The 57,671-nt window shown below is 43.0% G+C and carries 48 protein-coding genes and 6 pseudogenes (1 of these 54 cut by a window edge); 30 read left to right on the top strand and 24 right to left on the bottom strand.

Annotated elements, in window-relative coordinates:
- Window positions 1–799, top strand: the 3' portion of a protein-coding gene (locus tag ACRQ5D_RS02670; protein ID WP_431199050.1) for a hypothetical protein. Its footprint begins 29 nt before the window's first position; only the last 799 of its 828 coding nucleotides appear in the window; its start codon lies off the left edge, out of view; it ends in the stop codon at window positions 797–799.
- An 87-nt stretch (window positions 800–886) separates the two neighbouring features.
- Here the strand turns inward: ACRQ5D_RS02670 and rodA are convergent, their stop codons facing one another.
- From rodA to purH, 7 genes and pseudogenes are all read right to left on the bottom strand, one after another.
- Window positions 887–2,152 carry a rod shape-determining protein RodA gene (rodA, locus tag ACRQ5D_RS02665; protein ID WP_112652734.1) on the bottom strand — a complete coding sequence of 422 codons (1,266 nt, stop codon included), beginning with the start codon at window positions 2,150–2,152 and terminating at the stop codon, window positions 887–889.
- A 19-nt stretch (window positions 2,153–2,171) separates the two neighbouring features.
- Window positions 2,172–4,181: a penicillin-binding protein 2 gene (mrdA, locus tag ACRQ5D_RS02660; RefSeq protein ID WP_431199049.1), complete on the bottom strand. Its 2,010-nt coding sequence runs from the start codon at window positions 4,179–4,181 to the stop codon at window positions 2,172–2,174.
- Entirely contained in the window at window positions 4,178–4,696 is a 519-nt protein-coding gene (locus tag ACRQ5D_RS02655; protein ID WP_091165673.1) for a rod shape-determining protein MreD, read from the bottom strand. Before ACRQ5D_RS02655 ends, mrdA begins: the two co-directional genes overlap by 4 nt.
- Window positions 4,689–4,940 (bottom strand): rod shape-determining protein MreC, encoded by a 252-nt coding sequence (locus ACRQ5D_RS02650; protein WP_431199048.1) that lies wholly within the window; start codon window positions 4,938–4,940, stop codon window positions 4,689–4,691. Before ACRQ5D_RS02650 ends, ACRQ5D_RS02655 begins: the two co-directional genes overlap by 8 nt.
- Window positions 4,937–5,374, bottom strand: coding sequence for a rod shape-determining protein MreC (gene mreC / locus ACRQ5D_RS02645; RefSeq protein WP_431199047.1), 438 nt, complete (start codon window positions 5,372–5,374; stop codon window positions 4,937–4,939). The genes ACRQ5D_RS02650 and mreC overlap by 4 nt, the downstream gene beginning before the upstream one ends.
- A 272-nt stretch (window positions 5,375–5,646) precedes the next feature.
- The gene (locus tag ACRQ5D_RS02640) at window positions 5,647–6,669 is read right to left on the bottom strand and encodes a rod shape-determining protein (RefSeq protein WP_090528947.1); all 1,023 of its coding nucleotides are present in this window, start codon (window positions 6,667–6,669) and stop codon (window positions 5,647–5,649) included.
- 273 nt (window positions 6,670–6,942) lie between these two features.
- A pseudogene (gene purH / locus ACRQ5D_RS02635) lies at window positions 6,943–8,468 on the bottom strand (bifunctional phosphoribosylaminoimidazolecarboxamide formyltransferase/IMP cyclohydrolase).
- A gap of 245 nt (window positions 8,469–8,713) precedes the next feature.
- Between purH and ACRQ5D_RS02630 the strand changes: the two are divergent.
- Together ACRQ5D_RS02630 and ACRQ5D_RS02625 are read left to right on the top strand one after the other, a co-directional pair.
- Window positions 8,714–8,899 (top strand): hypothetical protein, encoded by a 186-nt coding sequence (locus tag ACRQ5D_RS02630; RefSeq protein WP_431199046.1) that lies wholly within the window; start codon window positions 8,714–8,716, stop codon window positions 8,897–8,899.
- A gap of 14 nt (window positions 8,900–8,913) precedes the next feature.
- The gene (locus tag ACRQ5D_RS02625) at window positions 8,914–9,198 is read left to right on the top strand and encodes a type II toxin-antitoxin system RelE/ParE family toxin (RefSeq protein WP_176844431.1); all 285 of its coding nucleotides are present in this window, start codon (window positions 8,914–8,916) and stop codon (window positions 9,196–9,198) included.
- Between the two features lie 43 nt (window positions 9,199–9,241).
- On the opposite strand, the gene purN is transcribed toward ACRQ5D_RS02625, so the two are convergent.
- Both purN and ACRQ5D_RS02615 read right to left on the bottom strand, forming a co-directional pair.
- Window positions 9,242–9,823 (bottom strand): phosphoribosylglycinamide formyltransferase, encoded by a 582-nt coding sequence (purN, locus tag ACRQ5D_RS02620; RefSeq protein WP_431200935.1) that lies wholly within the window; start codon window positions 9,821–9,823, stop codon window positions 9,242–9,244.
- Window positions 9,824–9,932: 109 nt separating this feature from the next.
- Window positions 9,933–10,439, bottom strand: a complete 507-nt coding sequence (locus ACRQ5D_RS02615) for a DUF5004 domain-containing protein (protein WP_091165691.1) — start codon at window positions 10,437–10,439, stop codon at window positions 9,933–9,935.
- 89 nt (window positions 10,440–10,528) lie between these two features.
- Here ACRQ5D_RS02615 and yiaK point away from each other — a divergent pair, with 89 nt between their 5' ends.
- Window positions 10,529–11,512, top strand: coding sequence for a 3-dehydro-L-gulonate 2-dehydrogenase (gene yiaK / locus ACRQ5D_RS02610; protein ID WP_091165694.1), 984 nt, complete (start codon window positions 10,529–10,531; stop codon window positions 11,510–11,512).
- Window positions 11,513–11,536: 24 nt separating this feature from the next.
- Here yiaK and ACRQ5D_RS02605 read toward each other — a convergent pair whose 3' ends face one another.
- Together ACRQ5D_RS02605 and panB are read right to left on the bottom strand one after the other, a co-directional pair.
- Complete coding sequence (locus tag ACRQ5D_RS02605) at window positions 11,537–12,262, bottom strand: RluA family pseudouridine synthase (protein ID WP_091165699.1); 726 nt, start codon at window positions 12,260–12,262, stop codon at window positions 11,537–11,539.
- An 89-nt stretch (window positions 12,263–12,351) separates the two neighbouring features.
- Window positions 12,352–13,167: a 3-methyl-2-oxobutanoate hydroxymethyltransferase gene (panB, locus tag ACRQ5D_RS02600; RefSeq protein WP_091165702.1), complete on the bottom strand. Its 816-nt coding sequence runs from the start codon at window positions 13,165–13,167 to the stop codon at window positions 12,352–12,354.
- Window positions 13,168–13,518: 351 nt separating this feature from the next.
- On the opposite strand from panB, the gene carA reads away from it, so the two are divergent.
- Window positions 13,519–14,619 (top strand): glutamine-hydrolyzing carbamoyl-phosphate synthase small subunit, encoded by a 1,101-nt coding sequence (gene carA / locus ACRQ5D_RS02595; protein ID WP_091165706.1) that lies wholly within the window; start codon window positions 13,519–13,521, stop codon window positions 14,617–14,619.
- 123 nt (window positions 14,620–14,742) lie between these two features.
- On the top strand, window positions 14,743–15,237 hold the full coding sequence (locus ACRQ5D_RS02590; protein WP_091165709.1) for a helix-hairpin-helix domain-containing protein: 495 nt from the start codon (window positions 14,743–14,745) through the stop codon (window positions 15,235–15,237).
- Window positions 15,238–15,469: 232 nt separating this feature from the next.
- Here the strand turns inward: ACRQ5D_RS02590 and ACRQ5D_RS02585 are convergent, their stop codons facing one another.
- Both ACRQ5D_RS02585 and ACRQ5D_RS02580 read right to left on the bottom strand, forming a co-directional pair.
- Window positions 15,470–16,330 carry a sigma-70 family RNA polymerase sigma factor gene (locus ACRQ5D_RS02585; protein WP_091165711.1) on the bottom strand — a complete coding sequence of 287 codons (861 nt, stop codon included), beginning with the start codon at window positions 16,328–16,330 and terminating at the stop codon, window positions 15,470–15,472.
- A 332-nt stretch (window positions 16,331–16,662) separates the two neighbouring features.
- Window positions 16,663–19,173, bottom strand: a complete 2,511-nt coding sequence (locus ACRQ5D_RS02580) for an AsmA family protein (RefSeq protein ID WP_091165714.1) — start codon at window positions 19,171–19,173, stop codon at window positions 16,663–16,665.
- A 142-nt stretch (window positions 19,174–19,315) separates the two neighbouring features.
- Here ACRQ5D_RS02580 and ACRQ5D_RS02575 point away from each other — a divergent pair, with 142 nt between their 5' ends.
- The 15 genes from ACRQ5D_RS02575 (at window position 19,316) to ACRQ5D_RS02505 (ending at window position 37,680) form a co-directional block, all read left to right on the top strand.
- Window positions 19,316–19,990: an NAD-dependent epimerase/dehydratase family protein gene (locus ACRQ5D_RS02575; RefSeq protein WP_091165716.1), complete on the top strand. Its 675-nt coding sequence runs from the start codon at window positions 19,316–19,318 to the stop codon at window positions 19,988–19,990.
- A 148-nt stretch (window positions 19,991–20,138) separates the two neighbouring features.
- A complete protein-coding gene (locus ACRQ5D_RS02570) occupies window positions 20,139–20,954 on the top strand; it encodes an alpha/beta hydrolase (RefSeq protein WP_432328422.1) in 816 nt (271 codons plus the stop codon).
- 427 nt (window positions 20,955–21,381) lie between these two features.
- The gene (locus ACRQ5D_RS02565; RefSeq protein ID WP_432328421.1) at window positions 21,382–23,088 is read left to right on the top strand and encodes a ribulokinase; all 1,707 of its coding nucleotides are present in this window, start codon (window positions 21,382–21,384) and stop codon (window positions 23,086–23,088) included.
- Between the two features lie 7 nt (window positions 23,089–23,095).
- On the top strand, window positions 23,096–23,728 hold the full coding sequence (gene araD, locus ACRQ5D_RS02560) for an L-ribulose-5-phosphate 4-epimerase AraD (RefSeq protein WP_432328420.1): 633 nt from the start codon (window positions 23,096–23,098) through the stop codon (window positions 23,726–23,728).
- Between the two features lie 67 nt (window positions 23,729–23,795).
- Window positions 23,796–25,304, top strand: a complete 1,509-nt coding sequence (locus ACRQ5D_RS02555) for a glycoside hydrolase family 27 protein (RefSeq protein ID WP_432328419.1) — start codon at window positions 23,796–23,798, stop codon at window positions 25,302–25,304.
- A gap of 46 nt (window positions 25,305–25,350) precedes the next feature.
- Window positions 25,351–26,841, top strand: coding sequence for an L-arabinose isomerase (gene araA / locus ACRQ5D_RS02550; RefSeq protein ID WP_432328418.1), 1,491 nt, complete (start codon window positions 25,351–25,353; stop codon window positions 26,839–26,841).
- 397 nt (window positions 26,842–27,238) lie between these two features.
- Complete coding sequence (locus tag ACRQ5D_RS02545) at window positions 27,239–28,939, top strand: sodium:solute symporter family transporter (RefSeq protein ID WP_091165733.1); 1,701 nt, start codon at window positions 27,239–27,241, stop codon at window positions 28,937–28,939.
- A gap of 17 nt (window positions 28,940–28,956) precedes the next feature.
- Window positions 28,957–29,616: a fructose-6-phosphate aldolase gene (fsa, locus tag ACRQ5D_RS02540; protein WP_090528887.1), complete on the top strand. Its 660-nt coding sequence runs from the start codon at window positions 28,957–28,959 to the stop codon at window positions 29,614–29,616.
- A gap of 211 nt (window positions 29,617–29,827) precedes the next feature.
- Window positions 29,828–31,000 carry an aldose epimerase family protein gene (locus tag ACRQ5D_RS02535; protein WP_256337389.1) on the top strand — a complete coding sequence of 391 codons (1,173 nt, stop codon included), beginning with the start codon at window positions 29,828–29,830 and terminating at the stop codon, window positions 30,998–31,000.
- Window positions 31,001–31,027: 27 nt separating this feature from the next.
- A complete protein-coding gene (locus tag ACRQ5D_RS02530; protein WP_432328417.1) occupies window positions 31,028–31,894 on the top strand; it encodes a carbohydrate binding domain-containing protein in 867 nt (288 codons plus the stop codon).
- On the top strand, window positions 31,777–32,973 hold the full coding sequence (locus tag ACRQ5D_RS02525) for an alpha-L-arabinofuranosidase C-terminal domain-containing protein (protein ID WP_431200934.1): 1,197 nt from the start codon (window positions 31,777–31,779) through the stop codon (window positions 32,971–32,973). The genes ACRQ5D_RS02530 and ACRQ5D_RS02525 overlap by 118 nt, the downstream gene beginning before the upstream one ends.
- Window positions 32,974–32,975: 2 nt before the next feature.
- Window positions 32,976–33,980 (top strand): arabinan endo-1,5-alpha-L-arabinosidase, encoded by a 1,005-nt coding sequence (locus ACRQ5D_RS02520; protein ID WP_256337391.1) that lies wholly within the window; start codon window positions 32,976–32,978, stop codon window positions 33,978–33,980.
- Window positions 33,981–34,196: 216 nt separating this feature from the next.
- Entirely contained in the window at window positions 34,197–35,174 is a 978-nt protein-coding gene (locus ACRQ5D_RS02515; RefSeq protein WP_432328416.1) for a glycoside hydrolase family 43 protein, read from the top strand.
- Between the two features lie 269 nt (window positions 35,175–35,443).
- Complete coding sequence (locus tag ACRQ5D_RS02510) at window positions 35,444–37,321, top strand: alpha-amylase family glycosyl hydrolase (protein WP_432328415.1); 1,878 nt, start codon at window positions 35,444–35,446, stop codon at window positions 37,319–37,321.
- A 167-nt stretch (window positions 37,322–37,488) separates the two neighbouring features.
- Window positions 37,489–37,680 (top strand): cold-shock protein, encoded by a 192-nt coding sequence (locus tag ACRQ5D_RS02505; protein WP_090528875.1) that lies wholly within the window; start codon window positions 37,489–37,491, stop codon window positions 37,678–37,680.
- Between the two features lie 134 nt (window positions 37,681–37,814).
- On the opposite strand, the gene hemH is transcribed toward ACRQ5D_RS02505, so the two are convergent.
- From hemH to ACRQ5D_RS02460, 9 genes and pseudogenes are all read right to left on the bottom strand, one after another.
- Window positions 37,815–38,834: a ferrochelatase gene (hemH, locus tag ACRQ5D_RS02500; protein WP_091166956.1), complete on the bottom strand. Its 1,020-nt coding sequence runs from the start codon at window positions 38,832–38,834 to the stop codon at window positions 37,815–37,817.
- Window positions 38,835–39,047: 213 nt separating this feature from the next.
- Window positions 39,048–39,779 (bottom strand): fatty acid desaturase, encoded by a 732-nt coding sequence (locus ACRQ5D_RS02495; protein WP_432328414.1) that lies wholly within the window; start codon window positions 39,777–39,779, stop codon window positions 39,048–39,050.
- Between the two features lie 28 nt (window positions 39,780–39,807).
- Window positions 39,808–40,659 (bottom strand): 4-hydroxy-3-methylbut-2-enyl diphosphate reductase, encoded by an 852-nt coding sequence (locus tag ACRQ5D_RS02490; RefSeq protein WP_091165745.1) that lies wholly within the window; start codon window positions 40,657–40,659, stop codon window positions 39,808–39,810.
- Between the two features lie 93 nt (window positions 40,660–40,752).
- A complete protein-coding gene (locus ACRQ5D_RS02485) occupies window positions 40,753–41,328 on the bottom strand; it encodes a carotenoid biosynthesis protein (RefSeq protein ID WP_432328413.1) in 576 nt (191 codons plus the stop codon).
- Window positions 41,329–41,407: 79 nt separating this feature from the next.
- Entirely contained in the window at window positions 41,408–42,496 is a 1,089-nt protein-coding gene (locus tag ACRQ5D_RS02480; protein WP_091165750.1) for a glycosyltransferase, read from the bottom strand.
- Between the two features lie 3 nt (window positions 42,497–42,499).
- Entirely contained in the window at window positions 42,500–43,126 is a 627-nt protein-coding gene (locus tag ACRQ5D_RS02475) for a 1-acyl-sn-glycerol-3-phosphate acyltransferase (protein ID WP_091165753.1), read from the bottom strand.
- Window positions 43,127–43,248: 122 nt separating this feature from the next.
- A complete protein-coding gene (locus tag ACRQ5D_RS02470; RefSeq protein ID WP_091165755.1) occupies window positions 43,249–43,872 on the bottom strand; it encodes a lysophospholipid acyltransferase family protein in 624 nt (207 codons plus the stop codon).
- A 2-nt stretch (window positions 43,873–43,874) separates the two neighbouring features.
- On the bottom strand, window positions 43,875–44,684 hold the full coding sequence (locus tag ACRQ5D_RS02465; RefSeq protein ID WP_091165758.1) for an alpha/beta fold hydrolase: 810 nt from the start codon (window positions 44,682–44,684) through the stop codon (window positions 43,875–43,877).
- A gap of 221 nt (window positions 44,685–44,905) precedes the next feature.
- Window positions 44,906–46,154 (bottom strand): annotated as a pseudogene (locus ACRQ5D_RS02460) (3-deoxy-D-manno-octulosonic acid transferase).
- Window positions 46,155–46,307: 153 nt separating this feature from the next.
- Between ACRQ5D_RS02460 and ACRQ5D_RS02455 the strand changes: the two are divergent.
- The 6 genes and pseudogenes from ACRQ5D_RS02455 to ACRQ5D_RS02430 all read left to right on the top strand — a co-directional run bounded on the left by ACRQ5D_RS02455 (window position 46,308) and on the right by ACRQ5D_RS02430 (window position 52,411).
- A pseudogene (locus ACRQ5D_RS02455) lies at window positions 46,308–47,623 on the top strand (UDP-glucose dehydrogenase family protein).
- Window positions 47,620–48,602, top strand: a pseudogene (locus ACRQ5D_RS02450) (UDP-glucuronic acid decarboxylase family protein). Before ACRQ5D_RS02455 ends, ACRQ5D_RS02450 begins: the two co-directional pseudogenes overlap by 4 nt.
- Window positions 48,603–48,715: 113 nt before the next feature.
- A complete protein-coding gene (galE, locus tag ACRQ5D_RS02445; protein ID WP_091165775.1) occupies window positions 48,716–49,738 on the top strand; it encodes a UDP-glucose 4-epimerase GalE in 1,023 nt (340 codons plus the stop codon).
- A 15-nt stretch (window positions 49,739–49,753) separates the two neighbouring features.
- A complete protein-coding gene (gene rfbB / locus ACRQ5D_RS02440) occupies window positions 49,754–50,806 on the top strand; it encodes a dTDP-glucose 4,6-dehydratase (protein ID WP_091165779.1) in 1,053 nt (350 codons plus the stop codon).
- 2 nt (window positions 50,807–50,808) lie between these two features.
- Window positions 50,809–51,548: pseudogene (locus tag ACRQ5D_RS02435) on the top strand (tyrosine-protein phosphatase).
- Window positions 51,549–52,009: 461 nt separating this feature from the next.
- Window positions 52,010–52,411 carry a hypothetical protein gene (locus ACRQ5D_RS02430; RefSeq protein ID WP_091165788.1) on the top strand — a complete coding sequence of 134 codons (402 nt, stop codon included), beginning with the start codon at window positions 52,010–52,012 and terminating at the stop codon, window positions 52,409–52,411.
- A gap of 142 nt (window positions 52,412–52,553) precedes the next feature.
- Here ACRQ5D_RS02430 and ACRQ5D_RS02425 read toward each other — a convergent pair whose 3' ends face one another.
- Window positions 52,554–53,792 carry an ABC transporter permease gene (locus tag ACRQ5D_RS02425; protein ID WP_091165792.1) on the bottom strand — a complete coding sequence of 413 codons (1,239 nt, stop codon included), beginning with the start codon at window positions 53,790–53,792 and terminating at the stop codon, window positions 52,554–52,556.
- A gap of 285 nt (window positions 53,793–54,077) precedes the next feature.
- Between ACRQ5D_RS02425 and ACRQ5D_RS02420 the strand changes: the two genes are divergently transcribed.
- On the top strand, window positions 54,078–54,785 hold the full coding sequence (locus ACRQ5D_RS02420; RefSeq protein WP_432328411.1) for a redoxin domain-containing protein: 708 nt from the start codon (window positions 54,078–54,080) through the stop codon (window positions 54,783–54,785).
- Between the two features lie 162 nt (window positions 54,786–54,947).
- Here the strand turns inward: ACRQ5D_RS02420 and ACRQ5D_RS02415 are convergent, their stop codons facing one another.
- Window positions 54,948–55,295 (bottom strand): HesB/IscA family protein, encoded by a 348-nt coding sequence (locus ACRQ5D_RS02415; RefSeq protein WP_091165800.1) that lies wholly within the window; start codon window positions 55,293–55,295, stop codon window positions 54,948–54,950.
- Window positions 55,296–55,387: 92 nt separating this feature from the next.
- Between ACRQ5D_RS02415 and ACRQ5D_RS02410 the strand changes: the two genes are divergently transcribed.
- Entirely contained in the window at window positions 55,388–55,918 is a 531-nt protein-coding gene (locus ACRQ5D_RS02410) for a hypothetical protein (protein ID WP_091165804.1), read from the top strand.
- Window positions 55,869–57,472: pseudogene (locus ACRQ5D_RS02405) on the top strand (acyl-CoA mutase large subunit family protein). The gene ACRQ5D_RS02410 and the pseudogene ACRQ5D_RS02405 overlap by 50 nt, the downstream one beginning before the upstream one ends.
- Window positions 57,473–57,671: the final 199 nt, after the last annotated feature.

Below are 57,671 nucleotides of genomic sequence, written 5' to 3'. Positions count from 1 at the left end.
GCCTCCGCCTGCAAAGGAGGAAGCCTTGCATGAGCAGCGCTTTTTTGAACCGGTAGTACAACAGCACATCCCTGTGCCGGTTGATAACATAGAACTTACCAGCGATGCTGAACCACCAGCTCCGGTGCCGTTTAACCCGGTAAAAATAGAGGTGATCAACCCCGCGCCCGAAATAAAGGAAACGCCCGAACCGCAAATAAATATCGCTGCCGAAAAAGATACGGATACTTATTCATTTCAACAGGAAATTCCTGAAGGAAGCAGCTTTGAACTAAATTTAAACGAGGCTGATACCTGGGATGATGAAGCTGACAGGTTTGAGCAGGAAGAGCTGATTGGTGAACTTCCCGAAAAGCCGGTGGAAGTAATACCCATAGCCGAACAGCCAAAGCCCGTGCCGGTAATTGAGCCCGTAAAACCCGCAGCAGAGCCTGTTGTTGCTACAGCTCCTTCGGCAGATACAGGTAGCAGCCAGCAGGTACTGACCTTTAATCAAAGGATGATGGCCCAAAAAGCCGAGAAAGCTAACAACGCGGCAAGCACCACTGCCGAGCTGCCGGTTACCGATCTTAAATCGGCCATAAACCTGAATGATAAGCTGCTTTATATAAAAGATCTGTTTAATGGTTACAGCCTGGCCTATAGTGAAGCTATTGAGATAGTAAACCGCTTTAACACTTTTGAAGAAGCCGAACGCTTCCTGAAAACAAACTACGTAGTTAAAAATAACTGGGAAAGTAAAGCATCAACAGCCGATAAGTTTTACGCTTTGTTACGACGGAGATATCCTGCTTCGTAGCGGTTTAGTTCATAGTTGATGGTTCATGGTGAAGACGATTTTAGAGGTACCCCAACTTTCTGACTTACGGACTTCTGGCTAAAATTATCAAACATTCGATTTCCGGTTTGAATCGAGTTTGATAAGCGTGAACAGGAGCATGGTAAAGCTTAACAGCGACGAGCCTCCATAGCTGATGAACGGTAAAGGGATACCAATAACGGGCACTACGCCAATGGTCATACCGATATTGATCACTACGTGAAAAAACAGCACGGAAGCTACACCGTAACCGTAAATACGCGTAAAAGGCGATCGCTGCCGTTCGGCAATGAGAATTACCCGTAATATCAGGAACATGAAAAGGCTTATTACCGTTAATGAACCTGCAAAGCCCCATTCTTCGCCGACTGTGCAGAAAATAAAGTCGGTACTTTGCTCGGGTACAAACGAGTATTGGGTTTGTGTACCATGTAAATAGCCTTTACCCCACATTTTTCCGGAGCCTATAGCTATTTTCGACTGGTTTACATTATAGCCTTTTCCCTTTAAATCGGTGGTGATACCCAGTAGTATGTTAATACGCTCTGTTTGATGTTTCTTTAAAACGTGGGTATAAATAAACTTTACACTGAATATAAACGCTATCGAGATTGCAAGGCCGATGATCACGGTTTTGATGAGCTGCCTGTTACGCTTAAATAAAAAGATAATGAAAGCGGTTATTACAGCCAGGATCAGGATAATATACAGCGGATTGTATAATAGCGATGTAACGAAAAGGGTGATGAACAACCCCGCTATCACCAGGAAATAAGGAGAAAGCCCTTCGCGGTATAAAACAAATATCAAAGAGCAAAATACCAGTGTGGAACCGGTATCGGGCTGCAGCATGATCAGCAACATTGGGAACCCGATAATCACGGCGGCCGTTAAAAATGATTTGGGTTCGGTAACCCGGATGTTGGTGCCGCTTAAATATCGCGCAAGCAATAAACAGGTTGCAAACTTGGCAAACTCCGAAGGCTGCAGCCGGAAACCGCCGCCCATGTTGATCCAGGCCTGGTTACCGCCTACGTTTCGGCCTATTACCAACACCAGTATCAGCAGCAAAACTATTACCACATAAAATGCGGGGGCCAGGGCAGCAATGAACCGGCTTTCGAGTAGCAGGATAACAATACCAATCACTACAGATACGCAAATAAAGATGAACTGCTTACCGTAGTTTGTTGAGGCATCAACTATGCTGGGGTGATTGACGTCAAAAACTGCAGCATGAATATTGAACCAACCAATGGTGCAAAGTACCAGGTACAAAAAAACTGTAAGCCAATCTACATTGAAGAAGAAACTCCGCTGCTGAGTGCTCATGATCTTGCCCTCCCGCCCGTTAATGATTTAATCCAGTTCGCCGGTTTATTGCTATAAGCTGATTCGCGCCTTTCTTTTTTATCGAATCGGCCTTGAATTTTTTAATTGAATCGGCTTTGAACTTTTTGATGGAATCAACCTTTGCCGCCCTGATACTGTCACGCCTGCGTTCTTTTTGTAGGTCTTGAGCATAAAGGCTAAGATCGGGCAGGCGGTTTGCATTTGCATAATAATCAACTGTAATTCCCGATTCGCGCGGACTGATCTTACCTTTTAGATATTTTTCAACTATGAAGCTTGCAATAGGAGCGGCCCAATGCGCACCCTCGCCCGAGTTTTCAACTACAACAGCAATCGCTATCTTAGGATTATCGCGTGGGGCGAAAGCTACAAATACTGAGTTATCCTCGCCATGCGGATTTTGCGCGGTGCCGGTTTTACCGCACATAATAATATCAGGTATTTTTGACCTGCGGGCTGTACCGTTTTCAACCACTGCCTGCATTCCGTTAATAACAGGCTCAAAATATCCGGAATCTATCCCAACATAGTTTTTTTCAACGTATTCTTTTTTAATTACGTTTTTAGTACCGATTGCCTTGATAAGGTGGGGCTTATAGTAAAACCCGCGATTGGCAATAGTACACTCCAGGTTAGCCATTTGCAAAGGGGTTGCTAATAACTCGCCCTGGCCTATGGCCAGCGGAACGATGGTGCTTGAACGCCAGCCGCCTTTATGATAAACATTGTCATAATGTAAAGGCGTGGGCACGTTACCACGGCTTTCGGCAGGCATATCCAGGTCCAGCCTTGCACCAAGGCCAAATTTCATTACATTATTTCGCCATGCGGTGAAATTGGCTTCTGTATTTTTTACCCCGTACCGGTCAACAATACGTTGAAAAACCATTGAGAAGTAGCCGTTACATGACTCGGCCACGGCTCGGGCCATATTTACCGTGCCGTGTGCTTCGCCATGGTTACAGTGTACAATGCGGTTGCCTGCCCGGTAATTACCGGTACAATAAAAAGTTTCGCTGGGGTTAATGATGCCCTCCTGCAGCGCGATAAGGGCACTTAATGGTTTAAATGATGAGCCGGGAGGATATTGCGCCTGGATAGGCCTTATGAAAAATGGCTTATACGGGTTATTGTACATTTTGGCAAGGTTATTACCGCGCTGACGGCCTACCATGAGGTTAGGGTCATAGGTAGGGCTGCTCACATAACATAAGATCTCGCCCGATGATGGCTCTATGGCTACAATACTGCCCAGCTTGTTTTGCATCAGTTTTTCACCGAGCCTTTGCAGGTCAACGTCTAACGACGAGGTCAGACGTTCGCCCGAACGGGGCACGGTATCAAGCGCGCCGTTGGCAAATGAACCTTTGGGCACACCATGCGAGTCTACCATTTGTACCTGTACACCGCGTTGACCGCGCAATACATTTTCGTAGGCCTTCTCGACGCCGGTAACGCCGATATAATCGCCAAGGCGGTAATAACCGTTTGAGCGTTTGATGTCCCTGTCGGTAACCTCGCCAATAAAACCTAAAAACTGTGCCGCTACCGAGTCGGGGTAGGTGCGTATGGTGCGTGGCACTATAGCGAAGCCCGGAAACTCAAACAACTTTTCCTGCAATGAAGCATACAACTGAACAGAAAGTTGTTTTTCAAATACGGATGCTGTATTAGGCGATTGCTTTTTAGCCTTGGTAAAGCGTTTGTCGAAACCCTCTTTGTCGATACCTATCATTTTGCAAAATAACATGGTATCAAAAGGTTTTACTTCCTTGGGGTTAACGGTAACATCATAAATGGGTTCGTTTTGTACAAGGATTTTGCCGTTACGATCGAGTATAGGCCCGCGGGCAGGGTAAAGTATGGTTGTGCGTCTTACGTTACTGTTGGCATAGATCTCGTACTTGTCATCAACTATCTGGATATAGTAAAGCCTTCCCAGCAGGGCTAATATGATAGCTATAAAAATACCGGTAACAACGTAGCGGCGCTCAAAAAACTTATTCATTTACGTTCTTTCCTTCTGAAAAATAGCAGGCCCGAAATTAGTATTAAAAATACGGTAAACAATGAACTCAAAACAACACGGCTTAGTGTGTATTGTATTTCAGAAAAACTAAAAACCTCTAAATTAAGCAGGAAAAAGTGGTGGAATAAAGTAAGTATCAATACATAAGTAAAAAACCACCTGAAACCCATGATACTCAAAGTAGGTTCGGGCTCGTTATCAAAGCCATCCTTTTGTACCGTGATGCTGATGAAAAGTACGCGTACCAATGCCAGCACAACGCAGGCCGCAGCATGAAGCCCCGGGGTATCATAAAATGCATCAATAGTGAGGCCTGTCAGGAACGAGAGTACAAACAGCAGCAGATTAGGTACTTCAAAGGGAAGCAACAAAATGAAAAGGATATAGAAATAAGGGGTGGCAAGATTATAAAACGTGATGTTTTTTAACAGGAAAACCTGCATAAAAACCAAAACTATAAACCTAACAAGGTTAACAAGGATAGTCCTACTCATTTTTGTTTTGTACGGCCTCCAGTACCGTTTGTTCACCGGCAAATTTGTTATTTACCACGTAAACGTATTGAAGCTTTGTAAAATCAACAGCTAAGGCTACCTCAACGTTGATGAGTAAACCGCCGCCTTTGGCATGCAGGTTGGTAACTTTGCCAAACGGTATACCGGTTGGGAAAAGCGAGTAGCCCGAGGTAACCACCGTATCGCCAATTTTGGGCTGAGCATTATTCTGGATATCTATCAATACCCCCTGTGCGGATCAAGATCGTTACCCCATACAAACGAGCCTATATCTTTAGTACCTGCAAGCATGGCGCTAAACCGCGTGTTTTTATGCAAAACCGATTGGATAATAGCTAAATGCTCGGTTACGGCAATAACCTGCCCCACAACGCCTGTACCTGTTATTACACCCATATCTTTTTGGATCCCATCCCTGCTGCCCCGGTTAATAGTAATGTAGTTGCTGCGTTTATTGAATGAATTATTGATTACCTTGGCTACAATATAAGTATATTGTTGTTTGTAAACGGTATCATTAACCTTGTGTTTTTCAACAGTATCAACATACATAGAAGCTTTGAGCTGGCCGCGAAGTTTGGCATTTTCGCGGGCAAGGCTATCGTTGGTTTCTTTTAATGACAGGTATTCTTTAAAAGCATCAACCTGGCTGTACAAGGTACCGGTTACTTTATTGGTTGAGTTAATAAAAGACGCTTTTTGAAACGAGTTGTATTTGATATATATAAGCAGCGAACTAATCTCAAAAATCAGGAATAAAAAAACGCGTTATACTTAGTAATAAATATCCAAAGGTTACGCATTGTTGGAGATTAGTTAATTGGAGATCAGAGATTAGTTGTCTATAGCAAAATTAGAAATTAGGAATCGGAGATAAGTATTTTAATAATAACTAATCTCCAATCCCTAACCTCTAATTACTAACTCAGTTACTGCATTAAAAATTTAAAATTGCCAATGTTTTTAAGGGCGGTGCCGGTTCCGCGTACTACGGCGCGAAGAGGGTCTTCGGCAACGTGAACGGGTAGTTTGGTTTTGGCAGCCACACGCTTATCCAAACCGCGCAATAAAGCACCCCCACCAGTTAAGTAGATGCCGGTTTGATAAATATCGGCCGAAAGCTCGGGAGGGGTAATTTCCAACGCTTTCAATATCGCTTCTTCAATTTTTGAAATTGATTTATCAAGGCAATGTGCAATTTCGGTGTATGATACCATGATTTGTTTTGGTACACCGGTCATAAGGTCACGGCCTTGTACTGCAAAGTCGCCCGGCGGCTCGCTTAGTTCAGGAAGCGCGGCGCCAACCTCAATTTTAATTTTTTCGGCAGTACGGTCGCCAATCATGATGTTATGCTGGCGACGGATATATTGCACAATGTCCGAATCAAAGTTGTCTCCTGCAACACGGATTGACTGGTCGCAAACAATACCTGATAAAGCGATAACGGCAATTTCGGTTGTACCACCACCAATATCAATGATCATGTTGCCCATCGGCTCCTCAACGTCTATACCAATACCTACAGCTGCAGCCATTGGTTCGTGGATGAGGTAAACCTCTTTTGCGCCGGCAATCTCGGCCGAGTCGCGCACGGCACGTTTCTCTACCTCGGTAATACCCGATGGGATACAGATCACCATACGCAGTGATGGAAAGAACCATCCCTTACCCTGGTTAATCATTTTGATCATCCCGCGGATCATGTGCTCGGCGGCGTTAAAGTCGGCAATTACACCGTCTTTAAGCGGGCGCACGGTACGGATATTATCGTGCGTTTTACCTTCCATTTGCATGGCCTGCCTGCCAATGGCAATCACTTTATTGGTTGTTCTGTCGAACGCCACGATCGAGGGTTCGTCAACAACAACTTTGTCGTTATGTATAATGAGGGTATTTGCTGTACCTAAATCGATAGCAATTTCTTGTGTAAAAAAGTTAAATAAACCCATCTGGTATTTCTTTCAGTATGTTATGCAAAGTTTATAAAAATACGCTTAAATAGTTTAGCATTTTGCAAACTTAAGCGTTAAAAAATCACATTTATTGTGTTGGGGTTGGGTTGATAGAGCTTATTTATTAGATGGTTGACCGGATTTACAGGTAAATTAAGTTAAAACAGGTTAAAAACATTTTTCCTTTTCACCAAATCAATCTCTACTCTTCAATCAAACGTTTTTAACCTAATAAACTACTCACCAAATCAACCCGGTCAACCTTAAATGTTAGTGTTTAAAGTGACGTACGCCGGTAGTAACCATAGCCAGGCCTTTTTCATTGCACATGGCAACCGAAAGCTTGTCATTAATCGATCCGCCCGGTTGTAATATGGCGGTGATCCCGGCTTCGGCAGCCAGTTCGGCACAATCAGGGAAGGGGAAGAAAGCGTCGGACGCCATTACCGCACCGTTCAGATCGAAACCAAAGCTTTGAGCTTTAATAATGGCTTGCTTAAGTGCATCAACCCTTGATGTTTGACCAACGCCACTCGCCATTAGCTGGTTATTTTTAGCAAACACAATGGTGTTTGATTTGGTATGCTTCACAATTTTATTAGCGAAGAACAGGTCTTTCAATTCGGCCTCGGTAGGTGCTTTTTCGGTAACGGTTGTCATTTGGGCCGGGCCTTCAATTACCGCGTCCTTATCCTGCTCAATTACGCCATTCAATAAAGTTTTGAAATGCTTAACAGGCAGTTCAACCGGCTGGCGAACCAACAGGATGCGGTTCTTTTTGCCTGATAGAATCTTTACGGCTTCATCAGTGAAAGCAGGCGCGATCAATACTTCATAAAATATCTTGTCGATCTCAGTAGCTGTTTCAGCGTCGATTTCGGCATTGGCAATAATTACACCGCCAAAGGCAGATACCGGGTCGCAAGCCAAAGCATCGATCCATGCTTCTTTGATAAATGAACGCGAAGCTACACCGCAGGCATTGGTATGCTTAAGGATAGCGATAGTAGGCTCGGTAAACTCATCAATAATAGCAACGGCAGCATCAACATCAACCAGGTTGTTGTATGAAAGCTCTTTGCCGTTCAGTTTGTTGAACATGGCATCAAGGTTACCATAAAAGTTCCTTTTTGGTGAGGGTTTTCGCCGTAACGTAAAACCTGGCTGGTTTGGATGCTTTGTTTAAATACCGGGAGTGGTTCTGCCTCGTTAAAGTAGTTGAAAATATGTGTATCGTAGTTTGACGATATGTTGAATGCTTTTTGAGCGAATGAACGGCGCTGATCAATTGTGGTAGCACCATCCTGCGTTTTCAGGATATTTTCCAGGCCGGCGTAGTCATCTTTTGAAGCTACGATCACTACATCTTTAAAGTTTTTTGCAGCTGCGCGGATCAAAGAGATCCCACCGATATCGATCTTTTCGATCACATCTTCGGCACCAGCGCCTGATTGTACAGTTTCTTCAAAGGGGTACAGGTCAACAATTACCAAATCAATTTCAGGAATTTCATATTGCTCTAATTGCTGTTTATCTCCATCAAAACTCCTGCGGGCCAAAATACCACCGAAAACCTTAGGGTGCAGGGTTTTAACACGGCCACCAAGGATTGAAGGGTAAGAGGTAAGGTCCTCAACCGGGATCACATTTACCCCTAAATTGCGGATAAAAGTTTCGGTACCTCCGGTTGAATAGATATTTACACCAAGGCGGTTTAACTCATGAATGATGGGCTCTAAGTTATCTTTGTAATAAACAGAAATTAAAGCATTTTTTATTTGAACTGACTGGCTCATGTACACACTGTTTTTTGAGCCGCAAAGGTAGTGATATTTAGTTAATTGGAGGTTGGTTAATTAGAGATTAGTTATTAGCATAGGATCGGTATTTATCCACATCAAAATTTTATAGCAAGCGATATTTAATGTGTATTACCGTGCGTTCGATAGGCTAATTGTTGAGGTATTCATAAATAATTGGTAACTTAGTATATGACTACGGTGATCATTCAATCAAATTCGGAAAAAAGACCCGCTTGTTGATGCAGTTGGCTGAAGAGCTTGGTCTTTCTGCGCAAACACAAGAAGTTAAGGATTTGGATACAATTGACGTCGCGAGGGGGATTGGAAGAAAAGCAACAAACGAAGAGCTGATTAATTATTTAAATAAAGATCTTGATGAAGAAGCTATCCCGTTAGATAAAGCTTTTTCTAAATATACCCAATAAGCCCATCCTGTATTTTGAACGTTACTATTAAGCCTAAGGCATTAAAGGTTATTGATGCGATTGTTGATTTTGTAGAATCGAAAAATACGCCGGGAAGCGGTGCAAGATTTGCTTTGAAATTCAAGACAGCTATCAAAAGATTAGCTGTACCCGGAGTACAGCATTCTATTTGTAACCATCAGGTTTTAGCTGCTTTCAAATATTCTTGCAGTCATTTCAATGACTGGGTTATAGCCTTTAAAATTGTTGATGGTGAATTGACTGTTTACGAAATTATACACGGGTCATTGTTGTTTTAATAACCCATAAAAGAACTTAGATACCCCCTAATCACTAAGCAACTCAACTCTTCATTTTCTTTAAAAGCGCTTCAACAACTTTCGGGAAATGGTTATGCTCGAGTTGCTGGCCTTTAAATTTTACGATTTCAAGCGTATCGCCAGGTTCAATTTTAAATTTCGACTGGTGGATGATCTCGCCTTCGTCAAAGTTTTCGTTAACGAAGTGAATGGTGATGCCGCTTTCCTCTTCTCTGTCTTCCAATATTTTGCGGTGTACGTTATCGCCGTACATGCCTTTGCCTCCATATTTGGGTAACAGGGCAGGATGCAGGTTAATGATCTTATTGGGGAATGCTTTTAATAATGATTGTGGCACAAGCCATAAAAAGCCGGCAAGTACAATCAGATCGACCTGTAAGTTTTTTAGCAGACGGATAACACCGTCGGTTTCATAAAACTCATGGCGACTAAAAATATGCGAGGGTACTTCAAAGTTATCAGCACGCTGCAAAACGTAAGCTTGCGGGTTATTGGTAAGTATCAGCACAACTTCGGCATCGGCATTGCGTTTAAAATGCTCCATTAACTTTTGGGCGTTCGAGCCGGAACCTGAAGCGAAAATGGCAATTCTTTTTTCATCGATAATATCTCTTTCAACGAAGATGAAGCTACAATAGTTTCATCGGGCTGATTGTTTACTTGGCATTGAAACTATTATAATAAAACCATTTTTACAATTAAAAATATTGAAACTATTGGGTGGCAGTTACTTTTTGCCTGATAAACCCGTAGCGCATAATGCGTCGTTTTTTTGTTGCCGAATAGTTTGGTTCAACATCTCCTGTTTCTAATACCAGCGAATAATTACCCAGGGTAACTATTTTAGTGTTTTCAAATGGCTTTGAGGTACCGCCCGATGCTTTGGTGGTATCTTTACAAACCAAATCTGAAGTTAAAAATAATTTATTTGCAGTAAGCGACCAGCGGCCCTTCGCAGTATCTGATCTGCATTGAAAATTAGTGTAGCTGCAGGAATTGTCGGCATTGAAGGTAAAAAGCTGGGTATCCTCGCAAGTTTGGTTTAAGGTATCTAAAGACACCTGGGCATCACCAACATAATTAGTAACGGTTATAGAGGCCAATTGCCAGTTACCTGCTAATAATCCGGGTATATGGCTTAAGTTATCTTTCTTGCATGAATTAACAATCAGTGCAATGCTTATTAAAAACAGGAAAAACAACAGCGGAGTTCTTTTCATTTATTAAAGGCAAAATTATAAAATATGGTTGATTACCTTGCATCAGCATACTGTAATAAACGCTATAAATTAAATTTATTTCAAAACCTATGCGCGTTCCATACCAAAAACTTAAAGCCGAATTTGAAAGGGTACTATTAAGTATTGATTTGCCGCTTGAAAAAGCCCGGCAATGCGCCGCCATTTTTGCCGCCAACAGCAGGGATGGTGTTTACAGTCATGGCCTTAACCGGTTTCCTGCTTTTGTACAAACTGTAAAGGAAGGCTTGTTTAAACCGGATGCGGAAGCTGTAATGGTAAACAATCTGGGCGCAATTGAGCAATGGAACGGCAATTTTGGTCTGGGCATGTTAAACGCAAACAGGTGCATGAGACGGGCTATTGAACTGGCCGGGGAGTACGGCATCGGCTGTGTAGCTATCAAAAATACCAACCACTGGATGCGTGGTGGCACTTATGGATTACAGGCGGCTGATGCCGGATTTATAGGCATCTGTTTTACAAACACCATTGCCAATCTGCCGCCCTGGGGTGGGCTCGACCCGCGGCTTGGTAATAATCCGTTGGTTATAGCGGTGCCGCGTAAGGGTGGGCATATCCTGCTGGACATGGCTATTTCACAATACTCGGTAGGTAAGCTAATGGAAAGCAAATCGCAAAATAAACGTTTGCCATTGCCCGGCGGCTATGATCAAGAAGGGAATTTAAGTACTGATGCCGATGCCATTTTGCAGTCAAAGCGGATGCTGCCCATTGGCTTTTGGAAAGGGTCGGGTTTATCGCTGATGCTTGATCTGCTGGCGACCTTATTAAGCCGCGGAAAATCTACCTCAAAAATCAGCGAACACGAAAAGGAGTGGGGCGTATCGCAAGTGTTTATCTGCCTGAAAACAGGCACTGAGCAAAATGAGCGTTTAATAAATGAAATCCTGGGCTACACCAAAAGCAGCAATCCTGTTGATGGTGAACAGGTTTCATACCCTGGCGAAAATATGCTGAAAACCAGAGAACGAAATTTATTGGAAGGTATTCCGGTTGATGAGGAGATTTGGAAGAGGGTATTGGCGATGTGAACCGATGGATTGACTACTGATAAATTACCCTACCATCATTCCTTCAAATTTTTCCCAAAAGCCATCCCGTGGTACAGGAGCGATAATAGCAACTGGTTCGTTTTTTACCGGATGTACAAAAGTTAACTTGCGTGCATGCAGGCAAATGCTTTTACGCAGGCTGCCGCGGGGATAGCCATATTTATTATCGCCCACAATAGGACAACCCAAAGTTGAAAGCTGTACCCTGATCTGGTGCGGGCGGCCGGTTATCGGGTCTACTTCAATTAAATAATACCCGTTTAGTTCGCCAACTAATTTATAGCTCAGTTCAGATCGTAAGCTACCCTGAACTTCTCGGTCATGGGCTTTGGTTACATTTTTTTGCGAGTTTTTTACCAGCCAATGTACCAGGGTGCCTTCTTCGGGAAATGGTTTTTTGCGCACTACTGCATAATAGGTTTTATGCATTTCGCGGGCTTTAAACATTTTGTTGATCCGGTCGAGTGCTTTACTGGTTTTGGCAAACAGGATCACGCCGCTTACCGGTCTGTCCAGCCGGTGCACTACGCCTAAAAACGCACCGTTGGGCTTGCTGTATTTTTGGGCGATGTATTTTTTTACTTTTTCGTCCAAGGGCTCATCGCCGGTTTCATCAACCTGTACAATGTCTCCTGCGCGTTTATTTATGGCAATAAGATGGTTGTCCTCATAAAGAACATCTTTATCGGTAATATCATTGCTGCTGTAATTAAATTCAGGACGGGCCATTGTGTTTGGTTAATGGTCGATAGTCCATGGTCCATGGCTGTTTAGCAATTTTTTTGCTATGGACTCTCGACCATGGACTATGGACTTTTCTAATACTGTTCCTTCTCGTTAGGGAAACTGTTGCTTTTTACGTCGGAGTTGTAATTTTTGATTGCGTCGTGCATGATATCATACAGGTTGGAGTACTGGCGTAAAAACCGAGGTTTAAAGCCTTTATTAATCCCCAGCATATCATGAATTACCAATACCTGGCCGTCGCAATGCTGACCTGCGCCAATACCTATTGTTGGGATCTGCAGGCTATCGGATACCTCCTGGGCCAGTTTGGCCGGGATCTTTTCCAATACAATACCAAAGCAGCCAAGTTCCTGGAGTTTAAGGGCATCATCACGCAGTTTTTGTGCCTCGGCTTCATGTTTGGCGCGTACGGTGTACGTTCCGAATTTATATATGGATTGCGGTGTAAGGCCAAGGTGCCCCATTACCGGGATGCCGGCGGTTAAGATCCTGCTAACGGATTCGGCAATTTCAACACCTCCTTCAATTTTGACGGCATGCGCCCCGGCTTCCTTCATAATGCGGATAGCTGAGTTCAGCGCTTCCTTTGAGTTGCCTTGGTATGATCCAAAAGGCAGATCGACAACCACCAATGCACGTTTGGCCGCACGTACCACAGATGATGCATGATAGATCATCTGGTCGAGCGTTATAGGCAGCGTAGTTTCGTGACCGGCCATCACATTGGAGGCCGAATCACCAACAAGGATGATATCAGTCCCGGCATCGTCAACTATGGTAGCCATCGAATAGTCATATGCAGTAAGCATAGAGATCTTTTCGCCACGAACCTTCATCTCCTGGATGGTGTTGGTGGTGATACGCTTTATTTCTTTATTTACAGACATTGATAAATGTGTTATCGCAATGCAAAGGTAAGCATGATTTCGGATTTTGGAATTTCGATTTCGGATGTGAGATTTTTTGATTTTGGATTTCGGAATTTCGATTTCGGATTTTTCTATTTTTTGATTTGTTATTTTGATTGGCGGGGAGCGTATTCATTACTAATAAATCCGAAATCCCACATTCGAAATCCGAAATCAAAATAAATCCGAAATCTCACATTCGAAATCCGAAATTATTTTCTACTTTTGCGCCGTGAATCCGGAAGTTCCTTACTTCATTATTTCTATCAGTTTTCACGGGGCTTTGAACCAGGCAATCCGATCATTTAACCCTTTCAATTTTTTTAAGCGATGAATTATTTCACCAAATTACCGGCTATATTGCTGCTTGCCGACGGCACTGTTTTTTACGGTAAAGCTGCGGGCAAAATGGGTACTACCACCGGCGAGATTTGTTTTAATACCGGCATGACCGGCTACCAGGAAATTTTTACCGACCCTTCATACTTTGGGCAAATTATGGTAACCACCAATGCGCACATTGGTAACTACGGTATTGCTAATGAAGAGGTGGAATCGGGTAGGATCCAGATTGCAGGTCTTGTTTGTAAAAATTATAACATTGCCTACAGCCGTAAACAGGCCGATGAATCGATACAGGATTATTTCCAGGAGCAAAATATTGTAGGTATTTCTGATATCGATACCCGTCAGCTTGTTCGTCACATTCGTGATAAAGGCGCTATGAACGCAATCATCTCTTCGGAAATATTGGATCTGGATGAGTTGAAAGCAAAGCTTGACCTGGTACCTTCAATGGATGGCCTTGAGCTTTCATCACAGGTAACAACTACCGAAACTTATACTTTTGGCAGCGAGGATGCTCCTTACCGTGTAGCGGTACTTGATCTTGGTGTAAAGAAAAACATCCTTCGCAATTTTGATTCGCGCGATGTTTACGCCAAAGTGTTCCCGGCAAAAACAACCTACGCCGAAATGGAAAAAGATTTTGCTCCAACAGGTTACTTCATCTCAAATGGCCCCGGCGACCCCGCTGCTATGCCTTACGCAGTTGAAACTGTAAAGGAAATTTTAGCTGCCGATAAGCCAATGTTCGGGATTTGCTTAGGTCACCAGTTATTGGCTTTGGCTAACGATATCCCAACTCAAAAAATGTTTAACGGTCACCGTGGCTTAAACCACCCGGTAAAGAATATCATCATTAACCATTGCGAGGTTACTTCACAAAACCACGGTTTTGGTGTAGTGCCGGAAGCTGTACGCGCTTCGGATAAGGTAGAGATCACCCACGTTAACTTGAACGATCATTCTATCGAAGGTATTCGTGTAAAAGGCAAAAAAGCTTTCTCGGTACAATATCACCCGGAATCGTCACCTGGCCCGCATGATTCAAGGTATTTGTTTGATGACTTTATCAAGCTGATGAAATAAATTTTGATTGTACCTGTACAGATTTTAACTGCGCAGATGCCCGAAAGCCTTTCAATTTAGTTTGGAAGGCTTTTTTATTTTTCATAATTCCTTTCTAAATTAGTTGTTATATCCGCCTGAATTATGAAGAAATCCATTAATCTGCTCCTTACAGCAGAAGAAAAAGCTATTCTCCGGGCTCAAAAAACCAAGATTGCCGATCTCCTTACCTTCGCCCCGGATGAAGTTGCAATGATATTAAATGCAGATGCCGAACGCGCCAGGGAGATAAATGCATTGATTGAATTTCAAAGTATCCCATCATTAGGGATCAATTTTGCGACTGAGCTGATACAGCAAGGCTATTATTCTTTAGAACAATTAAAAGGCAAAGACCCTGTTGAACTGTTTAATGCGTTTGAGCGGCACGTAGGCGCCTGGGCCGATCCATGTGTGGAGGATTCATACCGATTATTATCACACTATATTAAGCATGGTGACACCGGAAAAAGCTGGTGGAATTTTACTGCAGAGCGAAAAGCTTACCGGGCGAAACATGGTTTCCCGGCAAACCGACCGGCTAAGGCATGGTATGAGCTGCCGCAATATCGTAAGGGGAAGGAGTTTGTTGGGAGGTAAGTAATTGAGATGCATTGTATTCAAAAAAGATGTCATTGCGAGCGTAGCGCGGCAATCGCACGGAAGCTTAGCCGCTCTGTATAGCATGCGATTGCCACGTCGCTCCCGGCGCTTTACCCATGCGACTCCTCGCAATGACATCGTTTTTATGTAAAATCAAGCCCACAAAAAAACGCGAATGAGAAAATCATTCGCGTTTTTATTATAAAAACTCAGGCGGATATATCCTGGATTAGTTTAAGTATGATTGCAACAGGTTTGATTTTGAATTGTGACGTAAACGCATCAAAGCCTTGTCTTTCAACTGGCGAACACGCTCACGGGTTAAATCAAATTTTTCACCTATTTCCTCTAATGAGTGAGGTGCATGACCACCAAGGCCAAAGAATAACATCAGTACTTCACGGTCACGTTCGGCAAGGATACCTAACGAGCGTTTAATTTCCTGTGATAATGAATCAGCCATTACTTCAGTATCGGTTGCAGCATCAGAGCTGGCCAATACGTCAAGCAAGGTGTTTTCTTCACCCTGAATAAAAGGCGCGTCCATTGAAATCTGGCGACCAGCATTATTCATCGAATCGGCAATTTTATCAACCGAAATTTCCAGGTTATCTGCAAGTTCTTCGGGAGTTGGCTGCCTTTCATATTCTTGCTCCAGTTTTGAAGCTGCTTTGTGTATCTTGCTCAATGAACCAATCTGGTTCAATGGTAAACGCACAATACGCGATTGCTCGGCAATGGCCGACAGGATTGACTGACGGATCCACCATACGGCATATGAAATAAATTTAAAGCCTTTGGTTTCGTCAAAGCGTTTTGCCGCTTTAATTAAACCAAGGTTTCCTTCGTTTATTAAGTCGCCCAGGGTAAGGCCCTGGTTTTGGTACTGCTTAGCAACCGATACCACAAAGCGAAGGTTTGTTTTTGTCAAACGTTCTAACGCTACCTGGTCGCCCTCACGGATCTTTTGCGCCAGGATCACTTCCTCCTCAGCTGTGATCAAATCTACCTTGCCAATATCATGCAGGTATTTTTCGAGCGATGCCGATTCGCGGTTAGTGATTGATTGGGATATTTTAAGTTGTCTCATTTTTTAATACAGATTATTAAGCTAAAAACGGTTCAATAAGATACATGTGCCGGGTTAAACAACCGGAGGTAAAACAGATTACATTAAACTTTGCTTCCTTCTTTATTTGTGAACCCGGGATAGTATTTATTTAAAACGAGGGTTTGCTACTGATATTATTGCTGTAAGGAGCGAGCGGTTTAAAAGTTTTTTAAATAATGTGCTAACCAATTAAATGTTTAATCAACATATTACCCTATAATGAACAGCACAAAGGTAAGCATTTATTTGCTATTATAGTGTCATTTAAACACCATGAAAATAAGGTTAATGTGAAGATTTTTGAACTTAAACTAATCTTGTTTAGGTTCGGGCGCTTGTTGGGTGTCATCTGTCTTCTGCTCATCATCATCTGTTTTTGTTTTTTTATGGTTTTTGTTCCACTTAATTTTTATTTTACCTTCATCGCCATCGGTGGCGAGGATGTGTAAAACAATGCCTTTCATACGTTTTTTATTACGTTCGGTTTCATCTGCTATTTTGCTATCATTCTTCGGGTTTCGTAGCGGTACATCAAGTGCAATGTTAGTACCCCGCGATAGCGAATAAGTGCCCTCAACGTCCATATTGAGCACGCTGGAGTTAATTTGCATCGGCGCAATTTTAATTTTATCGCCATCAAGATCAAACCGGGCTTTTAAATCGCCAAATGTTATGTTATCGAGATCGCGAAAAGGGAAGGCAAATTTGCCTACGCTTTTTATGGGCGCAAAGTTCACCAATGCACCATCGGTTAAATTAACCTGTGCAAATCCTTTTATTGATTTCGGTACCAGGTCGCCGGTGTTTTTGATCCCGCCTTTAATATCAACCCTTGCCGAAAGAAAACCCCGCAAGTTATCGCTGGTAAAATCCTTGAGACCGAAATTGTTAAACGATGCAAAGAAAGTATTAGTATTTACGTGGTTAATAGTTGTGCTAATTGCAAAATTATTGGTTGGCCCCTGCAGTACCAGGCCGCTTAAACTCAATGATCCTCCCGAACTTTTAAGGCTTACATTGCGCATTTTCATGGTATTGTCGGCCAGTAAAATATCGGCGTTAACGTCTGTCGCCAAAAACTTTTTATAATATACTTTGGCTAAGCGCAGGTGAAGTTCGGCCTGCCCTTTATCAAAGGCGGTATTAAGTTGATTGGTAATTTTGGCATTGGACATCCTTTTGCCCGTTCCGCCGCTGCTTTTACTGCTTTCGTATCCGCGGTTGTTCAGGAAGCCTAAAAACTCGCCAAGATGTATCTGCGGACTGGTGATCTGCCATACAATCAAAATCTTTTGTGGATCGGTATAATACAGGTTGAGGAAATTGCTCACCTTACCCTGCATATACACTACGCTACTGCCATTTTGCAGGCGGATATTATTTATGTAAAGATCTTTATCGGTAAATTTTAAGGCAATGGAGTTGTTTTTGAATACGAGTCCACGGGGGAGGTAATTTACATCTGCATTTTTTATATCTACATTACCGGTAACGAAGGGTTTAGTGAATTTGAAATTTACAATATCGGCTTTATAGGCCAGTTTTAAATCAACAATGCCTTTGGTAAATTTCAGGCTTTCATCGCCAATAACCGGGTTAAGTTTGGTAACGGGAAAGCGCGATCTGAAAATCCCGGTGGCCACCGGTGTATTCAGGTTGTTGATAAATGCGGTATCAATAGTAAATGGAATATTCTTATAGCTGCCGTTAAAATGATAAAGCTTTATAACCGAGTTATCGTCATTTAAACCTTTGCCATTGATATAGTTATTACTGAATACGCCATTAAAACTACAATTTTCAATAGTACCTCCACGGGTTTTCAATATGTTATCTTTTACTTTAGCCGTAACATAAATGGATGGATCGCCGCCGCCGCCAAAGCTTCCCTTCAGGTCGCAGGTAACATCAATTGGCTTTGTAAGATCGAACATTTTGAGGCTTTTGGTAATGTTGGCAGCCAGTAGGTTTGCAGCATCGTTCCACAAAATTTCATCCACTTTGAGGTTGATGGTGAAATCGGTTTCGGGCGATTTAAGATTAAACTGTGCACCTACAGTAAATGGGTTATCGCCAATGTTTAATGTATTGGGAGCTAGGTTAATGACCTGCGATGCATAATCATAACTGATATCAAAATGGCCTTTTAAAAGCCTGTTTTTCATAAAGCTTCCCTTTTTTGTATTGAAGGAAAAGCTATTTGCCATGGTATTTAAGTCGATATCGGCGTTCCACCCTTTAGCAGGATACTCCATTCTACCCTGAATATCGTTAACTGCAAATTTAAACAGTTTGTAAGCATGACGGTCGTCAACAACAAAGTTTACCTTGTTTAACGAAAACCTCCCAATTTGTGTGGAAGAACTGGTTTGTTGCTTTTTCGGATCTTTTTCAACCTTAGGTTTTGCTTTAAATATCGAAGTATTGCTATAACCGGTGCTATCGGTAAACAGGTCAATATCGGCATTGCTGATATCGATTTTATTGATTACCACTTCGCCCTTTAGAAGGGCCGAGGCATTTACGGATACTTCAAGGTCTTTGGCGGTAAGCAATGTATAATGATGTTGCGCCCAGCGGTTATCTTTCAGTACTACATCTTTCAGCTCGACAGACACCCCCGGAAAACCTTTAAATAATGTTGGATCAATAGTGCCGATAGTTAGCGTGCCGTTCAGGTTTTTATTAAGCTCGGAGGTGATCATAGCAATCACCTTGTGTTTATTATTATTAACATAAACAGTAAGGGCAATAAACATAATTATAATTAAACCAACAAGCGCTCCGGCGATCTTTAAGGTTATCTTTAACCATTTCGGCATCTTCAACTAATTTATTGTTAAAGCGTTATGGTTATATAATTGTTTGTATTGTAACATATAATTAACACACGGTATAGGAATAGGTAAATAAATCTGCAATAAGATACAATATTTTAAAGGTATAATCGGCTACATCAGTATCATGGAAACAACTAATAAAATAAAAGTAATTGTCACAGGTGCTACCGGCATGGTAGGCGAGGGTGTATTGCACCAATGCTTATTGAGCGATAAGGTTGAAGCAGTATTAGTTATTAACCGTAAACCCTGCGGTGTAACACATCCTAAACTAAAGGAAATTATACATGCTGATTTTTTTAACCTCAAACCCATTCAGGATCAGTTAGAAGGTTACAATGCCTGCTTTTTTTGTTTAGGCGTTTCATCGGTAGGGATGAGCGAAGAAGCTTATTATAAAGTAACTTACCTGCTCACTATGCACGTGGCCGAAATTTTGAGCCGCATAAATCCGGATATGACCTTTTGTTATGTATCTGGTGCCGGTACTGACAGTACAGAAAAAGGCCGCAGTATGTGGGCCCGGGTAAAAGGCAAAACCGAAAATGATTTGATGAAGCTGCCCTTCAAACAGGTATTCAACTTCAGGCCGGGATTTATGAAAAGCTTTAATGGGGCAAAAAATACATTGCCGTTTTATAAATACATCAGTTGGATGTACCCCATAGGCCGCCTTATTTACCCAAAGGGTTTTATTACGCTGGAGGAAGTTGGCAAAGCCATGATCAATACGGTAAACCGCGGTGCTGGTCGCTGGATATTAGATGGAAAAGATATTGTTGCCATGGCGAATAGCTAATAGCGGGTAATGATATATGGAGGAGGCCATCGTGTAAAACCCGATATATCGTAAATGTTGGGTAGTTGTATTTTGATTAATGTATTGATTAATAGTATTTTGTGTTTTTGGAGCAAGCTTTGAAATGGTACTGTTAACAGTATTATTTATGAAACTTAAACTCCAGCAAAAAATGAACACAAAATTCATGAAAAGCCGCTTAAAAGCACATTTAATAGCGGCGACTATTTTATTAGGCAGCTTGTTTGCCTTTACTTTTAAGGCCGCTGCCCAGGCACAGCCCGTTAAAAACATTGTATTAGTGCACGGGGCTTTTGCCGATGGCTCGGGCTTTAAGGCCGTGTACAATATCCTTACTAAAAAAGGTTATAATGTTACAGTAGTGCAAAATCCGCTTACTTCTTTAAAGGACGACGTTGACGCCGCCAACCGGATCCTGGATAAACAGGATGGCCCGACAGTATTGGTAGGCCACTCTTATGGCGGTACGGTAATTACCGAAGCAGGGAATAATTCAAAAGTGGTAGCATTGGTTTATATAGCCGCTTTTATGCCCGATAAAGGGGAAAATACGATAAAATGGGTACAGTCGGCTCCTCCGGCTCCCGAAAACGGTATTTTGCCGCCGGATGATAAAGGTTTTGTTTACTATGATAAAGCCAAATTTCATGGCGGCTTTGCCGGCGACTTAAGTAAAGCCGAAGCTGACTTTATGTTTGCATCGCAGGGGCCAACGTCTGTTCAGTGTTTTGTTACGCCTGTTGCCGAAGCGGCATGGAAAACCAAACCAAGCTATGCTATAGTTGCCACCGAAGATAAAAGCATTGTGCCCGATGTTGAGCGTACCATGTACAAACGTGCCGGTGCAAAAGTAACAGAGGTAAAAGGCAGCCACGTGATTTTCATTTCGCAGCCTGAGGCCGTTGCCAAAGTGATCATGGACGCGGCAAATGGCGTTAAATAATCAGATAGTTTTTGATACAGTTTTAAGCGGAATTGGTCGTGATTGACTGTTCCGCTTTTTTTATTGGTTTGCCGGAAAAGTGTTGTCACAGGGCAAAGATGTTATTTGATTTTCCCAGTGCGCCGGATTCATTTTTAGTAACGGCAATGCTATATACTTTATGAGTAAATTAAACGTTTTACCATCTCAAAACAGCCAATCCGTTGTGCAAACCTTATTTTATATTGTTAAAATAACACTAATTATTGCTTGTCTGAATAGACGTAACGGCAATTTTTTTAACAGGCGCTTAAACTATGTAATGACTTTTTTACAGGCCAAAAGGTTCCTTTAAGTAAATAATGCATTTTATCCGAATAAAATTTTAAATAAAATTTTTCTTTGTCAAAAATTAAGTGTTATTTCGACAATAATTATAAATCTTTATATGAGCAATAACCAATTAGTGATCGGGGTTGATTACGGGTCTGACTCCGTGCGCTCCGTGATAGTAAACGCGGCCAACGGAGAAGAAATAGCATCATCAGTATTTAATTATCCCCGCTGGCGCGATGGCAAGTATTGTGTACCTGCCGAAAACCAGTTCCGCCAGCATCCGCAGGATTATATCGACGGACTTAAAGCCACCATTAAAGATTGTATTGCACAGGCCGGCGGTGAAGCCATTGCAAAAAATATAAAAGGCATTTCTGTTGACACCACGGGCTCAACCCCTGTAGCGGTTGATGCTACAGGTACTCCGCTTGCCCTAACCCCGGGTTTTGAAACTAACCCAAATGCCATGTTTGTATTGTGGAAAGACCATACTTCGGTTAAAGAGGCTGCACAGATCAATGAACATGCTACAAAATTTGATACCAATTACTTGAAATATGTTGGCGGCATTTACTCGTCAGAATGGTTTTGGGCTAAGTTGCTGCATGTGCTAAGAGTTGATAAAAGTGTACGTGATGCTGCCGCCTCATGGGTTGAGCATTGCGACTGGGTACCGTTTCTGTTAACCGGTGGTACCGATGTTAAGGCTATCAAACGCGGCCGTTGTTCTGCGGGGCATAAAGCCCTTTGGGCCGAAGAATTTAATGGCCTGCCTCCTGAAGAATTTTTTGTTTCCCTTGATCCGATACTGGCTGGTTTCAGGGATAAATTATATGAAGATACATACACGGCCGATGAAGCAGCCGGAAACCTCAGCGCGGAGTGGGCGGAGATATTGGGACTCTCAACCGATGTGATTGTAGGTACCGGCGCTTTTGACGCACACATGGGCGCTGTTGGCGGCCAGATTGAGCCTTATCACCTGAGCAAGGTAATGGGCACATCAACCTGCGATATCCTGGTTGCCCCAATATCAGAGATGGAAGGCAAGCTGGTACGCGGTATCTGTGGACAGGTAAATGGCTCGGTTATTCCGGGAATGGCAGGTTTAGAGGCTGGCCAATCGGCTTTTGGCGATACTTATGCCTGGTTTAAAAATATCCTGGCCTGGCCATTGAATAACCTGCTTTCGCAATCGCAGGTAATTGACGCGGCTACTGCTGAAGCGTTGAAAGAGGAGATTTCAGAAATGATCATCCCTGAATTGAGCAGGCAGGCAGCATTGTTAGCCATCGAAGAAAGCAATGAGCTGGCTATTGATTGGTTTAATGGACGACGTACACCGGATGCTAACCAGGAATTGAAGGGCGCTATAACCGGTTTAGGTTTGGGCAGCGATGCACCACGCGTATTCCGTGCGCTGGCCGAGGCTACCTGCTTTGGTGCCAAGAGCATTGTTGATCGTTTTATCAGCGAGGGTATCCCGGTTAAAGGGATCATCGGTATCGGTGGGGTAGCAAAAAAATCACCTTTCGTGATGCAAATGATGGCCGATGTTTTGGGAATGCCTATCCGCATTCACCAGTTTAAACATACCTGCGCTTTGGGCGCTGCGATGTTTGCTGCGGTAGTTGCCGGTATCTACCCAACTATCGAAGAGGCTATGACAGCCATGGGCCGCGGCTTTGACGTGGTTTATGAGCCAAACATCGCGCTAAAAGAAGTTTATCAGCAACGCTATAACCAATACAGCATATTGGGCAAGTTTGTAGCTGCCGAAGTTGCTTTGAAAAATAATCCTGAACTGCAAAACGCTTAATAAAGACATGAGTAAATATGATCATATAAGGCTTAGTGCCTATAATGCCAATATGCAGCTGCCCAAACTGGGCCTCGTGCTGTTCACTTTTGGTAACGTAAGCGCCGCCGACAGGGAATTAGGTGTATTTGCGATAAAACCAAGCGGTGTTCCTTACGAGGATTTGTCGCCGGAGAAAATGGTGATCGTTGACTTTGATGGTAATACCGTTGAAGGTGACCTTCGCCCCTCAAGTGACACCAAAACACACGCCGTACTTTACAAACACTGGGAAGGCATCAACGGTATTGTGCATACGCACTCTACCTACGGCACTGCCTGGGCACAGTCGCAACGTGATATTCCAATCTTCGGTACTACCCATGCAGATCATTTAACGGTTGACATTCCCTGTGCACCGCCCATGAATGATGAAATGATCAAAGGCAACTACGAATACCAAACCGGTTTCCAAATCATGGAATGTTTTGAGGAAAAAGGCCTGGATTATAAAGAGGTTGAAATGGTGTTGGTTGGTAACCACGCGCCGTTTACCTGGGGTAAAACCGCCGAAAAAGCGGTGTATAACAGCGCCGTACTGGAAGCTGTAGCCCAGATGGCTTACCTTACCGAGCAAATTGACAGAAGCGCCCCCGCTTAAAAGATGCGCTGATCAAAAAGCATTACGAACGCAAACACGGACCTGATTCCTATTACGGACAATAAGCATGGGAAAGATAAAAACGTTTTTAGCTCCCCTCTTGAGAGGGGGCGCGATGGATAAGAGCGGGAGCAGGGGTGTGTTATGCGCCCTGAATAGCAAAAGCGATGAACACACCCCTACACCCCTCTCAAGAGGGGAATCGCACGGTCCCCGTTTTTTGAAATTTACTTTTTTTATACTGATTTGCCTGTTCTTTGGCACCCGTTTATCGGCTCAGGTAGCAGCTACACCGCCAATGGGCTGGAACAGTTATAACTGTTTTGGTTCGGCAGTACATGAAGATGAAGTAAAAGCTAATGCCGATTACATGGCAGAGCATCTGAAACAACATGGCTGGGAGTATGTGGTAGTCGACTTTTTATGGTCGTACGATAATCCTCCGGGTAGTAATATCGGCAACCCATTCCAGTTACGTTTACAGGATGGCTCATATGTGCCATGGTTAACTATGGATAAATGGGGTCGTCTTACGCCGCAGCCTACTAAATTCCCTTCGGCTTTTGGCGGTAATGGTTTTAAACCGCTGGGCGATTATATCCACAGCAAAGGTTTAAAATTTGGCATCCACGTTATGCGCGGAATCCCGAGGCAAGCGGTTTGGTCAAAATCGCCGGTAAAAGGTACTAATGGCATTACTGCCGATATGGTAGCCGATACCAACTCAAAATGCCCATGGATGAACCACATGTACGGGCTGGATATGAAAAAGCCCGGCGCCCAGGAATACCTGAACTCGCTGCTGGAGCTTTATGCTTCGTGGGGAGTTGATTTTATTAAGGTAGATGACCTTTCACGCCCATATAGTAATGCCGAGGTTGAAGGTTATCAGAAAGCCATTCAGCAATGCGGCAGGCCTGTTGTATTAAGCTTATCGCCCGGTGAAACCCCGGTTGCGCAAGCGGCTCATGCTACCAAATATGCCAATATGTGGCGCATGGCTGATGATTTTTGGGATAACTGGAAAGAGATCCTGCACATGTTTGATTATGCTAAAAGCTGGGAAGGCGTAAGCGGCCCCGGTCACTGGCCCGATTGCGACATGATCCAGATTGGCAAGCTGAGTAAACGTGGACCTGTAGGCCAGGAGCGCTTTAGCCGTTTTACTGAAGATGAGGAATATACCCATATGACGTTTTGGAGTATCTTCCGTTCACCACTGATGATAGGAGGCAACCTGCCCGAGAACCGCGATTTTGAGTTGAAGCTTTTTACCAATGATGAGGTAATTGCGGTAAACCAAAAAGGATCGAACCCTAAGCAGTTATACAAAAAAGATGGCGCCATGATCTGGTATTCGCAGATCCCCGACAGCAAGGATATTTATGCCGCCTTTTTCAATATTGGCGATGATGATAAATCTGTATCCCTGAATTTCAAAGACCTGGGCCTGAAAGGCAAAGTAACAGTTCGTGACCTGTGGAAAAAACAGGATGTTGGCCAATACAAAACAAGCTATCAGCAAAAAATAAACAAACACGGTGCAGCATTATTCAGGCTGTCGCCAAAAAACTAAACCAATTCACTAAATCACTCATTCGCTAAATCAATAATTAATTATAATGATCGATCTGAAAACATTTGAAGTATGGTTCATAACCGGGAGCCAGAATTTATACGGAGAAGAAACACTGAAAAAAGTTGCCGAGCACTCGCAGGAAATTGCTAAAGGTATTGATGGCGCTGCCAATATCCCCGTGCGTGTGGTATATAAACCAGTTGTTAAGTCAACCGAAGAAATTTATAACACTTTGCAGCAGGCTAACGTTGCCGAAAACTGTATCGGTGTTATTGCCTGGATGCATACTTTTTCGCCAGCCAAAATGTGGATCAGGGGCTTAAGCATCCTTAAAAAACCGATGCTGCACCTGCACACCCAGTATAACCGCGATATTCCATGGAGCTCAATAGATATGGACTTCATGAACCTGAACCAAAGCGCCCATGGCGACAGGGAATTCGGTTTCATGGTATCACGTATGCGCATTAACCGCAAAGTAGTTGTTGGTCACTGGCAGGATAGCGAAGTGTTGAAAGACATTGAAAGCTGGAGCCGCGCAGCAGCCGGCTGGTACGATTGGCAAGGCGCTAAATTTGCCCGCTTTGGTGATAACATGCGCTTTGTTGCTGTTACCGATGGCGATAAAGTTGAGGCCGAATTGAAATTTGGTTTCGCGGTAAATACTTATGGTATTGGCGATTTGGTTGCTGTTGTTGACAGCATCAGCGATGCGGAAGTTAAAGCCCTTACCGATGAGTATGAAGCTACTTATACCGTGGCCGACGATCTTAAACAAGGCGGTGCAAGGTATCAGTCGGTTTATGACGCTGCCAAAATTGAACTTGGCTTACGTAAGTTTTTACAGGATGGCGGCTTTAAAGGTTTCAGCGATACGTTTGAAGACCTGCATGGCATGATCCAGTTACCGGGCATTGCTTCGCAGCGCCTAATGGCCGATGGTTACGGTTTTGCCGGTGAAGGCGACTGGAAAACTGCCGCCTTGGTACGTGCTTTCAAAGTAATGGGTGCAGGTTTGCCGGGCGGTAACGCTTTTATGGAAGATTATACCTATCACTTCGACCCAAACAATGCTTTGGTTTTAGGCTCACACATGCTTGAGGTAGATAGCAGCTTAGCTAATGGCAAAGCAGCGTTAGAAGTACATGCTTTAGGTATTGGTGGCAAGGCCGATCCTGCCCGTTTGGTATTTAACGTAGCCGGCGGTGCTGCGCTTAATGCTTCAATTGTGGATATGGGCAACCGTTTCCGTTTAATTGTTAACGAGGTTGAAGCCATTGAGCCGGTAGAAGACCTGCCAAAACTGCCTGTTGCGAGAGTACTTTGGAAACCACTGCCCGATATGAAAACCGGTTGCGCAGCATGGATCTATGCCGGTGGTGCACACCATACCGCATACAGCCAAAACCTTTCGGCCGAGCTGATCAACGATTTTGCTGATATGGCCGGTATCGAGTTTTTACGCATTGGTAAAGACACCAAGCTTGATCAGTTTAAAAACGAGATCAGGTGGAATGACGCGGCTTATAAATAGCCCCCTCTAAATCTCCCCCTGAAAAGGGAGACTTTAAAAAATATAAAAAGCCGCCGCTCGGCCCCGGCCGAGTGGCGGCAGATGAGGATGACGTAAAAAATAAAACGCGTTAGGGATAGCAGCGGATACCGGCCACACGTCTAAGGCCTTGTGCAGTATGAGCGGATAGCCCGGCCGCAGGTAACGCCCTGATGAATTTGAGATTTCGGATGTGGGATTTCGGAGTTGTCTGAACTCGAATTCATGGAATTAAGGAATTTATTTAGTATGATATTAATTTCTTTATTCCACAGGTTTCGGTTCAAAAAAATGAGAAGAGTATAAACTTAACCAATGCTTTAAAAAGCCCTCACCCTTTAGGGGAGGGTTGGGAGGAGCAACTAATTTAAACCAAATAATGAACAAATTTTCCACTATCGATTACGTGATCTTCGTAATCTATTTTATTGTAGTTACGAGCTACGGGTACTGGGTATACAGCCGTAAAAAGATCAAAGGCGTATCTGATAGTCACGACTTTTTCCTGGCCGAAGGTTCACTTACCTGGTGGGCCATTGGTGCTTCGCTAATCGCGTCAAACATATCTGCCGAGCAATTTATAGGCACCAGCGGGCAGGGTTTTGCCGTGGGTTTGGCCGTTGCAGCTTACGAATGGGTTGCTGCTATTGCGCTGATCATTGTGGCAGTGTGGTTCATACCGGTATACCTTAAAAACAAGATTTTCACCATGCCGCAGTTTTTACATACTCGGTATAATGAAACGGTAAGTTTTATCATGGCCATTTTCTGGCTGTTGCTGTATGTACTGGTTAACCTAACCTCTATACTTTACCTGGGTGCATTGGCCATTAATAACTTAATGGGCGGCGGATATCTGCATGAGATCATCATCGCATTATCCATTTTCGCGCTGTTCATCACCCTTGGTGGTATGAAAGTTATCGGCTTCACCGATGTTATACAGGTATTGGTACTGGTTGTAGGTGGTTTAGCTACTACTTACATAGCGCTTACTTTGGTGAGTGAGCATTTTGGCTTGGGCAAAGATGCTATGGCGGGCTTAAATAAAATGATGAGCGATGCGCCTGATCACTTTAAAATGATGATGGCTAAACCTAAGCCGGGCGCTCCGCAGGCAGAGATCAACAAATACCTTGCGCTGCCTGGTATTGCCATGTATTTTGCCGGTCAGTGGATCGTGAACCTGAACTACTGGGGCTGTAACCAATACATCACACAAAGGGCTTTGGGTGCTAACCTGAAAACTGCCCGTACAGGGATCCTTTTTGCTGGTTTAATGAAACTGGCTATGCCTGTTATTGTGGTTTTACCGGGTATTGCTGCTTACGTACTGTATAAAAACGGCGGCTTGCAACAGGAAATGGCATCGGGTGGGCACTTCAACTCAGATAATGCTTACTCGGCTATATTGGGCTTTTTACCAACCGGCTTAAAAGGTCTTTCGGTTGCAGCTTTAACTGCTGCTATCGTGGCTTCGCTGGCAGGTAAGGCTAATAGTATCAGTACCATCTTTACGCTTGATATCTACAAAAAACACATTAGCAAAGAAGCCAGTGAAAAGAGTATGGTTAATGTAGGCAGGCTTACTATTTTGGCTGCATTAGTGTTCTCTATCATGCTTACCTGGAAAGATCTTTTAGGCATAGGCGGCGAAGGCGGCTTTACCTTTATCCAGAAATACACCGGCTTTATCAGCCCGGGAATCTTCGCCATTTTCATTTTAGGTTTCTTTTGGAAACGTACCACAGGCGCAGCCGCTATTGCCGGTATTTTAACAGGCTTTGGCATGTCGGTGCTGTTCAATAATTATGCGCCAAAATTGTTTGGTAACGAGACTTTGTTGTATACAGCTTTCCCTAATGGTAAAGGCGGGTTTGAAATTCCGTTCCTGATTTGTATGGGACTGTCGTTCATGTTTACCATTATAGTGATGGTGGCCATTAGCCTGGCCGGTCCGAAAGTTAACCCTAAAGCATTTGAAATTCCACGCAGTATGTTCAAGGTTGAAAAATCAACCATGGCATTAATTGTAGTTACACTGATCCTGCTTACCATGCTTTATGCTAAATTCTGGTAGGTACAATAATTTATAAAATGAAGTTTTTTATTGACACAGCCAACCTGGCACAAATTAAAGAAGCCCATGACCTGGGTGTATTAGACGGCGTTACCACCAACCCATCATTGATGGCTAAAGAAGGTATTACCGGCCATGAAAATATCATTAACCACTACAAAGCCATTTGCGAAATTACCGATGGCGATGTAAGTGCCGAAGTTATATCAACCACTTTTGACGAGATGGTTGCCGAAGGCGAAGCGCTCGCTGCCCTTCACGAGCGCATTGTGGTAAAGCTGCCCATGATAAAAGATGGCGTAAAAGCTTTAAAATATTTTAAGCAAAAAGGAATTAAAACCAATTGCACGCTGGTGTTTTCAGCGGGTCAGGCCCTGTTGGCGGCTAAGGCTGGTGCTACTTATGTATCACCATTTATTGGCCGTTTAGATGATATCTCGACGGATGGTTTACAACTGATTGAAGATATCAGGCTGATTTATGATAACTACGGTTATGAAACACAGATACTGGCAGCTTCGGTACGCCATGCTATGCACATTGTTAACTGCGCTAAGCTTGGGGCCGATGTGATAACCGGTCCGCTAAGTGCTATTACCGCTTTGCTAAAACATCCGCTTACAGATAACGGACTTGCGCAGTTCCTGGCCGACCATGCCAAGGCTGCAGGTGTTTAGTTGAAATATTTGATTTTTGAATAAGAAAGTCCCGCGCGAGGCGGGCTTTTTTTAATTAAATATTTTAAGTGTTTTTTTAACAATTATAAATTAATTTTTATACATTGGTCTCACTGATTCCCAAACCATTAGTTAAACCAATTTATTTGTTACGGAAATTATAATAGTTAAACGGCAAATGCTTTATAAAGCAAGCTAACAACCTCAAATTATGAAGAATAACAAGAATTTATTAATGATGTTAAGCTGTTCGGCAGCGCTTTTTGCGGCTTGTAACGGTAATCCAAAAGCAACTGATTCAACCGTGAAAGATTCGACCTCGGTGACTACCCAGTCAATACCCGATTCGGCCAATTTTGAGGCCGATGTACAGGGGCAAAAAGTGAAACTCTTTACCCTGAAAAATAACAGCGGTGCAACAGTGGCCGTTACCAATTATGGTGGCAGGCTGGTAAGCTTACTGGTACCCGATAAAGACGGTAAGGCTACCGATGTTATTTTAGGTTACGATTCATTGAAAAGCTATCAAAAACCAAAGGAGCCGTATTTCGGCGCCATTATAGGCCGCTATGGTAACCGCATTGCCAAAGGTAAATTTACTCTTGATGGCAAAGCTTACCAGTTGGATATTAACGATGGTGTAAACACCCTGCATGGCGGCTTCAACGGCTTTTATGGAAAGGTGTTTGCGGCTAAGCAACTGAGCGCATCACAACTGGAATTTACCTATATTTCAAAAGATGGCGAAGGTGGTTATCCGGGCAATTTAACTGCAACTGTGGTTTATACCCTGAGCGATGACAACGCGCTTAAGATTGAATATAAAGCAACTACCGACAAAGCTACCGTAGTTAATTTAACTAACCACGCATACTTTAACCTGAATGGTGCAGGTAACCCAACTATTACCGACAATGTGTTGCAAATAAATGCTGATGCATTTTTGCCGGTAGATACCACATTGATCCCCACAGGCAAGCTGCAGCCGGTTAAAGGTACCCCGTTTGATTTTACCACTTCAAAAACCATTGGTAAAGATATTAGCATTGCCGATGAGCAACTGAAAAACGGTAAAGGTTATGATCATAACTTTGTATTGAACAAGCATGACCTTAGTACTCCAATTGCTACTGTTAAGAGTACAGTTACCGGCATTACTATGGAGGTATTCACCGAAGAGCCCGGGTTGCAATTTTACTCAGGCAATTTTTTAACCGGCGAAACCAAAGATGGCAAAGACGGCAAAGCTTACCCTTACCGTTCGGCGTTTTGTTTGGAAACCCAGCATTTTCCTGATGCGCCAAACCAGCCGGCGTTTGCTTCAACCGTGTTAAAGCCAGGGCAAACTTACCATACGGTCACCATTTACAAATTCTCCAAATAAATAAGCAATGCTAAAGAGAGCTTTTTAATGCTGTGTGCTGCCGGTACTTTTACCGCGATGCATGCGCAAACGCAATATACTATAGCGGCTGATAAGGTGAAGGCACACATTCAGCCTACCATGTATGGGATATTTTTTGAGGATATTAACCTTGCTGCCGATGGCGGTGTTTATGCCGAGTTGGTAAAAAACCGTTCGTTTGAGTTTAACATGCCTTTGATGGGATGGAAAGAGCAAAAAAAGGACGGCGGTGACGGCCGCACTGAAGTGATCAACCGTGCTGTTGAACGTCCGGAAAATGCGCACTTTATAAAGAGCTATATCACAACTGATGCCGGTTTTTACGGTTTCTCGAACGAGGGTTTCCGCGGGATGGGGGTTAAGGAAGGCGAGGAATACAGCTTTTCGGTGATAGCCAAACAGGAAGGTGATACCAACGTAAAGCTGAATATTGAACTGCACGGCGATAATGATGCTGTTATAGGTAAAGCCGAACTTACGCCAACCGATAAAGAATGGAACCGTTACAGCGTGAAGTTTAAATCGAGTGCTACAACGCAGAAAGCACAGCTGTATGTTTGGATGAGCGGTAAGGGCGTAATCGACCTCGATATGATTTCCCTGTTTCCCGAGCACACCTGGAAAAACCGCCCGGGTGGCCTGCGTGCCGACCTGGTACAGCGATTGGCTGATCTTAAGCCCGGCTTTTTACGTTTCCCCGGTGGATGTATTGTTGAAGGCCGCGAGTTGAGCAACCGCTATCAGTGGAAAAAACTATCGGCGCGGTTGATAAACGCGAGAATATCATTAACCGCTGGAATACGGAGTTTAAACACCGTCCAACGCCTGATTATTACCAAACTTTCGGTCTGGGCTTTATGGAGTATTTTATGACTGCCGAGGATATTGGCGCTTCGCCCCTGCCTATCCTGAATTGCGGTATGGCCTGCGAATTCAACACCGGCGAACTGGTGCCTTTGGATAAACTTGATCCTTACGTACAGGACGCGCTCGACCTGATTGAGTTTGCTAATGGCGATGCCAGCACCAAATGGGGTAAGCTGCGTACCGATCTCGGTCACCCGGCACCGTTTAATTTAAAAATGATCGGTGTGGGTAATGAACAATGGGGCCCGCAATATATCGACCGTTGGAAAATCTTTACCAAAGCTATCAAAACTAAATACCCGGATATCAAGATTGTGTCTGCTTTAGGCCCATCGCCTGATGGTAAAGAGTTTGACCTGTTAAATAAAACCTTCCGCGGTTTAGGTGCCGATATTTTGGATGAGCATTATTATGCGCCTGCAAAATGGTTCAGGGATAATGCCCGCCGTTATGATAACTATGACCGTAAAGGCCCTAAGATCTTCGCCGGTGAATATGCCGCGCAAAGCAAATCAACCGTAAACCCCGATAACAAAAACAATTGGGAGTGCGCATTATCTGAAGCGGCCTTCATGACCGGTTTGGAGCGTAATGCAGATGTAGTGAACATGGCTTCATACGCCCCGCTTTTTGCTCATGTAGAAGGCTGGCAATGGACACCAAACCTGATCTGGTTTGATAACCTGAAAAGTTATGCTACGCCGAATTATTATGTGCAGCAACTGTTTTCCATTAATAAAGGAACAGATGTAGTGCCGCTTACCTTAAACAACGAGGCCATAGCCGGCCAAAATGATAGCTATGCTACTGCCAGTTTAGATAAGAATACCAATGAACTGGTGATCAAGTTTGTGAATACCAGCACTTCGGCTCAAAATGTAAGCTTTAAAATTACAGGCTCAAAAGGTTATCAAAAACAGGCCACGGTTACTACACTAAAAGCCGACGACAAGGATGCTGAAAATTCATTGACCGCACCAACGGCAGTTAGCCCTGTTGAAAGCAAGATTGATATTTCGGGCAATACCCTGAAGCTGGCAGTTGAACCTTACTCGTTTAAAGTAGTAAGGCTTAAAAATAAATAGCCTTGAAAAAGATCCTATTGATCATATCCTTATTGTTCCCGGGCATTTTCTGCAATGCCCAGGAACTAAGGACTGATATATCGGTACACGACCCGGTAATGACCCGACAGGATAGTACGTATTACATCTTTTGTACGGGCAACGGCATTGCTATGTGGTCGTCAAGTGATAGGGTACATTGGAAGGCCGAGAAACCGGTGTTTGCAACACCCCCGCAATGGGCGGTTGATGCTATTCCCGGTTTTAAAGGGCACATTTGGGCGCCGGATATTTCGTTTTATAATGGGCTGTATTACTTGTTTTATTCAGTATCGGCCTTTGGCAAAAACACTTCGGCCACAGGTTTAGCAACCAATACTACATTACATACCAATGATCCGGCATATAAATGGATTGATCATGGCAAGGTAATTCAATCCATCCCAGGCAAAACCAACTGGAATGCCATCGACCCTAATTTGATTACCGACAAAGACGGTACGCCATATTTAGTTTTCGGCTCGTTTTGGGATGGATTAAAACTGGTAAAACTGAATAAAGACAGGTTAAGCGTTGCGGAAAATATTGATAACATTCCAACCATTGCCACACGCCGAAAAGTAGCAACGGAAAACCTCCCAGCTGTTGACGGTAATCCTGTTGATGCAGGAGGCAATGCCATTGAAGCGCCGTTTATTTTTAAACACGATCAATACTTTTACCTGTTTGCCTCGATAGATTATTGCTGCAAAGGACCGAAGAGTACTTACAAAATGATTATCGGTCGCTCGAAAAAACTGAAAGGGCCATACCTGGATAAAGAAGGCATAGCCATGAACAAAGGTGGCGGTAGTATCCTGCTGGCCGGCGATAAGGATTGGTACGGTGTTGGACATAACGGTGTAAGTACCTTTGACGGCGCGGATTACATTATTTTCCACGGCTATGATGCAGCCGATAGAGGGATTTCGAAGTTGAGGATAGAGAGGCTGGATTGGATTGATGGATGGCCGGTGATAAGGAAATGAATACCTACTTATAGTTATTGCTTATAACTTAGTCGCCACCGCTCGGCTCCAGCCGGGTGGTAACGATCAAGCGGCCTTTGGCCGCCGACGCAGGAGTAGCAGGCCAGAGGCCTGGGAATAAAAGCCATTCGGCTGGAGCCGGGCGGCGGCTGTTATTGTTGAACCCAGCGCAGGTTAAGCTTCCTCGCCTGAAATCTGTTGCATTAACATTACAATATGAAAACATCACAATACCTGATCGCATTAGGCCTGGCACTTGGCAGCCTGACATATGCCAATGCCACAACCCGCGATACCACATTCCATGCCGATGGTAACCCCATTATCAGGCACAAGTATACTGCCGATCCGGCGGCTATGGTTTATAAGGATAAGGTATACCTGTACACCGGGCATGATGAAGCTGCGCCCGGTCATAACGGCTATACCATGCACGACTGGACCTGCTTCACTACAACCGATATGGTGAACTGGACAGAGCATCCTTCGCCTATGAATGTTAGGGAGTTTAAATGGGCTAAGGATGATGCATGGGCTTCGCAGGTGATAGAACGGAATGGCAAGTTTTATTGGTATGTAGCTGTTGAACATGGTACTATTCATGGCAAAGCTATTGGCGTGGCGGTATCTGACAGTCCGTTAGGGCCGTTTAAGGACGCCCGTGGCAGTGCTTTGGTTACCAATGATATGACTAAGGCCGTAAAGCATTCATGGGATGATATTGACCCGACGGTTATTATTGATAAAGGCGGGCAGGCCTACCTGTTTTGGGGAAACGGCATTTGCTATTATGCTAAACTTAAAAGCAACATGACCGAGCTTGACGGGGAGATTAAAACGATTACCCTGCCGCATTATACAGAAGCGCCGTGGATCCATGAGCGTAATGGCTGGTATTATCTTTCATATGCCTATGAGTTCCCCGAAAAAATAGCGTATGCTATGAGCCGGAATATTAACGGGCCATGGGAATATAAGGGGATTATCAATGAGATTGCTGGAAACTCCAATACCAATCACCAGGCTATTATTGAGTTTAAAGGCAAATGGTATTTTATATATCATAACGGAGCGTTAGTGCCTGATGCGGGCAGTTTTCACCGTTCCGTTTGCATCGATTATTTGTATTACAATAAAGATGGAAGTATTAAGCGGGTGATAATGACCAGCGAAGGGGTTAAGCCGGCGAAATAATTAGTCCCACTCAAGCCTTCTCCACCGGGGAGGGCTTTGAAGTTTTCCCTACATGATAGTCCAAAGGGAGAATTATTCCGATTGATAAGTACATAATTTAATGAAAGGTAACTTTACCAATTATTTTACTGATATTGCGTTGCGTACGTTTGGCCTGTAAACCAACCGGCTACCAGCTGTTTTACCGCAAAAAACCAATTATAATAAAATATGATCATTAAAAATGTTTACTTATTACTTGCCGGACTTTTATTGGCCGGTTTTACTTCATGCAAAAGAAAGAAGTTTTGCCGGGCAATTCCGGGAACGTTCCCGGTGATACGGTGGTAAACACCGGAAAGGCGTTGCCGGCTGGCGCAAAAGATGGGGTTACTTTTATCAATTCGGGTAAATCGGTAATTTTTAACCTGTATGCACCGGGCAAAAAATCCATATCAGTAATAGGTGATTTTAACGGTTGGGATGTAAATGATACCAAGGCCGTGATGAATAACACACCCGATGGCAAACGCTGGTGGGTACAAATTGATAACATCGATCCCGCTGCTGAATATGGTTATCAGTTTTATATTGATAAATCATTGAAGGTAGCTGATCCATATACCGAAAAGGTGCTTGACCCTGATAACGATTCATACATTTCTTCAGATACCTATCCCAACTTAAAAAAGTATCCAGCCGGGAAAACTACCGGTAATGTAAGCGTTTTTCAGGCCAGTCAGCCTGCGTACAGCTGGAAAAACACCAGCTTTACCCGTCCCGATAAAAAGAACCTGGTTATTTATGAGTTATTGGTTCGTGATTTTATTGACGCCCATAACTATCAAACCCTTACAGATACGCTGAAGTATCTCTCAAACCTGGGAGTTAATGCTATTGAACTGATGCCTTTTAATGAGTTTGAAGGCAATCTTTCATGGGGCTATAATCCGTCTTTTTATTTTGCACCTGATAAATACTACGGTACCAAAAACGCCTTGAAAGCTTTTATTGATGAGTGCCACTCGCGGGGTATAGCGGTTATCCAGGATATAGTGCTTAATCACTCCTTTGGCCAATCGCCAATGGTACAAATGTATTTTAATACAACAGCGGGCAAACCTGCGGCCAACAATCCCTGGTATAATGTGGACCCAACGCATCCTTACAATGTAGGTTACCAGTTTAACCATGAAAGCGCCGACACTAAATATTTTGTAAAAAACGTGCTCAAATTCTGGATGACGGAGTATAAGATAGATGGTTTTCGCTTCGACCTTTCAAAAGGTTTTACCCAGGTTAACTATGGCACGTCTGATGCAGCCGTGAACGCATGGAGCCAATATGATGCCAGTCGTGTAGCCATCTGGAAAGATTATAACAACTATATAAAAAGCATCGATAATAATAACTTCTACGTAATACTGGAACATTTTGCGGCTAACCAGGAAGAAAAAGAACTGGCCGGCGAAGGCATGATGCTTTGGAACAACCTGAACTATAATGCCAATGAAGCTACTATGGGCTGGCTAACCAACTCCAATTTTCAGGGTTTGTTTTATGATCAGCATACGTTTACGCAGCCGTATAACCTGGTAGGCTACTTTGAAAGCCATGATGAGGAACGCCTGCAGTTTAAAAATGAAAGCTATGGCAATGCGGTTGGCAGCTACAATGTAAAAGATAAAAACACAGGTTTGGCGCGCGAAGAAATGGCAGCCGCGTTCCTGTTTTCGGTTCCGGGACCTAAAATGCTGTGGCAGTTTGGGGAGCTTGGTTATGATGTAAGTATTAACCAGGGAGGCCGCACCAGCAATAAACCTATCTACTGGAACTATAATACCGACCCTAACAGGAGGCATTTATATGGTGTTTATGCAAAGATGATTAAGATGAAGGAAAAGAACGCTGTATTTGCCTCAACCAATTATACTTATGATCTTGCCGGTCCCATTAAAACAATCCAACTAAAAGATGCCGGCGCGAATGTTGAGGTGGTAGGCAATTTTGACGTGGTGCTGCAAACCGGCAGTATCAGCTTCCCGGCTACCGGAACCTGGTATGATAACATTAACAAAACCAGTATAAGTGTAACATCATTGCCATATTCCATGACGCTGCAACCCGGCGAATATCATGTTTACAGCAGTGCTCCTTTACAGCAATAACCAGGTTAAAACACTAAGTGTTAAGGCTTCCGGGAGTTGACAAATGCTGTTTTAAGAGGTAGTTTTTAACAGGAAATTACACTTCTGAAAACTATAAACGTGTAATGGCCTTATTTTTAATTGATTGTTAATAATTAATGTTACCTTTGTAGTAATTAAATAAAAATATAATGCAAGGAACAGTAAAATTCTTTAATGAAACCAAAGGTTTCGGATTTATTACACCAACTAATGGTGGTGCCGAAGTTTTTGTACACGTCTCAGGCCTGATCGACACTATCCGTGAAAACGATAGCGTTACCTACGATGTAGAGCAAGGCAAAAAAGGCTTAAATGCGGTAAATGTAAAAGTAGGTTAAACTATCAATTATATAAAAATCGTACAGCATCTGTTCAGCAATGGGCAGATGCTTTTTTTATGCAATAAAAAAGCCTAACATATGCTATAAAACAGCTCCGTTAGGCAATAATTATATTCAACAGGGGAGTTTTCCTAAGAAGGCTTTACCATCTGCACTAAGGCATCAATAAATTTAGGTGCATCATTCAAACTCTCAACCAGTTGCACATGCTCACCGCCGAGAGCTTTAAACTCGTCACCATATTCGGTAGTTACTTCATATACGGTTTCAAGGCAGTCAGCTACAAAGGCGGGGCAAAATACCAGGAGACGTTTTTTACCTTCGCCGGCCAGTTTGGCTACAATTTCGCTGGTGTAAGGCTGCACCCATGGGTCATTGCCCAGGCGCGATTGAAAGCAGATGGTATATTTCTCTTTCGGAATGCCCATTTTTTCAGCTATCAGTCTCGCCGTATGATGTGATTGTGCCGAATAGCAAAACCTGTTGGCATCAGTAAGCGTTTCGCAGCAGCCGGCCGATTTAAGGCAGTGGTTATGCGTATGGTCTGCTTTAATCAGCTGCCTTTGCGGCAGTCCGTGAAAGCTAAATAAAACGTGATCGTACGTTTCGGGATTATATTTTTGAGCGTTATCAGCAAAAGTTTCAATCATCAGCTCATTATCGTGGAAAGAGTTGATGAACGTAATATTTGGCGATGTTGGCCATTTGCCAACAATGTCCATCACCTTTTCATAAACAGACCCGGTACTGGCCGAAGCATATTGCGGAAACAAAGGGATTACCTGGATACTTTCAACAAGGGCTGCTTTCAGCTTCTCCAAAGCCGACTCGATAGAAGGATTTTGGTAACGCATAGCCAGCTCAACCATATAGTCATCGCCAAGGCGCTGTTGTAAAGCCTGCTGTTGTAAAACACTGTAATGTAACAGTGGTGAGCCTGTTTTAGGGTCCCAAATGGCTTGGTACAATTTGGCCGATTTAGGTGCCCTGAACGGAACAATAAGGCCTTTGACTAAAAGAGTGCGTGAAATGGCCCCGATATCAATAACCCGCGGATCCATCAAAAACTCATTCAAATAACGCTTTACATCTGCTGTGCTGGGGCTATCCGGGGTGCCCAGGTTAACCAGTAAAATTCCTTTTTTAGCCATAACTGTAGGCGCAAAAATAGCAAAAAATGCTCCGTAAGTTATGACGGTGGTCACAATTTACAAATAAATGAGGTGTAAGATAAGTGAATGTTTGAAAGTAGAAATTGAATTTAGGAATTGTGTTATTTGTTTTTAAGGAGATATGTTGATAAGGAATTTAGCGTATCAGCATTTTTATATGATTAGGGCGTTGCCTGCGGCCGGGCTCTACGCTCATACTGCACGGGCGTTAGTCACAGGCCGGTATCCGCTCCGATCCCTAACGCGGGTTGGATTTAACAACTTTCCACAATCTCCACCATGGTACACCCGGCGATTCATGGTGCTCATAATGATAACCAAAAAATAGCAGCTAAAAAATGCAGCCAAATGATTACGGCGCTGGCTCCGGGCAAAGTGCCGGTTATCGTGTTCGCCTTTATGGGGCTGATATGTACCGAAGTAAAATAACTGTAATGTGCTCAGCAATGATGGTACAACCCAAAACATAATCAGGTTTGGCTGTGGGATCCAGATCTTCAGGATATTGAATACAACAGCCATCACCACAATTTGCCATATGGACAGGTAATTGCGGATAAATTGTACATACCATGCAAAAAAGCTGCCCTGGTGATAATCCGGATCTTCATGGGTATGTACGTGGCTATGGTGCTTGTGGTGTTTTGTGTACAATTGGGGGTACCAGAACGAGGCATATAGGAAAGTGCTGAGGTAACCCACAAAGTTATTTAAGCCCCTATCGGGCGAAACTGTACCATGCATAGCATCGTGAGCGGTGATGAACAGCCCGGTATAAAGGTGCATTTGCACCAGCATCAGTACATAAACAAGAGGATTGCTGAAGCTGAAATGCCATTGCATCAGTAATGTAATACTTGTTGCCCAGCAGCCAATTACCAGCGCGGCCACAAATAAACCAATATTTGATGGACTTTTTTGCATGTTACCTATTACAGCAAAAAGCGTGCTGTTAAAAGCTTTCTATAGCGGCTTTTACTTTCTGCATCAGCCACATGGGTGTTGATGTTGCACCGGCAATACCAATGGTATCATTTGGCGCAAACATGTTTTTATCCAGTTCGTCGGTTGAGGATATGAAGTAAGTATTGGGGTTGTGCTTGCGGCATACTTCATACAATACCTTACCGTTTGATGATTTTTTGCCCGATACAAAAACAATCTTATCAAAGCGCGTTGCAAATTTGGGCAGGTCTTTATCCCGGTTACTTACCTGACGGCAAATAGTATCATTAGCCTTAAGGTCGTAGCCGCGTGAAATAAGCTCATCTTTAACCGAGTAGAATTTATCCATACTCTTGGTGGTTTGGCTATACAGCGTAATGTTGTGCGGCAGTTCTACATTGTCAAGCTCGGCAATATCCTGGAAAACTATTGCTTCATCATTAGTTTGTCCCTGCAGGCCAATCACTTCTGCATGACCGTGCTTGCCAAAAATCAGGATCTTCTCGTTCGAGTCGTATGAGGTTTTGATGCGGTTTTGCAGTTTAAGCACTACCGGGCATGAGGCATCAATAAGGGTGATGTTATTCTCTAAAGCCGTACGGTAGGTGTCGGGAGCTTCGCCATGGGCACGGATGAGCACCTTTTCATTATGGAGATCTTTAAGCTGGTCGTGTTCAATGATGCGAAGGCCTTTTGCTTTCAGGCGTTCAACCTCTTCGTCATTATGCACAATATCGCCAAGGCAGTACAGGTAGCCGTCTTCTTCTAAAATCTCCTCGGCCATATCAATGGCATAAACCACCCCAAAGCAAAAGCCCGAATCCTGGTCAATAGTAACTTTTAACTGATAATCTCCCATGGTGCTGTAAATTTACGGCAAAAATAACCGTTGATTGTAATGATTGCGTTGATTTTGATGATTATTATATCACTAAATAGTTGATCCCTTAGCTCAATAAACCAAATTCAAAACAGCAAAAAATAAAAACTGCGCAATCAGTAATGTTGGGCCAACAATGCTTTGCCGTTTAAATTTAAACTGCTCAAATATAAAAAGCAACAATGCACTCAGCACAAACCAGCAAACATAGTTTTTAAACGGAACGCCAGCATCCAGCCAATGCCAGTAATCAAAATGTATGGCAATAGGCTCAATCAGCACATCGAGCAGGGTAAGGATCATAGCTCCTGAAAGTATTCTAACCAATGTACTTTTTAGGCGGCTTCGCTGCAGGGTAATGCCCGCGGCATAGACCAGCAGGAACCAATTTACCCCGATCATCAAGGGAATTTCAAATAGTTTAATGCCAAGTGTTCTGCCATATTGATAATGCCCGAAGAGCCAACCGGTATGTACACCGATGTATTCGGCCATGAAGCCGATGCCGAAGGCGGTCAATGCAAACAGCAGAAACCTGCTGTCGAAATTGTCATAACTATAAATGATAATCCCAAGCATCAATAGTAAATGCCATGGTACCAGGGTTATAAATAATACGGTTAATGAGGGGATAATAAAGCCTATCAACCCTACCAGGTGAAACAGGAAAATAACTATGATACAGATCCTGTTTTTTTCTGGACAGCATTATCGGATGCTATGGGTTTCAAATTTTTCGCCCTTTCCACATCGTGGTTTTGGTGAGATACCTTTGGATGGATAAAACAGCTACGACAAGCAGGCTAAACATTTGAGCAGGATGTAAAAGGATGTTATACTCCGCTTTTTGACCGGCCGAAAGGGAGATCATGATCCGCGTAAGAAAAATAAGGCCTGCGGTAAAAAGTATCAGCGGCATGTTCAGGGTTGTCATGATAATCAGCGGACCGGCAATAGTGATGGTAATGTACACCAAAAAACCAATGATGCTGTAGTTAAAAGCCGCCAGGAAATTTTTACTGAACCCATTTATAGCTTCGCCATATCCCCGGTACATACGGCAGCTGATCATGCCGTTGGCCAGCAGGGCCTCGCCATTATAACGCTCCGCTTTTATGAGGCGCATGATCTCCACGTCTTCCACCACCTTGTTTTTTACCGCTTTGTGCCATTGGTGTTTATGATAAATGGCAGCATCAAACAACATAAACTGACCGCTGGCGGCCGCTACTGAGGCGTTTTTTAATATATATACCAGGCGTAAAGGCAGCAGGTTTAGCAATATGAAATGCATGAGAGGCACTACCAGGTTCTCGCCGAGGGTAAGCATGGTTTGATTGCTGAACAGGCTTAATAAACCCAGTTGGTGCAAATGCATACGGTGCACAGCACTGTTGATAAGGCGGTTACTAACCTGTTCGTCGGCATCCAAAAACAGCAGATATTTACCATCGGCCTGTTTAGCCATTTGGTGGCAGGCGTAATTTTTCCCCATCCAGCCATCTGGTAATTTACCTCCCTTTAACACCCTGAAATGAGGGTGCCCGGCGGCAAATTCAGTACAAACCTGGTAAGTATCATCGCTTGAATCATCGTCATAAATAATAACCTCGTAGTTGTTATAGTCCTGCCGATGGATGGAATTTAACAGGGTTAATATGTTTTCGGCCTCGTTACGTGCAGGGACCAGGATAGAAACTTTATCCGAATAATACCGCCCTATATGGGGCAGTTTGGGGTTGGAGATATAATTGAATAGCGTTACCGCAAACCTGAGTATGATAAAAAAGAGGGTTATTAATATAGCTATGGTCACTTTTTATATATCAAATTCGGTTTGCAGTAATTTGGAGGCTTCATAATGCCTTTGATAAGCTTCCTGTAATTTACTTATGCTTTTACCGGTGTAATTTTCTGGTTCGCTTTTTAAATAAACGGTTGCCGTTGCCTTTTTATGTTTAAAGTACTGAATAAAAGTTGAAGCAAAAACGAGCTGGAAATTCCCATTTGCTTTTTCAATGATCCTCATAACCCCTTTTTCAAAGTTTATGCCGGTAACAAAGTTAGCATACAGTTTGCCCTGTGGAAATATCAAAACCAAATTTGCCGGATCGGTAAGCAATCCGGCCGCATAGTCAAGGGACTGGATGATACTTTTTGAATCTTTTTTTACCGAAAAAGCACCGGCAAATTTCAGGAAGCGCTCGCTACGGGCAGTCTCTTCCAGGATCATGACATGTAACTTTTTCTTTAGCAATTTATCGTTTACGCAGTATAATATCAACCCATCCCAAAAACTAAAGTGGTTGCCTATCAGCAGCACCGATTTATTTTTATCAATTACAATGTCGTTAAACAACAGTTCATGAAACGTTTTGCCAACTATCCATTTAACATAGTAATGGACAATACGGGTCATGAAAAAGTTTTCTTTATTGCGGATCATATTTTACACGAATGTATTGCATGTCGGCGACAATTTTATCGAATTACACGAAATTTGCTGATGGCTTATCAAATGAAATTAGTGCCAATTCGATATAATTCGAAACATTTGTGCTGATATAATTAGTGTTCCATATTGATCTGGTTTTTTAACGCTTGCTGATGTGCGTTATTAATGTTCTCCTTCAACTGCTCAAAACTAAGTTCGCCGGCAACACCTAAATCAAACAAATGGACATAGGCGCGGGGCTTCAGGCTTTCAAAGTAATCGATCAGGGTACAATGATAAACCACCTGGCAGGGGCCTTTTATCTGTCGCATCAGTTTATAAACACCGGTTTCAACACGTATAAATGTTTCATGGTTTGAATAGAGCTCGCCCTGCGGAAATATCACGATAAGATTATCAGGATCATTTAATATCCCGGCCGAGTAACTGAGCGAGTCGAGTATCGCCCTTGACCCCTTTTGAATGGAGTAGGCACCAATGTATCGAAAATAACTATGCTGATCGAACTGGTCCTGCTGCATCATGATGTAAAATTGCTTTTTGAGATCATAAACAGCTGTCCGGTTAGCAATGAAACCATCCCACCAGCTAAAATGATTGGTCAAAAGCAATATTGAATGGCCCGGGCGTGGCTCAAAGGGCTGTACATTAACCTCTTTAAAATTACGGCCGATCCACCATTTTACACAACGGATGAATAATTTACTCCAAAATTTCTTTTTACGCGAAGGTACCATGTTTATTTAACTAAATACTCGTCAAGTGCCTTTGTAACCAACCAGTGCCCAAGTTCAATTTCATGCACTTCGGCATTATGAAGCATTCCTAAAAATGGCATTGCCGCCGATTTAGGGAATAGTTTATCATGCCTGCCAAATATCAGCAAACATTTAATTTTATGCTGATTGATTAGTTGTGCTACTTTCTGCACATCAGGCTTTAACTGCCTGATCAAATTTAGGGTATAATAGGTGTCAAGCCGTTTTTGTTCGGTATCAATTTCATTATAAGCTATGCGGTAAAGGCTTTCGTCAATAGCGCCAACGGTTTTCATGCTTTTAACTAAAAAAGGTGCCAGCCATTTGCTTTTTGTGGCCGTACGGAAAATTGCGCGTCCAAGCGTATTATGCAATATAAAATGAAAGCCTTTAAATACAGCAAGGCCATCAGGGGCCATTAAAATGATGTCATCAATCATATCGGCATATTCTTCAACCAATATCAGGGCCAGGTTGGCGCCTATAGAATAGCCCATTACCGAAAAACGTTGCCGGCCGTAAAGCTTAAACCATTCTTCCATGTAGCCGCTTACCATGGTTTTGGGCATCCCGGCCACGATCTGTTGTTCTGTCCAGCCATCCAGCCTGCTTTCGCCGTGAAAAAAGTGATCGAAACCATAGATGTGATATTGGGGTAGGATGGATTGATCAAGTACATGAAACTGTTTCCCAGTCATGCCATAGCCATGAAAGGCCAGCAGCGGTTTTTGACCGGTACCATACTCGTGAAAATGTGCTTTGCCCAAGCCGGGCAGATGTAAAAAACCCATTAAGGCAATATTAAGAATTTATGGCTTTTGTACAGTAAACGGCCATGTTTTGTTTTGAATGATGGAATAGTCTTTTTATAAAATTGTCATTTCGATGAACGGCGAAGGGCGCGAAGCTGGGTGTGAAGAGAAATCTTCTGCTTCCTGCAAATCCACCATACATGGTTTACTTACCGGGTGTACAATTTCTCACTCGTTCCTCATATCATTAATGGCATTTTTTATTTATCGATATACTTCATGATCATTTCCGTAGCCCCTACATTTTCCTTCACATAATTAAATACCTTTTTACGGGTAATATTATAAAACGCCTCGTCATTAACCAGTGTGTCAACAATATCTTTTAATTCTGTTTCATTGCTGATGCTAAAACCGGCATTAATGGCTATAAGTTCCTTGGCTTCGTTAAATTTCTGATAATTGGGGCCAAAAATAACCGGCAGACCGAACGCGGCTGCCTCCAGGGTATTATGAATACCCACACCAAAGCCGCCACCTATGTAAGCAACGTCGGCATAAGCATAAAGCGATGAAAGCATGCCGATATTATCTATCACCAGCGATTGAAGATTGTTAGATGTAAGCGATTGGTTAATAAAATCTCCTGACTTTAAGCCTTCTGCCTCAGTTCTTAGCTGAGAAAAAGTGATCGCATTTCCCTGCGGAAGCAACTCTATCAAGTTATTAATCTTTTCTTCCGGTATTTCATGCGGAGCGAAGATGAATTTCCAGTCGGGATACTGGCTTACTAATTTGGTTAATATATTCTCATCCTGTGGCCAGGTGCTGCCTGCTATAAATAACTTGTGACCGTTTTTAAATTGTTGTATCAAAGGCAGCACTTTAGGGTTTTGTGCATTTGCCCAAACGCGATCAAACCGGGTATCGCCGCTAACTGATGTGTTAGTAATACCGATACCTTTCAATAACTGCGTAGATGCCTCATCCTGTAAAAAGAAGTGCGATACCAGACTTAGGATTCTGCGATTAAAACCGCCATACCATTTAAAAAACACCTGTGTGGGTCTGAAGATGCCTGATACGATATACAGGGGGATATTACGCTTGTTTGCTTCATTAAAAAAATGGAACCAGTACTCGTATTTAGTAAAAATGACAATCTCGGGGTTAATGGCATCAATAAACCTGCGGGCGTTTCGGGCAGTATCCAAAGGCAGGTAGTAAACATAGTCCGCAAGGGAGGTGTTTTTCCTGATCTCATATCCCGAAGGGGAAAAAAGTGACTACTATTTTCTTTTTGGGGTGTAAATTTCTCATTGCTTCCAGTATCGGCCTTCCTTGCTCAAATTCGCCAAGTGAAGCAAAATGAAACCAAATACTGCTTTCTATACGTACAAAGACAGGATTTTTACGCCCTGCAACCCAAAGTTTTGCCTTGTTGTTAAACAATGCGGCAAAACGGATAAAAAGGGAATATAATTTGATACCTATATTATATAATAACATCAATTTTAACGCTGAATGATTATCTTAGCCGGGCATAAAAGTAATAACAATAATTACAATATTAGTTTATGGCCCGCCCGGTGCTATAATAAGTCGGTTATATGATTGATCATACAAATATTGCTTACTTAAATTTAAAACACATTTAACACTATGAAAATTGCAGTAATTGGTACGGGCTATGTAGGCCTGGTAACGGGAACTTGTTTAGCCGAAACGGGAAATGAAGTAACCTGTGTAGATATCGTGGAAGAAAAAGTAAACAAGATGCGGAATGGCGAAATGCCGATCTATGAACCGGGTCTTGATATTTTATTTCTGCGTAACATTAAACAGGAAAGACTAACCTTTACCACTAATCTTGCCGAAGCAATAGCCCCGGCCAAAGTGATCTTTTTGGCGTTACCAACGCCTCCGGGAGCCGATGGAGCAGCCGATTTGAGTTATGTGCTTGGCGCGGCAAAAGATATCGCCAAACTGATCACCGAATATAAAGTGATCGTAACCAAATCAACGGTACCTGTAGGTACGGCAGATAAGGTAACCGCAGTGATGAAAGCCAATACCGATGTTCCCTTCGCTGTGGTATCCAACCCCGAGTTTTTACGCGAAGGCGTAGCCGTAGAAGACTTCATGAAACCGGATAGGGTAGTGATCGGTACAACGGACGAAAAAGCCCGCCAGGTAATGGGCGATTTATATGCACCTTACGTGCGCCAGGGTAACCCTATATTATACATGGACGAACGCTCATCCGAGCTAACCAAATATGCAGCCAACTCATTTTTAGCCACCAAGATCACGTTCATGAACGAGATTGCAAACATGTGCGAGCTGGTAGGGGCGGATGTAGATATGGTACGCAAGGGGTAGGAGCAGATGGCCGTATTGGCAAACGCTTCCTGTTCCCAGGTGTGGGGTATGGGGGCAGCTGTTTTCCTAAAGATGTGCAGGCCCTGTCAAAAGCAGCCGAAGAAAATAAATACGACTTCAAGATCCTCAACTCGGTGATGGAAGTGAACGAAAATCAGAAGAAACGGCTGGTAGTTAAAATGCGTGAATATTATGGCGAAGGCGGACTGAAAGGAAAACATTTTGCCCTGTGGGGACTGGCTTTTAAACCGGAAACCGACGATATCCGCGAAGCACCAGCACTGTACATTATCGATGAGCTATTAGCAGCCGGGGCGACAGTAACCGCCTACGACCCGGAAGGCATGCCAAACGTTAAAAAACTACTTGGCGATAAGATAAGCTATGCCACCAATCGGTACAATGCCCTTGAAGATGCAGATGCTTTGCTGATTGTGACCGAATGGCCGGTATTCCGTACGCCAGACTTTGACTTTATGAAGGAAAAGCTGAAGTCGCCGGTGATCTTTGACGGGCGTAACCTGTATGACCTGGACAGGATGAAAGATTATGGATTTTATTATAACAGTATAGGCCGTAAAACAGTAGCAATATGACAGAAAGAAAAAGGATCCTGATTACAGGAGCGGCCGGTTTTTAGGCTCGCACCTGTGCGACAGGTTTATTAAGGAAGATTATCATGTGATCGGGATGGATAACCTGATCACCGGCGATTTGAGGAATATCGAACATTTGTTCAAACTGGAGAACTTTGAGTTTTATAACCATGACGTATCCAAGTTTGTTTATGTACCGGGCGAACTGCATTATATCCTGCATTTTGCCTCACCGGCCAGCCCGATAGATTATCTGAAAATTCCGATCCAGACATTGAAAGTAGGTTCACTGGGAACCCATAACCTGCTGGGGCTGGCCCGGAACAAGAAGGCACGGATGCTGATCGCCTCCACATCGGAAGTATACGGCGACCCGAACATCAACCCTCAGCCAGAGGAATATTGGGGTAATGTAAACCCGGTAGGCCCGAGAGGGGTGTATGATGAAGCCAAAAGATTCCAGGAAGCTATTACCATGGCTTACCATACCTTCCACGGGTTGGAAACCAGGATCGTTAGGATTTTCAATACTTATGGCCCAAGGATGCGACTGAATGATGGAAGGGTGTTACCGGCTTTTATAGGGCAGGCACTGCGGGGCGAACCGCTGACCATGTTTGGCGACGGCTCACAAACGCGGTCGTTTTGCTATGTAGATGACCTGATAGAAGGGATCTACAGATTATTGCACAGCGATTACGCCCAGCCGGTGAATATCGGCAACCCTGATGAAATCACGATAAAACAATTTGGCGAGGAGATCATTAAGCTGACGGGTACCAACCAGGAGCTGATCAGCCTGCCTTTGCCAACAGACGATCCGAAGCAACGCCGCCCGGATATTACCAAGGCCAAAGCTATATTAGGCTGGGAGCCAAAAGTATCCAGGAGTGAAGGTTTGAAGATCACCTTAGAATACTTCAAGTCGTTGCCCGAACATGAAATAAACCATAAAGACTTTACCTATTACAATAAGTAAAGGTAACCAGGCCGGAAATTAATTTTTTTGGCCTTTTTTATAATATAAAAGCGGATGAATTGTCACAATCTGCTTACTTTGCCGAACATTCAAACATACTCTCTATTTAAACCATGAAAATATTAGTAACAGGCGGTTTGGGTTTTATTGGTTCGCACACCGTTGTTGAGCTGGTTAACGCGGGGTATGACCCCATTATCGTTGACGACCTGTCGAACTCGGACCCCAAAATATTAGATCAGCTTACAAAGATCTTAGGCTTTACCCCGGTATTTCATAAGCTTGATCTTTGCGATGAAGCCGCCGTTAGATCACTTGCACTTGCCGAACCCGAAATAGGTGGTATCATCCACTTCGCAGCCTTTAAAGCGGTGGGCGAATCGGTAAAAAAACCAATGAAATATTACCGGAATAATTTTTATTCTCTTATCAATCTGCTCGAAGCTTATTACGGTAAGGCTATCAATTTTGTATTTTCATCAAGCTGCACAGTTTACGGACAGCCCGAAAAATTACCCGTTACTGAGAATGCTCCGGTACAACCTGCGCAATCGCCATATGGTAATACCAAGCAAATAGCCGAAGAAATTTTGGTTGATATGGTAAATTCCGGCAGCGATTATAAAGTGATTTCGTTGCGTTATTTTAACCCCGTAGGTGCCCATGAGTCTGCTTTGATCGGGGAGTTGCCAATAGGTGTACCACAAAACCTGGTGCCTTTTATTACACAAACTGCCATAGGCAAACGCGAAAAAATAACCGTTTTTGGTAATGATTATAACACGCCTGATGGTAGCTGCATCCGCGATTATATTCACGTAGTTGATTTGGCGAAAGCCCATGTAGCCGCGTTAAGGCTTGCCGAAAAAGACGAATTTAAAGGTTATGATGTGTTTAACCTGGGCACAGGCAATGGCACATCAGTATTGGAAGTAATTCATGCTTTTGAAAGCACTACTGGCGAAAAACTGAACTATGAAATTGGCCCGCGCCGTGAAGGTGATGTGGAGCAGGTTTGGGGCGATGTTACCAAATCATCAACCAAGCTTGGCTGGACAGCTAAACTTGGTATTGGCGAAATGATGTCATCAGCCTGGGAGTGGGAAAAATATATTGCTCAAAATCCATTCAATTAATATCAACAGCAAGGAATGAAAAAGATCATTATAACAGGGGGCGCTGGTTTTATTGGTTCGCATGTGGTGCGCAGGTTTGTGAAAAATTATCCTGATTACATCATTGTTAATTTAGATAAGCTTACTTATGCGGGTAACCTGGCCAATTTAAAGGATATTGAAAATGAACCTAATTATAAGTTCGTAAAGGGAGATATTGTTGATATTGCTTTTATTAATGAACTTTTTGCGGCTGAAAATCCAGATGCGGTGATCCATCTTGCTGCCGAGTCGCACGTAGACCGGTCGATCACTAACCCCCTTGATTTTGTGATGACCAATGTGGTAGGCACCGTAAATTTATTGAATAGCGCCCGTGAGCACTGGAAAGGCAAATATGATAAAACCCGTTTTTATCATGTTTCTACCGATGAGGTATACGGTACCCTTGGCGATGAGGGGATGTTTACTGAAGAAACTGCCTATGATCCACATTCACCATATTCGGCTTCAAAGGCGGGTTCTGATCATTTTGTGCGGGCCTACCAGGATACTTATGGTATGGATACCGTAATATCAAATTGCTCAAACAATTATGGATCATTCCATTTTCCGGAAAAACTTATTCCGCTGGCAATTAATAATATCAAGCAAAGTAAACCTGTACCGGTATATGGTAAGGGCGAAAATATCCGCGATTGGCTTTGGGTTGAAGACCATGCGCGGGCAATTGATGTAATATTTCATAATGCCAAATCGGGCTCAACCTATAATATAGGCGGGCATAATGAATGGAAAAATATTGACCTGATCAAATTGCTTTGCAGTATATTGGATAAAAAATTAGGCAGAGCTGAGGGAGAATCGGCTAAGTTGATCACTTTTGTGACAGACAGGGCCGGGCATGACCTGAGATATGCTATCGATGCAACCAAATTAAAAAATGATTTGGGTTGGGTGCCGGGCATAACTTTTGAAGAAGGTTTGGAAAAAACAGTTGATTGGTACCTGGCTAATGAAGATTGGCTTAATGATGTAACGTCGGGACATTACCAGCAATATTACAGCAGTCAGTATAACGATAGATAAAAATGTTCGGGCTTTTTAAGAGGAAGAAGGCAGTAAGGGAATCAAAGTTCAATTATGAGGGAATCATGGTTGATATGCACTCGCATGTGTTACCGGGAATTGACGATGGCGCTAAAACGCCTGAAGACTCGGTAGAATTGATAAAAAAGATGATGGAATTGGGGATAAAAAAGTTATCGCTACGCCACACATCATGATAGATTTTTATCGCAACACCCCCGAAACCATAGGAAACGCGCTTGCTATATTAAAAGCCGAACTGGTTAAGCAGGGAATTGATATACCGGTTGAAGCCGCTGCCGAACACTATTTTGATGAAACGTTTGAAGCTCGTGTAGAGGATGGCCCGATCATGACCATGGGCGATAATCACGTATTATTTGAATTTTCATTTATAAATCAACCGCCAAATACTTACAGTGTAATTCAAAAGCTTCATGATAAAGGGTATAAACCTATTTTGGCCCACCCCGAGCGCTATCAATACCTTGATTTAGAGAAATTGAAAAATTTGCACAGTTGGGGTGTCGACTTTCAGCTTAACACCATATCTCTTACCGGGTATTACGGCAAGGAGATAAAGAAGATGGCCGAAGACCTGATTGATAATAGTTTGATAGATTTTATTTCAAGTGATATGCACCACTTAAGGCACGCCGCAGCATTTGGCGATGCACTAAGAACAACCTATATCGAAAAATTGCTTATCGACTATCCGCTTAAGAATAAGATGTTGTTTTAGCAAAAGCAGTATTGCAAAAATGATATAGCCTAAAAAATCGTTGTTGTGGTACGAAGCAATAACGATTTTTTTATTTGTTTTAAATGCTAACGTCCCATCAGGGTCTCTCGCAGAGGACCCTGATGTATACGCCATACAAGATTCGCTGTTCTGAATATGCTATTAGGTATTTATAGAAAACATAGTGATGTTGTTAAAAAAAACATCCCGAAGAAGGTAAGTTTGATGTACCTTCTTCATTTATAAATATTAATATAGTTTATAGTTGGAGTTTGGCGATAGCGTAACTTCGCGCTGAATGAAGGAAATATCCTGTTTACGAGTTATTTCAAAACCTTTAGGGGGAAAAGGTAGGGTGTTGTTTTTATTAACATTTTTTATTTTTGTAAAATAATAAGTTGGTATTTTTGCTTGTATTTTATATATAATAAATATAACTTTATATCAAAAGCTATATTATTATGAAAAATAGACAACTCTTTAAAGTGGTGTTAATTGTTTTATTGGCAATTGGCAGTCAAGTATTATTCGGGTTTTCACCCGCTAAGTCAAAAAATGCCTATAAGTTAAAATCAGTTCACATTACCAGGCTAAATGCCAGGTTGGTGCAATATGATTTTTATTTTAGCAACGGCAATAATAGTGTTACATTAAGCGGGCGCGGGCAAACGAATAGCGGTAACATTAACGCATTTTTGGTTGAGTATTTTGGGACTAGCCCTGATAACGCGGTAGGTGCCGGTACAGCAAGTGGTACTTACTCTATCGATGCAAACGGGAATTGTACAATAAACGTAACCTATACCGCATATGGCCACGCCCAGGAATGGTATAGTGGAGTGGCAAATTATTCCGTCGTTTAAATTATATACGTTTTCTATAAGGAGGTCATCTAAAAGTTTAAGGGTGACCTCTTTCTTTTAAATTGCACTTTGCTGTTTCTGTAGGGTTCTGGTAATAATTTTTGTAAATGTAATCGTTGCGTTTTTTAGTTCGGTATTGTTGCTATTCGTACCTCAAAGCTTCAACCGGATCCAGTTTTGCTGCTTTTTTTGCCGGGTAGTAACCCGATATCAAACCAATAAACGTACACAACACCACTGCAAAGAACAGCCATCCCCATGGCACTACAAATGCGCCGCTTATTTGTACGGCAATTAGGTTTCCGGCAGCCATGCCCAGTATCATACCTGCTGCACCGCCTATAAGGCAGATCACTATGGCCTCTATTAAAAATTGTTTACGAATGATTGCCGGGGTTGCTCCTATAGCTTTTCGCACACCAATTTCGCGGGTGCGTTCTGTTACTGATACCAGCATGATATTCATAAGCCCTATGGCGGCACCGATTAGCGTGATAATACCTACAGCAAAACCGGCGGCTGTAATACCTGCAAGTTGACCTGAAAGCTCTTTTTGAATGGAATCGCTTCGGCTTATTTCAAAGTTATCCTGGTTAATTACGTTAAGCCCTCTTACGTTTCTGAATAAGGAAGTGGCTTCACCTATGGTAGCATCAAGGGCACCGGGAGTGGCTACTTTAATGGTTACTGTGAACGAAGCATTTTTGGTACTGTCTATCTGTTTGGCTTTCAATACCGGGATCACGCAAAATTTATCGCCTCCGAATGAACTTGAGCCTTTTGATGCAAATACACCAACTATCCTGAACCTATCGGTACCAAGATATATCGATTTATTTATCGGGTCTTCGGTTTTAAACAGTTTCTTTTTAATCTCGTCGCCAATAATGACCACGTTCGATCCATGTTCCAGTTCAGAAGCTGAAAAATTACGCCCGAAAGCCAGCTTTTTACCCGCTGTAACCAGGTAATTTTCGTTTGAGCCGGAGATAGATATGTTTGGATTGGTTTTTTGATTGCCGTATTTGGCTACTGCGGTACCATTTACCTCTAAATTAATGGCTATAGCTACCGGCAATTTAAAAGTATTTTTAAAGCGTACAGCTTGGTCATAAGTAATGGCCGGATACACTTTACGATGCCCGCCGTTGCCGAAGTTCAACCCCTCGCCACGGTTTTGCAGGGTGAATGTGTTGGCGCCAAGATCGGCAAAAGCATCATTAGTGAACTGCCTGATGCCTTCAATGGCCGTTAAAATACCCACCAACGCCATGATACCAATAGCTATGATGAGCGCGGTTAATGAGGTGCGCAGCCTGTTGCCGGCTATAGACTGTAATGCAATGGAAATGTTTTCTTTGTAAGAGGTTTTTACCGGCATGGTATAAATATAAAAAACTTGCTGGTATGACTATGCACTCCGCCTATTTGTTACAGTTGCTGATCAATAAACTTTTTGATGGATAGTATAGCCTGGCGTCAATGATATTGCCTGTTTGTTGCAATTTTAATCCCTATATATTAAATATCTTCAGGTATATTTATGAAATATAAACTAAACTTGCCATGAAGCAAATTTTCCTCTTGTTTTTATTTATTGTATTGAGTGTTGGTGCGTGGCCTCAGGACAGCCTGTTGCATAAAGTTGTTAAGCATTCCTTTAATATTGACGAGACATTCGGTAGTAAAAGATTCGACCGGAAAGCAACTTACTTACAAGGAATGGGGCGATCTGGTGCGTACCAGGCAGTTTGTTTTATGGCCCGAGAATATAGAAGATCCTAAAACTGCCTTTATTGTTAAGAAGAAGGGCACCAAAGAAGTGCGGTACATAAAGTCTGAAACTGAGCAAACGACAGGAACACGAGAGAGTATGCCGAAACAGCTATCGCCCGAAGAAGCCAAAGAGCAGTACATGGCTTCTCTCCCCAAACCCTACGAATCGACCTATTTTAACACCGGTGAGATAATGGAACCGTTTAGTACACATGATATTAACGGTAATAAAATCAAACTAAAAGATTTACGCGGCAAAGTCGTTGTCTTGAATTTTTGGTTTATAGGCTGCCCGGCCTGTATGCAGGAGATTCCGGAGTTAAACAAGCTGGTTGATGATTATAAGGGTAACTCAAACGTGATTTTTTTGGCAATAGCACTGGATTATCGCTACGATCTGAAGAAATTTCTGAAGCAAACGGAGTTTAAGTATGATATTATCGATGATGGCCGGAATATAGCCGCCAGGTATAAAATAGGCCTTTATCCAACCAGTGTTATATTAAATAAGGAGGGAAAAGTTACCTTTCATACTGTAGGATTTGCAGTAAACTCCCCGTATTGGATGAGAAAGACGATTAACGAGGGATTAAAATGAGGCAATTGTTTCAATGTGGGGGCGCATAATTGTGTCTCCCGTAAGACAAGCCGCATGCCCAATTGCGTAAATTGCACGCGGTAGAGACGCAATTATGCGTCTTACAAAAAAAGCGGCATCAGGATGATCGTGATACCGCTTTATAATATTTTAAAGAAAATTTTAAACCGAGAAAGAAGAACCACAGCCGCAGGTGCTGGCAGCATTAGGATTGTTGAAAGTAAAACCACGGGCATTTAATCCGTCCTGGTAATCGATTTGCATACCGGCCAGGTATAAACCGTGCGCTTTGTGCATGAAAACTTTAATACCATCAATAATATATTCCTGGTCGCCGTCTTTTTTCATGTCGAAGCCTAAAATATAGTTCATGCCCGAACATCCACCACCCTCAACACCAACACGTAAACCAAATTCGTCGTGTATTTCTTGCTGGTCTTTTAATTTATAAAGTTCTTTTACTGCGCCCGGTGTAAAAGAAACCGGAGCAGCTTCAACAGCTATACTCATCTTTATTTTTATTTATTCCACACAAATATAACGTAAAATGCAGATTTTTGTTAGTGTCATAATTTTATGACCCCTGTATAACATTTATAAACATGCCCACTCTACCTTTTTTGTTTGATATTTTAAAATATACTATTTCGGGCTTAGGCGTTGTGTATATCGCTTTTTACCTGTTTAAACCATACCTTGATAAATCAGAAAGTATCCAGCTATTGGAATTAAAACGTACTATCAGTAATCAAACACTGCCCTTGCGCCTGCAGGCTTACGAAAGGGTTGTACTTTTCATTGAAAGGGTTAATCCTGCAAGTTTACTTATCCGCCTTAACGGATCGGCCGATACCGCCGCCGAATTGCAGGCTATTATTGTTAACGAGGTGCGCAACGAGTTTCAGCATAACATTACGCAGCAAATTTATGTAAGCGCCCGGGTTTGGAACGTGGTAAAAAGGGTAAAGGACGATACCATTAATATGATCAATAATGCTGTAAAGGCTTTACCTCCTGATACTTCAGCACTTGAGTTAAGTAAGGTTATCCTGGTACATTTAAGTAAGCTTGAAGATAACCCTTATGATGTGGCGCTTGGGCTCATCAGGCAGGACATGGAAGAATTACACTAAGCTTATGGCCAGGGATAAAAAAATTACCACTACATCGGGTATCGAAATTAAGGAGGTTTATACCGAACCTTCAAATATGAATGAATTGCCCGGTGAGTTCCCTTTTACCCGCGGCATCCAAAAAGATATGTACCGGGGCAAACCCTGGACCATGCGTCAATACGCCGGTTTTTCAACCGCCGAAGAATCAAACAAGCGCTACCACTATTTATTAAGCCAGGGAACAAACGGACTTTCGGTAGCCTTCGATCTCCCAACACAAATAGGCTATGACTCCGACCACCCCCTTGCCGAGGGTGAGGTAGGCAAGGTAGGCGTAGCCATTGATTCGTTAAAAGATATGGAGGTTTTATTTGAGGGTATTGAACTTAAGAATATCACCACCTCCATGACCATCAACGCAACCGCTCCTATTTTGCTGGCCATGTACATTGCCCTGGCAAAAAAACAGGGCGCTGATCTGAAACAGATTTCGGGTACTATCCAAAACGATATATTAAAAGAGTATGCTGCCCGTGGTACCTATATATATCCCCCTGCGCCATCCATGCGGCTCATTACCGATGTATTTGAATACTGCAGTAAAGAGGTGCCCAAATGGAATACTATCTCCATATCAGGTTATCACATCCGCGAAGCAGGCTCAACCGCCGTGCAGGAGCTTGCATTTACATTGGCCAATGGCAAAGCTTATTTAAAGGCCGCGTTGGATAAAAGGCTTGATATTAATGTGTTTGCCAAGCGGCTTTCCTTCTTTTTTAACTGTCATAGTAATTTTTTTGAGGAAATAGCCAAGTTCCGGGCTGCAAGGCGCATGTGGGCGCATATTACTAAACAATTGGGAGCTACCGATGCCGGCGCTCAAAAACTTCGCTTTCATACGCAAACAGGCGGCTCTACTTTAACCGCTCAACAGCCGCTCAATAATATTATAAGGGTAAGCAACCAGGCAATGGCTGCCGTGCTGGGGGTACACAATCATTGCATACCAACGGGTATGATGAAGCCTTGTCGTTACCAACAGAAGCCGCAGCCAAAATAGCCTTGCGCACCCAGCAGGTTATCGCGTTTGAAAGCGGTGTTACCGATACGGTTGATCCGCTTGCCGGTTCATACTTTATCGAAGCTTTGACAGATGAGATAGAAGCAGCAGCCCAATTATATATAAATAAGATAGATGCTATGGGTGGCGCGGTAAAAGCCATAGAGCAGGATTATATCCAGCAGGAAATAGCAGCCTCTGCTTATCAGTACCAACAGGAGATTGAAACCGGCGAAAAAGTGATTGTAGGTGTTAACAGGTTTACCCAGCAGGAGGAAGCTCCCGTTAACGTGTTTAGGGTGGATGATGCGATCAGAAAAATGCAATCGGAAAAAATTGCAGAGCTAAAAAAGGCGCGTAATAGTGAAGAAGTTGAGAAAAGTTTACATCTTTTGAGAATGGCTGCTGCCAGTGCTGAAAACTTAATGCCGTTTATAGTAACTTCGGTAGAGAGCTATGCAACCCTGGGAGAGATTGCCGACGTATTGCGCGGCGTTTTTGGGGAATATTAGGATCGGGGTGCGGCTTTTAGGTATGTGTTTATTGCGTGCCGCAAATCAAAAAAAGTTAATTTTTAATTTTATAAAACACTAAACCAGCGCATTATTTTTTAGTTTATAATAATAGCTGAAACGGCTCAACAATTACCCCTGTTTTGACGTATAATTAAGGGTTGTAACCGGCGGTTTTATTATTCTTTTTTTTGAAATT

Origin of the sequence: Mucilaginibacter sp. P25 (assembly GCF_050859465.1) — a bacterium.
Classification (GTDB): Bacteria; Bacteroidota; Bacteroidia; order Sphingobacteriales; family Sphingobacteriaceae; genus Mucilaginibacter; species Mucilaginibacter gossypii.
This window is presented reverse-complemented; position numbering and strand designations above follow the sequence as displayed.

Excerpts from the sequence above, each read along its gene's own strand:
- rodA (WP_112652734.1), bottom strand. The coding sequence starts at position 2,152 with ATGAGCACTCAGCAGCGGAGTTTCTTCTTCAATGTAGATTGGCTTACA.
- ACRQ5D_RS02510 (WP_432328415.1), top strand. The coding sequence starts at position 35,444 with ATGCAAAAGAAAGAAGTTTTGCCGGGCAATTCCGGGAACGTTCCCGGT.
- ACRQ5D_RS02495 (WP_432328414.1), bottom strand. The coding sequence starts at position 39,779 with ATGCAAAAAAGTCCATCAAATATTGGTTTATTTGTGGCCGCGCTGGTA.
- ACRQ5D_RS02630 (WP_431199046.1), top strand. The coding sequence starts at position 8,714 with ATGCAGTTGGCTGAAGAGCTTGGTCTTTCTGCGCAAACACAAGAAGTT.
- ACRQ5D_RS02415 (WP_091165800.1), bottom strand. The coding sequence starts at position 55,295 with ATGAGTATAGCTGTTGAAGCTGCTCCGGTTTCTTTTACACCGGGCGCA.
- ACRQ5D_RS02515 (WP_432328416.1), top strand. The coding sequence starts at position 34,197 with ATGAAAACATCACAATACCTGATCGCATTAGGCCTGGCACTTGGCAGC.
- araD (WP_432328420.1), top strand. The coding sequence starts at position 23,096 with ATGAGTAAATATGATCATATAAGGCTTAGTGCCTATAATGCCAATATG.
- ACRQ5D_RS02475 (WP_091165753.1), bottom strand. The coding sequence starts at position 43,126 with ATGATCCGCAATAAAGAAAACTTTTTCATGACCCGTATTGTCCATTAC.
- ACRQ5D_RS02410 (WP_091165804.1), top strand. The coding sequence starts at position 55,388 with ATGCCCACTCTACCTTTTTTGTTTGATATTTTAAAATATACTATTTCG.
- ACRQ5D_RS02545 (WP_091165733.1), top strand. The coding sequence starts at position 27,239 with ATGAACAAATTTTCCACTATCGATTACGTGATCTTCGTAATCTATTTT.
- araA (WP_432328418.1), top strand. The coding sequence starts at position 25,351 with ATGATCGATCTGAAAACATTTGAAGTATGGTTCATAACCGGGAGCCAG.
- ACRQ5D_RS02465 (WP_091165758.1), bottom strand. The coding sequence starts at position 44,684 with ATGGGTTTTTTACATCTGCCCGGCTTGGGCAAAGCACATTTTCACGAG.
- hemH (WP_091166956.1), bottom strand. The coding sequence starts at position 38,834 with ATGGCTAAAAAAGGAATTTTACTGGTTAACCTGGGCACCCCGGATAGC.
- carA (WP_091165706.1), top strand. The coding sequence starts at position 13,519 with ATGAATTATTTCACCAAATTACCGGCTATATTGCTGCTTGCCGACGGC.
- mrdA (WP_431199049.1), bottom strand. The coding sequence starts at position 4,181 with ATGAATAAGTTTTTTGAGCGCCGCTACGTTGTTACCGGTATTTTTATA.
- ACRQ5D_RS02640 (WP_090528947.1), bottom strand. The coding sequence starts at position 6,669 with ATGGGTTTATTTAACTTTTTTACACAAGAAATTGCTATCGATTTAGGT.
- ACRQ5D_RS02425 (WP_091165792.1), bottom strand. The coding sequence starts at position 53,792 with ATGCCGGTAAAAACCTCTTACAAAGAAAACATTTCCATTGCATTACAG.
- ACRQ5D_RS02555 (WP_432328419.1), top strand. The coding sequence starts at position 23,796 with ATGGGAAAGATAAAAACGTTTTTAGCTCCCCTCTTGAGAGGGGGCGCG.
- ACRQ5D_RS02605 (WP_091165699.1), bottom strand. The coding sequence starts at position 12,262 with ATGGCCCGTCCTGAATTTAATTACAGCAGCAATGATATTACCGATAAA.
- rfbB (WP_091165779.1), top strand. The coding sequence starts at position 49,754 with ATGAAAAAGATCATTATAACAGGGGGCGCTGGTTTTATTGGTTCGCAT.
- ACRQ5D_RS02530 (WP_432328417.1), top strand. The coding sequence starts at position 31,028 with ATGCTGTGTGCTGCCGGTACTTTTACCGCGATGCATGCGCAAACGCAA.
- ACRQ5D_RS02535 (WP_256337389.1), top strand. The coding sequence starts at position 29,828 with ATGAAGAATAACAAGAATTTATTAATGATGTTAAGCTGTTCGGCAGCG.
- ACRQ5D_RS02585 (WP_091165711.1), bottom strand. The coding sequence starts at position 16,330 with ATGAGACAACTTAAAATATCCCAATCAATCACTAACCGCGAATCGGCA.
- ACRQ5D_RS02470 (WP_091165755.1), bottom strand. The coding sequence starts at position 43,872 with ATGGTACCTTCGCGTAAAAAGAAATTTTGGAGTAAATTATTCATCCGT.
- ACRQ5D_RS02430 (WP_091165788.1), top strand. The coding sequence starts at position 52,010 with ATGAAAAATAGACAACTCTTTAAAGTGGTGTTAATTGTTTTATTGGCA.
- ACRQ5D_RS02580 (WP_091165714.1), bottom strand. The coding sequence starts at position 19,173 with ATGCCGAAATGGTTAAAGATAACCTTAAAGATCGCCGGAGCGCTTGTT.
- yiaK (WP_091165694.1), top strand. The coding sequence starts at position 10,529 with ATGCGCGTTCCATACCAAAAACTTAAAGCCGAATTTGAAAGGGTACTA.
- ACRQ5D_RS02590 (WP_091165709.1), top strand. The coding sequence starts at position 14,743 with ATGAAGAAATCCATTAATCTGCTCCTTACAGCAGAAGAAAAAGCTATT.
- ACRQ5D_RS02655 (WP_091165673.1), bottom strand. The coding sequence starts at position 4,696 with ATGAGTAGGACTATCCTTGTTAACCTTGTTAGGTTTATAGTTTTGGTT.
- ACRQ5D_RS02565 (WP_432328421.1), top strand. The coding sequence starts at position 21,382 with ATGAGCAATAACCAATTAGTGATCGGGGTTGATTACGGGTCTGACTCC.
- galE (WP_091165775.1), top strand. The coding sequence starts at position 48,716 with ATGAAAATATTAGTAACAGGCGGTTTGGGTTTTATTGGTTCGCACACC.
- ACRQ5D_RS02490 (WP_091165745.1), bottom strand. The coding sequence starts at position 40,659 with ATGGGAGATTATCAGTTAAAAGTTACTATTGACCAGGATTCGGGCTTT.
- ACRQ5D_RS02575 (WP_091165716.1), top strand. The coding sequence starts at position 19,316 with ATGGAAACAACTAATAAAATAAAAGTAATTGTCACAGGTGCTACCGGC.
- panB (WP_091165702.1), bottom strand. The coding sequence starts at position 13,167 with ATGTCTGTAAATAAAGAAATAAAGCGTATCACCACCAACACCATCCAG.
- fsa (WP_090528887.1), top strand. The coding sequence starts at position 28,957 with ATGAAGTTTTTTATTGACACAGCCAACCTGGCACAAATTAAAGAAGCC.
- ACRQ5D_RS02615 (WP_091165691.1), bottom strand. The coding sequence starts at position 10,439 with ATGAAAAGAACTCCGCTGTTGTTTTTCCTGTTTTTAATAAGCATTGCA.
- ACRQ5D_RS02570 (WP_432328422.1), top strand. The coding sequence starts at position 20,139 with ATGAAACTTAAACTCCAGCAAAAAATGAACACAAAATTCATGAAAAGC.